The sequence below is a fragment of the Persicobacter psychrovividus genome (assembly GCF_036492425.1).
GTDB lineage: Bacteria > Bacteroidota > Bacteroidia > Cytophagales > Cyclobacteriaceae > Persicobacter > Persicobacter psychrovividus.
On the sequence record NZ_AP025292.1, the window covers coordinates 747,948 to 805,618 of the forward strand.

General features: G+C 45.2%; 46 protein-coding genes and 1 tRNA gene (2 of these 47 cut by a window edge). 30 read left to right on the forward strand and 17 right to left on the reverse strand.

Features of this window, described 5'->3' with window-relative positions:
* Window positions 1-164 carry the 3' portion of a DUF418 domain-containing protein gene (locus tag AABK40_RS03310; RefSeq protein WP_338397635.1) on the forward strand. The gene continues 1,093 nt to the left of window position 1, outside the view, so 164 of the gene's 1,257 nt are visible here — the last part of the coding sequence; its start codon lies beyond the left edge, outside the window; its stop codon occupies window positions 162-164.
* Between the two features lie 60 nt (window positions 165-224).
* On the opposite strand, the gene AABK40_RS03315 is transcribed toward AABK40_RS03310, so the two are convergent.
* A complete protein-coding gene (locus AABK40_RS03315) occupies window positions 225-1,571 on the reverse strand; it encodes an NfeD family protein (protein ID WP_338397636.1) in 1,347 nt (448 codons plus the stop codon).
* Between the two features lie 166 nt (window positions 1,572-1,737).
* On the opposite strand from AABK40_RS03315, the gene AABK40_RS03320 reads away from it, so the two are divergent.
* From AABK40_RS03320 to AABK40_RS03330, 3 genes are all read left to right on the forward strand, one after another.
* The gene (locus AABK40_RS03320) at window positions 1,738-2,511 is read left to right on the forward strand and encodes a DUF4905 domain-containing protein (protein WP_332921111.1); all 774 of its coding nucleotides are present in this window, start codon (window positions 1,738-1,740) and stop codon (window positions 2,509-2,511) included.
* Complete coding sequence (locus AABK40_RS03325) at window positions 2,501-3,514, forward strand: LysM peptidoglycan-binding domain-containing protein (RefSeq protein WP_338397637.1); 1,014 nt, start codon at window positions 2,501-2,503, stop codon at window positions 3,512-3,514. Before AABK40_RS03320 ends, AABK40_RS03325 begins: the two co-directional genes overlap by 11 nt.
* Window positions 3,515-3,795: 281 nt before the next feature.
* Entirely contained in the window at window positions 3,796-4,362 is a 567-nt protein-coding gene (locus AABK40_RS03330; RefSeq protein WP_338397638.1) for a chalcone isomerase family protein, read from the forward strand.
* 59 nt (window positions 4,363-4,421) lie between these two features.
* Here the strand turns inward: AABK40_RS03330 and AABK40_RS03335 are convergent, their stop codons facing one another.
* Window positions 4,422-5,087 carry a DUF2461 domain-containing protein gene (locus tag AABK40_RS03335; protein ID WP_338397639.1) on the reverse strand — a complete coding sequence of 222 codons (666 nt, stop codon included), beginning with the start codon at window positions 5,085-5,087 and terminating at the stop codon, window positions 4,422-4,424.
* Between the two features lie 252 nt (window positions 5,088-5,339).
* Here AABK40_RS03335 and AABK40_RS03340 point away from each other — a divergent pair, with 252 nt between their 5' ends.
* Entirely contained in the window at window positions 5,340-6,323 is a 984-nt protein-coding gene (locus AABK40_RS03340) for a glycosyltransferase family 2 protein (protein ID WP_338397640.1), read from the forward strand.
* Between the two features lie 26 nt (window positions 6,324-6,349).
* Window positions 6,350-7,327, forward strand: a complete 978-nt coding sequence (locus AABK40_RS03345) for a glycosyltransferase family 2 protein (RefSeq protein ID WP_332921106.1) — start codon at window positions 6,350-6,352, stop codon at window positions 7,325-7,327.
* On the opposite strand, the gene AABK40_RS03350 is transcribed toward AABK40_RS03345, so the two are convergent.
* Window positions 7,324-8,091 (reverse strand): class I SAM-dependent methyltransferase, encoded by a 768-nt coding sequence (locus AABK40_RS03350; protein WP_332921105.1) that lies wholly within the window; start codon window positions 8,089-8,091, stop codon window positions 7,324-7,326. The two genes, AABK40_RS03345 and AABK40_RS03350, sit on opposite strands and share 4 nt — an antisense overlap.
* A gap of 210 nt (window positions 8,092-8,301) precedes the next feature.
* On the opposite strand from AABK40_RS03350, the gene AABK40_RS03355 reads away from it, so the two are divergent.
* The 4 genes from AABK40_RS03355 to AABK40_RS03370 all read left to right on the forward strand — a co-directional run bounded on the left by AABK40_RS03355 (window position 8,302) and on the right by AABK40_RS03370 (window position 13,020).
* On the forward strand, window positions 8,302-8,712 hold the full coding sequence (locus tag AABK40_RS03355) for a hypothetical protein (protein ID WP_338397641.1): 411 nt from the start codon (window positions 8,302-8,304) through the stop codon (window positions 8,710-8,712).
* A gap of 24 nt (window positions 8,713-8,736) precedes the next feature.
* Window positions 8,737-9,474 (forward strand): MbnP family protein, encoded by a 738-nt coding sequence (locus AABK40_RS03360; protein ID WP_338397642.1) that lies wholly within the window; start codon window positions 8,737-8,739, stop codon window positions 9,472-9,474.
* A 7-nt stretch (window positions 9,475-9,481) separates the two neighbouring features.
* On the forward strand, window positions 9,482-10,507 hold the full coding sequence (locus AABK40_RS03365; protein WP_338397643.1) for a cytochrome-c peroxidase: 1,026 nt from the start codon (window positions 9,482-9,484) through the stop codon (window positions 10,505-10,507).
* A gap of 80 nt (window positions 10,508-10,587) precedes the next feature.
* A complete protein-coding gene (locus AABK40_RS03370; RefSeq protein ID WP_338397644.1) occupies window positions 10,588-13,020 on the forward strand; it encodes a transglycosylase domain-containing protein in 2,433 nt (810 codons plus the stop codon).
* Between the two features lie 228 nt (window positions 13,021-13,248).
* Here AABK40_RS03370 and AABK40_RS03375 read toward each other — a convergent pair whose 3' ends face one another.
* Complete coding sequence (locus tag AABK40_RS03375; RefSeq protein ID WP_338397645.1) at window positions 13,249-14,313, reverse strand: 2Fe-2S iron-sulfur cluster-binding protein; 1,065 nt, start codon at window positions 14,311-14,313, stop codon at window positions 13,249-13,251.
* A 221-nt stretch (window positions 14,314-14,534) separates the two neighbouring features.
* Between AABK40_RS03375 and purB the strand changes: the two genes are divergently transcribed.
* Complete coding sequence (purB, locus tag AABK40_RS03380) at window positions 14,535-15,878, forward strand: adenylosuccinate lyase (protein ID WP_338397646.1); 1,344 nt, start codon at window positions 14,535-14,537, stop codon at window positions 15,876-15,878.
* A 161-nt stretch (window positions 15,879-16,039) separates the two neighbouring features.
* Here the strand turns inward: purB and pepE are convergent, their stop codons facing one another.
* The 3 genes from pepE to AABK40_RS03395 all read right to left on the reverse strand — a co-directional run bounded on the left by pepE (window position 16,040) and on the right by AABK40_RS03395 (window position 17,736).
* Complete coding sequence (pepE, locus tag AABK40_RS03385; protein WP_338397647.1) at window positions 16,040-16,759, reverse strand: dipeptidase PepE; 720 nt, start codon at window positions 16,757-16,759, stop codon at window positions 16,040-16,042.
* An 85-nt stretch (window positions 16,760-16,844) separates the two neighbouring features.
* Entirely contained in the window at window positions 16,845-17,471 is a 627-nt protein-coding gene (locus AABK40_RS03390; protein WP_338397648.1) for a CatA-like O-acetyltransferase, read from the reverse strand.
* Between the two features lie 181 nt (window positions 17,472-17,652).
* Window positions 17,653-17,736: transfer RNA gene (locus tag AABK40_RS03395), tRNA-Leu, on the reverse strand.
* Window positions 17,737-18,070: 334 nt separating this feature from the next.
* Between AABK40_RS03395 and AABK40_RS03400 the strand changes: the two genes are divergently transcribed.
* From AABK40_RS03400 to AABK40_RS03425, 6 genes are all read left to right on the forward strand, one after another.
* Window positions 18,071-21,385, forward strand: a complete 3,315-nt coding sequence (locus AABK40_RS03400; RefSeq protein ID WP_338397649.1) for a PAS domain-containing hybrid sensor histidine kinase/response regulator — start codon at window positions 18,071-18,073, stop codon at window positions 21,383-21,385.
* Window positions 21,386-21,506: 121 nt separating this feature from the next.
* Window positions 21,507-22,742 (forward strand): M16 family metallopeptidase, encoded by a 1,236-nt coding sequence (locus AABK40_RS03405; RefSeq protein ID WP_338397650.1) that lies wholly within the window; start codon window positions 21,507-21,509, stop codon window positions 22,740-22,742.
* An 18-nt stretch (window positions 22,743-22,760) separates the two neighbouring features.
* Window positions 22,761-23,405 carry an O-methyltransferase gene (locus AABK40_RS03410; RefSeq protein ID WP_338397651.1) on the forward strand — a complete coding sequence of 215 codons (645 nt, stop codon included), beginning with the start codon at window positions 22,761-22,763 and terminating at the stop codon, window positions 23,403-23,405.
* A gap of 164 nt (window positions 23,406-23,569) precedes the next feature.
* Window positions 23,570-25,378, forward strand: coding sequence for a LysM peptidoglycan-binding domain-containing protein (locus AABK40_RS03415; protein ID WP_338397652.1), 1,809 nt, complete (start codon window positions 23,570-23,572; stop codon window positions 25,376-25,378).
* A 147-nt stretch (window positions 25,379-25,525) separates the two neighbouring features.
* Entirely contained in the window at window positions 25,526-25,930 is a 405-nt protein-coding gene (locus tag AABK40_RS03420) for a response regulator (protein ID WP_332921092.1), read from the forward strand.
* Window positions 25,931-26,004: 74 nt separating this feature from the next.
* Window positions 26,005-27,207 carry a DUF3078 domain-containing protein gene (locus tag AABK40_RS03425; RefSeq protein ID WP_338397653.1) on the forward strand — a complete coding sequence of 401 codons (1,203 nt, stop codon included), beginning with the start codon at window positions 26,005-26,007 and terminating at the stop codon, window positions 27,205-27,207.
* A gap of 83 nt (window positions 27,208-27,290) precedes the next feature.
* On the opposite strand, the gene AABK40_RS03430 is transcribed toward AABK40_RS03425, so the two are convergent.
* From AABK40_RS03430 to AABK40_RS03440, 3 genes are all read right to left on the reverse strand, one after another.
* Window positions 27,291-28,577 (reverse strand): adenylosuccinate synthase, encoded by a 1,287-nt coding sequence (locus AABK40_RS03430; RefSeq protein ID WP_332921090.1) that lies wholly within the window; start codon window positions 28,575-28,577, stop codon window positions 27,291-27,293.
* A 2-nt stretch (window positions 28,578-28,579) separates the two neighbouring features.
* Window positions 28,580-28,924 carry an STAS domain-containing protein gene (locus tag AABK40_RS03435; RefSeq protein ID WP_332921089.1) on the reverse strand — a complete coding sequence of 115 codons (345 nt, stop codon included), beginning with the start codon at window positions 28,922-28,924 and terminating at the stop codon, window positions 28,580-28,582.
* A gap of 173 nt (window positions 28,925-29,097) precedes the next feature.
* Window positions 29,098-31,326, reverse strand: a complete 2,229-nt coding sequence (locus AABK40_RS03440; protein ID WP_332921088.1) for a RelA/SpoT family protein — start codon at window positions 31,324-31,326, stop codon at window positions 29,098-29,100.
* Window positions 31,327-31,720: 394 nt separating this feature from the next.
* Here AABK40_RS03440 and AABK40_RS03445 point away from each other — a divergent pair, with 394 nt between their 5' ends.
* From AABK40_RS03445 to AABK40_RS03455, 3 genes are all read left to right on the forward strand, one after another.
* Window positions 31,721-32,053, forward strand: a complete 333-nt coding sequence (locus tag AABK40_RS03445; protein ID WP_338397654.1) for a DUF6660 family protein — start codon at window positions 31,721-31,723, stop codon at window positions 32,051-32,053.
* A 108-nt stretch (window positions 32,054-32,161) separates the two neighbouring features.
* Window positions 32,162-36,487: a CusA/CzcA family heavy metal efflux RND transporter gene (locus tag AABK40_RS03450; RefSeq protein WP_338397655.1), complete on the forward strand. Its 4,326-nt coding sequence runs from the start codon at window positions 32,162-32,164 to the stop codon at window positions 36,485-36,487.
* A gap of 18 nt (window positions 36,488-36,505) precedes the next feature.
* A complete protein-coding gene (locus AABK40_RS03455; protein WP_338397656.1) occupies window positions 36,506-37,735 on the forward strand; it encodes an efflux RND transporter periplasmic adaptor subunit in 1,230 nt (409 codons plus the stop codon).
* A gap of 79 nt (window positions 37,736-37,814) precedes the next feature.
* Here AABK40_RS03455 and AABK40_RS03460 read toward each other — a convergent pair whose 3' ends face one another.
* From AABK40_RS03460 to yihA, 7 genes are all read right to left on the reverse strand, one after another.
* Window positions 37,815-39,113: a DUF2851 family protein gene (locus tag AABK40_RS03460; RefSeq protein WP_332921084.1), complete on the reverse strand. Its 1,299-nt coding sequence runs from the start codon at window positions 39,111-39,113 to the stop codon at window positions 37,815-37,817.
* Window positions 39,114-39,232: 119 nt separating this feature from the next.
* Window positions 39,233-40,048, reverse strand: coding sequence for an orotidine-5'-phosphate decarboxylase (pyrF, locus tag AABK40_RS03465; protein WP_332921083.1), 816 nt, complete (start codon window positions 40,046-40,048; stop codon window positions 39,233-39,235).
* Window positions 40,049-40,215: 167 nt separating this feature from the next.
* Window positions 40,216-40,857 carry an outer membrane lipoprotein periplasmic chaperone LolA1 gene (gene lolA1, locus AABK40_RS03470; RefSeq protein ID WP_338397657.1) on the reverse strand — a complete coding sequence of 214 codons (642 nt, stop codon included), beginning with the start codon at window positions 40,855-40,857 and terminating at the stop codon, window positions 40,216-40,218.
* A 123-nt stretch (window positions 40,858-40,980) separates the two neighbouring features.
* Window positions 40,981-43,677, reverse strand: a complete 2,697-nt coding sequence (locus AABK40_RS03475; RefSeq protein WP_338397658.1) for an FtsK/SpoIIIE family DNA translocase — start codon at window positions 43,675-43,677, stop codon at window positions 40,981-40,983.
* Between the two features lie 215 nt (window positions 43,678-43,892).
* A complete protein-coding gene (locus AABK40_RS03480; RefSeq protein ID WP_338397659.1) occupies window positions 43,893-44,930 on the reverse strand; it encodes a quinone-dependent dihydroorotate dehydrogenase in 1,038 nt (345 codons plus the stop codon).
* A 113-nt stretch (window positions 44,931-45,043) separates the two neighbouring features.
* Window positions 45,044-45,475 carry a DUF5606 family protein gene (locus AABK40_RS03485; protein WP_332921079.1) on the reverse strand — a complete coding sequence of 144 codons (432 nt, stop codon included), beginning with the start codon at window positions 45,473-45,475 and terminating at the stop codon, window positions 45,044-45,046.
* Between the two features lie 87 nt (window positions 45,476-45,562).
* Complete coding sequence (gene yihA, locus AABK40_RS03490) at window positions 45,563-46,180, reverse strand: ribosome biogenesis GTP-binding protein YihA/YsxC (RefSeq protein ID WP_332921078.1); 618 nt, start codon at window positions 46,178-46,180, stop codon at window positions 45,563-45,565.
* Between the two features lie 483 nt (window positions 46,181-46,663).
* Here yihA and AABK40_RS03495 point away from each other — a divergent pair, with 483 nt between their 5' ends.
* The 10 genes from AABK40_RS03495 to AABK40_RS03540 all read left to right on the forward strand — a co-directional run.
* Window positions 46,664-48,694: an OmpA family protein gene (locus AABK40_RS03495; protein WP_338397660.1), complete on the forward strand. Its 2,031-nt coding sequence runs from the start codon at window positions 46,664-46,666 to the stop codon at window positions 48,692-48,694.
* A gap of 176 nt (window positions 48,695-48,870) precedes the next feature.
* Window positions 48,871-49,593 carry a bifunctional demethylmenaquinone methyltransferase/2-methoxy-6-polyprenyl-1,4-benzoquinol methylase UbiE gene (gene ubiE, locus AABK40_RS03500; protein WP_332921076.1) on the forward strand — a complete coding sequence of 241 codons (723 nt, stop codon included), beginning with the start codon at window positions 48,871-48,873 and terminating at the stop codon, window positions 49,591-49,593.
* Window positions 49,542-50,339: a type IX secretion/gliding motility protein PorT/SprT gene (porT, locus tag AABK40_RS03505; protein WP_332921075.1), complete on the forward strand. Its 798-nt coding sequence runs from the start codon at window positions 49,542-49,544 to the stop codon at window positions 50,337-50,339. Before ubiE ends, porT begins: the two co-directional genes overlap by 52 nt.
* 166 nt (window positions 50,340-50,505) lie before the next feature.
* On the forward strand, window positions 50,506-51,078 hold the full coding sequence (locus tag AABK40_RS03510) for a hypothetical protein (protein ID WP_332921074.1): 573 nt from the start codon (window positions 50,506-50,508) through the stop codon (window positions 51,076-51,078).
* A 328-nt stretch (window positions 51,079-51,406) separates the two neighbouring features.
* Entirely contained in the window at window positions 51,407-52,438 is a 1,032-nt protein-coding gene (locus AABK40_RS03515) for a rod shape-determining protein (RefSeq protein ID WP_332921073.1), read from the forward strand.
* A gap of 143 nt (window positions 52,439-52,581) precedes the next feature.
* Window positions 52,582-53,415, forward strand: a complete 834-nt coding sequence (gene mreC, locus AABK40_RS03520) for a rod shape-determining protein MreC (RefSeq protein ID WP_332921072.1) — start codon at window positions 52,582-52,584, stop codon at window positions 53,413-53,415.
* On the forward strand, window positions 53,415-53,939 hold the full coding sequence (locus tag AABK40_RS03525; protein ID WP_332921071.1) for a Rod shape-determining protein MreD: 525 nt from the start codon (window positions 53,415-53,417) through the stop codon (window positions 53,937-53,939). The genes mreC and AABK40_RS03525 overlap by 1 nt, the downstream gene beginning before the upstream one ends.
* Complete coding sequence (gene mrdA / locus AABK40_RS03530; RefSeq protein WP_338397661.1) at window positions 53,932-55,728, forward strand: penicillin-binding protein 2; 1,797 nt, start codon at window positions 53,932-53,934, stop codon at window positions 55,726-55,728. Before AABK40_RS03525 ends, mrdA begins: the two co-directional genes overlap by 8 nt.
* Complete coding sequence (gene rodA, locus AABK40_RS03535) at window positions 55,728-57,008, forward strand: rod shape-determining protein RodA (RefSeq protein WP_338397662.1); 1,281 nt, start codon at window positions 55,728-55,730, stop codon at window positions 57,006-57,008. The genes mrdA and rodA overlap by 1 nt, the downstream gene beginning before the upstream one ends.
* 378 nt (window positions 57,009-57,386) lie before the next feature.
* Window positions 57,387-57,671 carry the start of a hypothetical protein gene (locus tag AABK40_RS03540; RefSeq protein WP_332921068.1) on the forward strand. The gene runs 2,889 nt beyond the window's last position, so the window shows 285 of its 3,174 coding nt (coding positions 1-285); it begins with the start codon at window positions 57,387-57,389; its stop codon lies beyond the right edge, outside the window.

Consider the following 57,671-nt stretch of genomic DNA (forward strand, 5'->3'; position numbering starts at 1 on the left):
TTGGTTTTTATGCCTTCCAAATCGCCTTCAGTAGAATTTGGTTGAAGGTTTTCGCCTTCGGACCATTGGAGTGGGGATGGAGATGCCTGACTTATAAAACCATGTTCCCTATCCGCAGATCAACGATTGCTGAACAAAAACGCATGGCACAACAAACGGCCTAAAGCGAAAAGATAATTACATAAAAAAGGCGTGTTCCTGTTCGGGGCACGCCTTTTTTTCTTTTAAACTTTCTTTACTTTTAGAGTATTACTTTCCTGACTGATGACCTCAATGGTACTATTGGCTTCAATATAATCGCCGCGAGTAAAAGCATCATAAATCTTGCCCTCAATTTCCACTTTTCCACTCGGCCTCAGGATGGTGTAGGCTTGCCCCTGTAGGCCTACCAAATTATGCTCGTAAGTATTTACGGTGTATCCCTCATCAGAATCCTGGGTGTCCTGCAATGCGATTTTATGAATAAAAGATGATTTGTGAAGCCTGAAGCTCATCACCAAAAGCAGTAGGGTCGTCAGCCCAAAAGCAAGCAGCACTGCGGTAATTGCATTATTGATTTGTGTGGTCGGGACGTGGTCAAAGTTAAAGAAATCGTTGCTGACCATCCCAAGCCCGAGGGCTGCAAGAATCAGGATCAGGCCAGAGATCCCCGCAAAACCAAAACCTGGGATCACAAATATTTCCGCCGCCAGCAAGCCGACGCCAATAATGAACATCAGGATCTCCCAGTATTGTGCCAGGCCATGTAAATAGTGAGGGACCAGGTAGAGGGTCAGGGCAATCGCACTTGCCGCTATTGGAAAACCAACACCAGGCGTTTGGAGCTCAAAATAAATGCCTCCTAAAATGATCATGATGAGCACACCACTGATCATAGGATTTAAAAAGAAAGCAATGATTTTTTCTGTGGCAGAAAGTTCATAATGGCTGAGCTGATAATCATCAATACCAGCCCTTTCGAGCAGCTCGGGGATATTCTCTGCCTCACCAGTCGCAATTTTCCACTTGATAGCTTCTGAGGTGGAAAGCGTGAGCACTTTTCCCGAGTCTGAAAGGTCCTTGATATACAGCGACTGATCAACCATCGCTTCCGCAATTTTTGGGTCGCGGCCCTTGGCTTCTGCCGTGGAGCGCATAATCGAGCGCATATAGGACTGATATTTGTCGGGAGCAGCCTCGCCAGTCTGTACCACAACGGTGGCCGCACCAATACTTGCGCCCTGGGTCATGTAAATGCTGTCGCAGGCCAGCGAAATAAGCGCCCCAGCCGAGGCAGCATCTTTATTAATGAATACATAAACGGGCTGTTCGTAATTTAGGATCCTCGTGCGGATATCGTCAGCATCATTCACCGCCCCACCGTAAGTATCCATTTCAATAACGACCACATCCGATTGTTGGGCATCAGCTTCTTTGAAAGCGAGATCAACATAGCGGTTCATTCTTGGGTCAATTTCGCTGTCAATTTTCATGACAAAAACTTTCGTCTGCGCCCAGCAGCTAAGCTGAACAAGCATGAAAAGTAAAGTCAGGGAGATGGGCCTGAATCGGCCTGTTTGGTTGAATTTCATGAATATAAATATCAGGTGGTTGATCTTATTAAGTGGATACCTGTTGAAAGGGTACTGAATTCTTTATTATAATGAATAAAAGTATTATCCTTGAATAATCTAACACAACGTTAATAAAAATGCTCTTTTGAGCAGGATAATTGTTTTCGGTTAAAAATCGCCAATTTTGAGCAAATTACAAATCATTGAGCTGCCCGCCAGGTTATGGAAGCTTCAGGCAGATGTGCATAGTGGTACGATCGGTTTAGAATTCAGGGAACAGGACAGCCTGCAAGCTAACTTTGCACTCATTACCCCTGAAGGAGAAATGCATGGCCCTTTTGAGATGCCCGAAAAGTGGTGGGTAACGCTTGATGCGGTCATTGGGGCAAAATTATTGGTGCGCAGCTATGAGGATCATGCCAATCCGCAGACCAAAAAACTGTGGTTGCTCGATACGCATGCGCAGGAAATTCTCTGGGAGGTGGATAAATTCTTGCCCAACAGGGTGGATCAGCCTTGGATTTATGGGCACTTTATTGAAGGGGATGAGGGGAAATTCGCCAAAATAAACATGGATACCGCAGCGGCGAGTTATTTATCGCAGGAAAAAGTTGCTGACCACGAGAATGGTGATAAATCCGCCGAAATATCGCATTATGTGGAAGGGACTACCCACTTTGAGCAGGTCCACCGCTTTTTGTCGAAAAAAGTTGGCGATTTTGCGGTAAAAGCAATCGATTATTTTCAATCTGATGGACGAATTATAATTTCTTACTATATTTACGAAGGTGAAAATTTGATTAATAAACTTCACATTTTTGATCGTGAAGGAACAGTGCTCCACCATGATATTTTAGGTACTTCGCTGCCAACAGTAGCACTTCAGAGTTTTTTTGTTCTTTTCGGTCAGTTGATTTTTGTCAACCGTCATAACCAGTTGTCTATATATGAACTGTAAAAAAATAGCAGTTGCAGTTTCTGCATTCCTACTTGCATTCACGTTTAATGTCGCCGATGCCTCAGCGCAAGCGATAAAAACCCATACGATTCAAAAGGGGCAAACCCTTTACTCCATTGCCAGACAGTACCATGCTTCTGTTAAGGAGCTTGAAGAGCTGAACCCTGGCCTGACCAATAATATTGCGGCTGGCCAAACGATTAAAGTGCCCGCAGGCACCGCACAGGCGACCGCATCGAAGAAAGTCCATGTCGTGAAATCTGCGGAAACATTGTACAGTATTTCAAGACAATATAATGTCAGCGCTAATCAGTTGATTCAGTATAATAACTTGAAATCTACTGCGCTAACTGCCGGACAAGCACTTAAAATCCCATCTGATGGTGCTGATGCGGTAAAGGTGGCGAGTGAAATTGCCAAGGCGAACAGTAAAAAGCATAAGGTACAGCGAGGAGAAACCCTCTATGCCATTGCTCAGAAATATCAGGTTTCGGTAGCGAATATCAAATCGTGGAACGCCATGAAAGGCAACTCGCTTGATGTGGGGCAGGAGTTGATTGTTGGTTTGGGAAAAGCAGAAGCCAGTCCAGTTGTAGTGGCTGAAGTTAATGTTCCTGCCAAGAAAGAAACCGCCAGCCCAACGAAAACATTGCCAGCAACAGCGGCAAAGAGTGATAAGCCGGTGAAGGAAATCCCTTATTCCCGCGAAGAAATTCAGGATGGCTCGGAGTTCAAGAAGGTGGTTGAACGCGGAATGTCAGGAATTATGACAGGCTCTGAGGACACTAAAAAATATTTGGCCCTGCACCCTACGGCACCCGTTGGAACAATTATGCAGGTAAGAAATGACATGAACAATCGCAGTGTTTTTGTTCGTGTGATTGGAAAGTTGCCTCCTACGGGCGACAACAAGAAATTGGTGATCAGCCTGAGTAAAACAGCTTATGAGCGATTGGGCGCATTCGATCAGCGGTTCCCTGTAGAGGTAACCTATGTGCCTTAATCGATCCAAAAATATAGATCTTAAAACCCGCCTCGTGCGGGTTTTTTTATGCCCAATGGAGATTTATTTTCCCTGTAATAGGTGCTTTTTTGGATACTAAGCGCTAACTTAATGGAAACTGCGTGCTATTGTGTGGTTTTATTTGCGGAAGTAATTTAAACTTAGCAGGTATTATTGGTATAATTAAAAGGTATTTGATGGGCGAGGGTTGCAGGTGGTTTTTTTTGAATAATGAAAGATTTATCTTTGTAAAATATTATAAACTTATTGAAATGAACAATATGAACTCACTTAAACTATTTTTTGTCGCTTTTGCGATGATTTTCGCTTTTCAGGCAAAGGCGCAGAAAGAGGTTTCAGGCGTGAAATTACCAGCAACCACAACTGTTGACGGGCAGAAACTCACCCTTAATGGTGCGGGAACTCGCTCTAAATATTTTATGGATTTATATGTTGGTGCGTTGTATTTGGGCGCTTCATCCAAAGATGCCGCTGGAGTAGTTGGCGCTGATGAAGTACAGTCGGTGAAATTGACCATCATTTCTGGTTTGGTAACCCGTGATAAATTCAACAGCTCTACCAAAGAAGGGTTCGAGGCATCAACCAATGGAAATACCGAGGCTTTAAAGTCGGAGATCGATCAGTTTATGGGTGCCTTTTCTGAGGATATCAGTAAGCAGGACGCTTTCGACTTCAATTATATTCCAGGTAAAGGAACACAAGTATTGAAAAACGGAAAGTTATTAACGACCATCGAAGGTATGGAATTCAAGAAAGCTTTGTTCGGCATTTGGTTAGGAAACAAACCAGCAGACAAAGGATTGAAATCTGCGATGATGGGCAAATAATAAGCCTTGAAAAATAAATACAAAGGAGCACACTTCAGCAGTGTGCTCCTTTTTTTATATCATTCCCCATCGTGATCAAAAGGGATATTCAGAAATTGATTGAGCGGTGCCATGGCTCGGAAAATCTCATCACATTGCGTCAGGATGCGCTCTTGCATGAAATCCTGTATGGGCATGGGCTTCATCGCCAGGAAATCTTTATGGCGAAGAAATGCAATCAGTGGGTCATTTTTGTCATAACCACGTGGGGCAGTTTTAAGGGTGTCGCCTTGCAATCCGCCAAATTGTGCCACAAAATCGGGGGCTTCAACAATTTGCCGAAAGGCATCACCATTATAGTAGATTTCCTCCCGAATGCTTTTCAGTCGTGCACCCTGCGGCTGCCAAACGCCTCCGGCAATCATACATTTTTCAGGTTCGAGGTGGACATAAATCCCCGCACGGTCAGATTTTCGGTTACCGCTGATCCATGCGCCTAAATGTGTTTTGTAGGGGCGTTTGTCTTTAGAAAAACGAACATCCCTGTAAATTCTGAAAACGCTTTTTTTGGGGTCTTCCAGGGCAAGCAAGGGGTCGTATTTGGCGGCAATGGGAATCAGTTGTGCCATAAGTGCGGCCAGTTCGTCCTTGGCACTAATGTATAATGCTTTATGCTCCTGAAACCATTCGCGGTTGTTATTGTCCTGAAGCTGGCTCAGGAAGTCAAAAGTTGAGCGAGAGATCATGGGGTCATTTTTTGGTGAACAAATTGTTTGTCAGTATAAAGATACAGCCTAATGCTACAATCGGTAAATCTGTGGATTAAAATATAAGGTAACTTTTGAGGGTTTAGGTATTAATTCCCTGCGATGCTGGCAGCTGTGGCGTAAAATGAACGGCAGAGCGGGTACAGGGAGGAATCGGTAAGTCTTTAAGTGTCAATTTGGGAAAATTTCCGTAAGTTTGAGAACTTTTGAATCATTAAGGAATTTAGGAATTTGGATATATCAGTCATTGTACCGCTTTTCAACGAAGAGGAATCGCTGCCAGAGTTGACCGCATGGATTGACCGTGTGATGAAAGCCAACAACTTTATCTACGAACTGATAATGGTAGATGATGGAAGTAAAGACCGATCTTGGGAGATCGTTAAGTCTTTGCGTGGGCAATATCCCGCTATTCAGGGAATTAAATTCAATCGAAACTATGGGAAATCTGCGGCCCTTAATCGTGGCTTTGCGGCTGCGCATGGCGAGGTGGTCATTACCATGGATGCCGATCTTCAGGATAGCCCCGATGAAATCCCTGGCCTGTACCGTAAAATCGTCGAAGAAGGCTTCGATTTGGTGTCTGGCTGGAAGGAAAAGCGCTATGACCCGATCTCCAAAACCATTCCGTCAAAATTCTTTAATTATGTTACCCGAAAACTTTCGGGCATTCAGCTGAATGATTTTAATTGTGGACTGAAAGCCTACCGCCTCGAGGTGGTCAAGAGTGTGCAGGTGTATGGCGAGATGCACCGTTACATTCCTGTGCTGGCCAAATGGGCGGGCTTTTCCAATATTGGCGAGCAGGTTGTACAGCACCGTGCACGGAAGTACGGAGAAACCAAGTTTGGCCTTGAGCGGTTTGTTCATGGCTTCCTGGATTTGCTCTCAGTAACTTTTGTGTCGCGCTTCAAGAAAAAGCCAATGCACTTTTTTGGGGTCTTTGGTACGCTCAGCTTTATGATGGGTTTTTTCACCACGCTCTACCTGATCTTCAATAAAATTTATTGCCTGTATCAGCATATGCCCGTCCGCGAGATCGTCGATCAGCCTTTGTTTTATATTGCATTGGTTGCCGTAGTGATCGGTATGCAGTTGTTCCTCGCAGGATTTATTTCTGAGTTACTCGTGATGAAAAATGATCATTCCAACGATTATTTGGTTGCTGATGTGATTGAAAATGAGGTCACCACTGAAGGCCCCGTTGAAGGTTAATTTAATATTTTCGTCGTTAAAGAACCATGAATACGTTTTTTTCGATTATCGTTCCCGTGTATAATCGTCCGGAGGAGATTACAGAATTTCTGAATAGTTTGCTCACGCAGACTTACCACGATTTTGAGGTCATTATTGTGGAGGATGGTTCTACGGAGGATTGTAAAGCGATTGCGGAGCAATTTGCCGACCGCCTGCAACTTCAGTATTTTTACAAAGAAAATACAGGGCAGGGGCCGAGTCGTAACTTGGGTTTCTCCAAAGCAAAGGGCGATTTCTTCCTGGTCTTTGATAGTGATGTTATTCTGCCCAAAACTTATCTCAGTACGGTAGATGCCGAGCTGAAAATCCGTAAACTTGATGCTTTCGGTGGACCCGATGCCGCACACCCAGGATTTAACAGCCTGCAAAAAGCAACGACTTACGCCATGACCTCCTTTTTTACCACTGGTGGCATACGTGGCGGAAGTAAGGCCGATGAGAAATTTCAGCCGCGCAGTTTCAATATGGGGATGAGCAGAAAGGTGTATGAAGCGACCCACGGTTTTCATCTGGATCGTTTGAGTGAAGATATTGAACTTTCGATTCGTATGCGTAATCTGGGTTTTAAAGTCGGCTTAATTCCCGAAGCATGGGTGTACCATAAACGCCGCACTTCCCTTCGGCAGTTTTTCAAACAGGTGTTTTCTTTTGGGCATGGCCGATGGATACTCAGCGGTATTCACCATGGGCAATTAAAGGCCATTCATTGCTTTCCTTCTGTTTTTGTGCTTGGGCTGATTTTTACCTTCACCTCATTTCTGTGGAGCATTCCATTGGGGAGCTTCTGCCTGTCGGTATTGTTGCTGTGGTATTTTGCGATTTTGCTGGATGCCTCCCAAAAAAACAATAGCCTGACGGTCGGCTTGCTCAGTATGGTTACTTCAACAATCCAACTTTCAGGCTATGGCTTGGGCTTCCTTCGCGGTGGCTTCCGAAAGCTCCTGGGCATGAAAATCTATTAATTCTTTCGGCAGAAATAAACAATTTCTTCAGCAGGAAAGCCGTATTTTCGGACTTCCTCTTCAGGCAAACGCTGAACGAACGTGTCTTCGAGAACATCGAAACCAGCCTTTTTCAAACGCTGGCCATAATCCCTGCCAAACAGGCGTACGTGGTCCGTTTGTCCGTAGGCATCCTCTCTTGCCTGTGGGCTCGTAATGCTTGGGTCCTCAAAAGTATGTTCGAGGCTCATGTCCTGTGGCGACTGCAAAATGGCAAAGCCTCCTTTTTTCAGGACACGGAAAATTTCCGACATCGCCTGGTGGTCATCTTCCACATGTTCCATAACATGATTGCAGAATACGGCATCAAAGTGATGGTCCTCAAAAGGGATCTGATGAACATCCATCTTCACTTTTGCCAAAGGCGACTCGAGGTCTCCCGTGATGTATTCCAAATTGCGCATTTTTTCAAATCGCTTGATGAAGCAGAGCTCAGGCGCAATATGCAATACCTTTTTTGGGGCAGTAAAGAAATCGGTTTTGTCTTCGAGGTATCGCCACATCAGGCGGTGACGCTCAAGGGTCAGGCAGTTGGGGCATAGGGCATTGGCCCTCGGAGGGGTTCGGCCGTAAGGTAAAAATTCCCGATATTCATGATCGCACACATTACAGTGAACGCCATGTCCACGGTAGAATAAACCCAGAAATTTTGCACCAAAATGGGCAAAGTGTTGGAGGTATTTTCTTGGAATATGTTTGATGACAAAACTGATGAGTTTCTTCATTGTCTGAGCGAAATTGTTGGCGCTTGAAAAATTGTTTACGGTGCCAAAACTGATCAATCAGTGAGCACGAAAGGCAAATATAGCCAAGATTTTCATTTCCTCAATTTACATTTGGGCCTCGCCCTGAGATAAAGTCTGTTAAACTTTAATTTTTGCCCAAATTTTAAGAGTTTTAGCTTTAGTGGCATCAATTCCTCTCCTAATCTAAATATGCGGTATCTTTTATTTTTTCTACTGATCATTTTCCTTTTCGCCCCTGCGCAGGTATGGGCGCAGACGAAGGCCTCAAGAACCAGTGCTACCGAGGCACAGTCGAGTAAATATTTAGCGAAAAAACATCGATCAAAGCAAAATCAATACTCGTATATCATCAAGAAGAACAGCAAGAAAACACTCTATGGAAACCCTTGTTTTACGCAGGCTACTCACAATATGGGCTTTGAATATTTGATTATGCCCAAAGGTAGAAAGCCTTATAAAAACGAATGGCAGCGGTTTTGGCAGAATTTTGGCGTGAAAACCAAGCTGTTTTTTACCCGTGGCCCATGGTGGAAACTCAAGCTGAATAAGCAGTTTAAGGAGTGCCAGATACAAACAGGGGACTACAACCCAGGAATATAATTTTTGATATTTTACCATCTCGATATGAAAAAGCTAATTTTTTCGCTTATCGTCCTGACATTTTTTGTTTCCTGCAAGAAAGAAAGTCTGGACATGCAGTCGTTGAAGCTGAACATTCAACACCAGGTGGGCGATGAGCCACTAAAGCTGAATCAGTACCTGTACACCAACCGTAGTGGAGAAAAATTTGAAGTAACCAAGCTCAACTATTATATCAGTGAAATACAGCTTTTAAAAGATGAAAAGGTCATTTTTGTGAAAGACAGCCTGTGGTACACCTCTCTTTCGGGTGCGCAGACCGATCAGCAGATTAGTCTGCCAGAAGCACCCGTGGGACGCTTCGATGCGGTGCAGTTTACTTTCGGATTACCTGACCAGTGGAATGCGGAAGATAAGGTTCCTTTGGATCAGTTCAGGGCGATGGTGTGGCCTGCCCATATGGGTGGTGGACTTCATTTTATGAAATTTGAAGGGAATTATTTCAAGGCACCACAGGGAGAGGAAGAGGCCAATGGTTTTGCCATTCACAGTGGTAATTTATTGAAGGATGGCGTTGTTCACGATCATTTTTTTACCGTTCATGTGCCGATTGCTTCCTCAACAGAGGCAACCAGGGAGGTGAATTTAGTATTCGATGTGTCGAAATGGGTAGATCAGCCAGCACAAGCCTACCCATTTGCGGAATTGTCAGGTATTATGGGGAGCGTAGAAAAGCAAGCCATATTGGTGAAGCATGGTCCGACCGCATGGCGTGAAAAATAGTAAGCAGATGAGAAAATATACATTTTTGTTGATTGCACTGACCGCCATGGCATTTTCGTGTGTGTGGCAAAAAGAGCCTGCACAGGAAAACGTAGCGACACCCTACGCATTGGAAGCGCCTGCAAAATTTCCCAAAATCAGTATCCCTGAAGATAATCCGATGACGGTGGAAGGCGTGGCAATGGGGCGAAGAATTTACTACGACAGGTCATTGAATACCCAAAAGGTGGGGGTGGCCTGTAGCGATTGCCATCAGCAAAAAGCAGGATTTAGCAGTCCTGGTGAAAAAGGGCAGTTGGCAATTATGCCTCATGTAAACTTGGCTTATGAGACCTCCTTTTTATGGAATGGCGCAGAACAGGGGATTCTCGAGGATGTGATGCTCTTCGAGATTAAAGATTTTTTTGCCGCAGACCTGAGCTATGTTAATGCCGATGCGGAATATAAGCGATTGGCCAAAGTCGCCTTTGGGAAAGATGATATTGATTATCAGACGATGGCTTATGCTCTGGCGCAATTTTCAAGAACGCAGCTGAGTGGTAACTCAAAATTCGATCAGTACAATCGGGGCGAAATTCAGCTTTCTGAACAGGAAAAACGGGGGCTTGAGCTTTTCTTCAGTGAAGATGGCGACTGTTTTCACTGCCATAGCACGGTGCTGTTTTCTGATAGTGATTTTCATAATATTGGCTTGGACAGCACCTTCAATTTAGGGAATGCTGGGCGGTATGTTATTTCTCAGGACTCCGTTGATATCGGTAAATTCAAAACCCCAAGCTTGCGTAATATTGCCGTTTCTGCTCCTTATATGCACGATAACCGCTTTGAAACCCTGGAGCAGGTGGTTGATTTTTATGCCGAAGGTGTTCATTTTACCAAGTACACCGACCCTTTAATGAAGCATGAGGGAGGGATTAATCTCAACCAACAACAAAGGGTGGATTTGATCGCTTTCCTGAACACACTGACCGACGAAAGTTATCTTTCGAATGAGGAACTTTCGAACCCCTTCAATACGAATGAAAAAAATTAACAATTTTCTCAACGCTATCCTTATCTTTGCCCTTAAATTCAGCCATTTGAGGCATTTTTAGAAAGAAAGCGTTCGTTAAGGTGTTAAAGAAATTTTGGAATAAGTCCCACTTTGGGAAAGTAGTGATTGTCGGGCTGGCAGCAGCTTTGGCTGGTGTCATTTTTATTGTAGGTTTTGTGTTGTCCATAAAAATGGGCGCCTTTGGGGATTTGCCCACAGCAGCAGACCTCAAAAAAATTGAGAATAATCAGGCGGCATTGGTGTACAGTGCCGACGGAAAAATATTGGGGAAATACTTCGTTCAAGAGCGTACCAATATCAAATATAAAGATCTTTCCCCTGATCTGGTACATGCTTTGGTGGCCACGGAAGATGCCCGCTTTTTCGAGCATGATGGTGTGGATTACCGTGCCTGGGCGCGGGTTTTTGTCAAAACATTGCTTTTAGGTAATCGCTCCTCGGGTGGAGGCTCTACCCTGACGCAGCAACTGGCCAAAAACCTCTTTCCAAGAGCGGGAGGCAGCAAGCTGGATTTGGTGGCTTCAAAAATCAAGGAAGTCATTATTGCCCGCACGATCGAAGATCTTTACACCAAAGAGGAAATCATTAATCTTTACCTGAACACGGTGCCTTTTGGCGATAATAGCTATGGAATTCAGACGGCGAGCCGTAAATTCTTCAGTTGTGAGCCCAAAGACCTCAGCACCCAGGATGCCGCGGTGTTGATCGGCATGCTCAAGGCCAATTATTATTATAACCCGAGGGTATTCCCTGACCACGCCTTCAAACGACGTAATATTGTGCTTTCGCAAATGCAGAAGTACAATTACCTTACATTGGCGCAGGAGGATTCTTTGCAACGCCTTCCCCTGAAAACCAAGTATCGTTCTTTTGGTCAAAATACGGGTATTGCCACTTATTTTAGGGAACAACTCAGAAGGGTGGTACTGGCCAAACTCGACAGTATTAATGAGGGATTTCCCAAAGAGCAGCAATATGATCTCTACCGTGATGGGCTGAAAATTTATACGACCATTGATTCCCGCATGCAAACACTGGCAGAAGAAGCCATGAAGGAGCATATGGTGAATTTACAAAAATCGTTCAATCAGCACTGGAAGGGGCGTACTCCATGGAAAGGGCACCCTGCCGTATTTGAACGTGCAAAAAGAAACAGCCAGCGCTATAAAAGCCTGTTGGCAGCCAAGGCAAGCCCTGAACAAATTGAGCAATCTTTTGCGACGCCAGTAAACATGGAAATCCTGACCGATGACTATGAGAAGAAGCTGGTGAAAATGAGCCCGAATGACTCGATCAAGCATTACCTGCATTTTCTGAATATGGGAATGGTGGCCATGGAACCCCAGACGGGCGATATTAAAGTTTACATCGGTGGGGTAGATCATGAACACCTCAAAATTGACCATGCAAGCAAATATTATAAAAGACAGGTAGGTTCTACCCTCAAGCCGCTGGTTTATGCTACTGCCCTGGAGCAGGGGGCAAAAGCCTGTGATTACTATCCAGTGGCTAAGCAACATTACCTCAACGATGCCGAAAATGGCTGGCATGCGGTAAAGCCTGATGAAAATGGCGCATACCCTGAAGATACCTGGGCGCCAGGGAATGCTGATGGCAAATACGATGGTTATTATTCAATGAAAGGCGCCCTGACCAACTCGGTCAATACGGTGTCGGTGCAGGTGGAACTGGAGGCAGGCCTGGACAATGTGGCGACCTACCTGAAGCGTTTTGGTATTTCGGGGATTGAAAAAATGGAAAATGATGAGGGGCAGATTCCTCCTTCCACGGTTTTAGGTACGCCACAGGTTTCTATTCAGGAGATGGTTTCAGCTTACAGTGCGCTGGCCAATGGCGGCTATAAGGTAAGCCCTCGTTTTCTGACTAAAATTGTGGATGGGCAAGGCAATGTTCTTTATGAAAATGAAGGCGCAGGCAGAGGCGATAGAATCATTAAGTCGGCTACGGATCATCAGATTTTAGCCATGATGAAATCGGTAGTCAATCAAGGAACGGGAAGCAGGTTAAGAAGAGTTTACGGGCTGAACAATGAGCTTGCAGGAAAAACAGGAACGACGCAGTCCAATACGGATGGCTGGTTTATGGGGGTGAGCCCTCGACTGGTGGTAGGGACCTGGGTAGGAAATGATGAGCCTGCAATTCGGTGGAGAAGCACCCGACTGGGACAGGGAGCCAATACAGCGCTGCCAATTTTCGGTAAGTTTATGCAAAAGATGAACCGTACACCTGAATTTGCCCTGATCACCAAAGCGCAGTTCCCTGCCCTGACCAGCTATGAGGTGAAAGCCATGAATTGTGCCGACTGGGTGGAAGAGCTGCCGAATGATAATGTGGTCGACACCATCAAAGACCTCTTTAAAATTGACCCGATCAAGCAGCAGGAACGCAAAGAACGTCGGGAGGAAAAAGCCAAAACGCGCAAGAAGAAAAAGCGCAAAGGTTTCTTCAGGAAGCTGTTTGGCAAGGATTGATAAAAAAAAGCGTCAGAAAAGAGATTTTTTCTGACGCTTTTTTTGTGAAAGATAAGAAGATCAGCGTGGCAAAACACTGATCTCCTGACTAAAATTTACCCCATAAAGTTAATTGGTGCAATTCTAAAGTATTGAATAACAGCCTTTAACTATAATGGTAAGACCTTCTTAATATCAATGAATTAATTGAATAATCAAATCAATCATCAGCTTTTTTAGGGTGGAGTTTTACTCAATTTCTATCACTACTCCTGCGCTTTTAGGATGGCTCACGCAAGTCAGCACATAACCGCCGTCAAGCTCATCTTCTGAAAGCCCATCATCCTCTTCCATCACCACTTTTCCTTCGGTACAACGCCCGCGGCAGGCGGTACACAAACCACTTTGGCAAGAGAAGGGCATGTCAATATCCTGGTCCAGTGCAGCCTCAAGAATCGTCTGGTCAGGATTAACCTCCACTTCATGTTCTTCGCCATCCAGGCGGATTTTTACCAGCTGCTTCACAATCTCTTCCGATTCCGACTCCGTGAGACCTGTACTTGCCGTGAATCGTTCCTGATGAATGGCCTGTTCAGCAACTCCCGCTTTTTGCAAAGTTTCAGCCACTAAATCCATCATTGGCGCTGGCCCGCAAGAGTACACATGCAGTTGGTCCTTTGCAGGGAATTCATTGTAAATTGCCTGAATATCATCGGCATTCAAACGACCTGTTTTTCCTTGCCATTCCGCCGTTGGGCGCGTTAAAATGTGAATGACCTTGAAGTTTGCATGCTGCGCTTCCAAGGCTGCCAATGAGGTCTTGAAAATAATGCTGTCCTCATGTCGGTTGGTGTAAACGAGCGTAAGGTGTGCGTCCGCTTCCTGATGAAGAATAGTCTTGATCATCGAAAACAATGGCGTAATGCCACTGCCTGCACCAAAGAAAAGAAAAGCATTTCCTTTGCTTTCTGGCAGGGTAAATACCCCCGCAGGCGCAATGACCTTGATGTGGTCGCCTTCCTTGACTTGATCATTGATATAATTCGAAATCAGCCCGCCTTCAACACGCTTCACAGTAACGGCCAAATCCTGATCTGTATTGGGTGCGCTGCACAAGGAGTAAGATCTTGTTTCTTCTTTTCCATCGATCGGGAAACTCAAGCTCAGGAACTGCCCCGACTGATATTGCCAGTTTGGGTTTTCGAAAACAAGGCTGACAGTATCAGTGGTTTCCTTGATAATCTGTTTGACTTTCAGCCCGTCATCTGTCGGGTTGTTGGTCTCGCTGTTCTTTTTAAAAAATGAAAATGCCATGGAATGTGAATTTTTTATCGAGATTTTGTTTGATTTTAACAGGGTGTTCAAGGCAGAAAGTTAAATAAAGTCCTTTCAATAATAAAATTATTTTCATAAAACCACGCCTGTTTGCCCACCATTAGGGATTTGTGCCATTTTATGCCTTTCACTTAGTTATTCTTACTTAGGAATTGTATTTTCGCAGCTGAAATAAAATACTACTTACGTTTATTTTTGATATGAAATTGAATCGTCTTACAGCTGTTTCTCCAATTGATGGCCGTTATGGAGCCCAATCAGCGCCATTATCACCTTATTTTTCTGAATTAGGCTTGATTTATTACCGAGTTCGTGTGGAGGTCGAGTACTTCATTGCCTTATGTGAATACCCACTTCCACAGCTTGAGGGCGTGGATGCCAAAATGTATGATTCATTGCGTGAAATTTATCAGAATTTCACTGAAGAAGACGCGCAAGGGATTAAAGAAATTGAGAAAACCACGAATCACGATGTGAAGGCGGTTGAGTATTTTATCAAAGGTAAATTTGATGAATTGGGTTTGTCGGAGTACAAAGAGTTTATCCATTTTGGTTTAACTTCTCAGGATGTTAACAACACCTCAATTCCTTTGTCTTTGAAAGAAGCGATGGAGCAGCAAGTGTTGCCTTTAATGGATGAGGTACTGGCTTTGATTGTTGAGAAGTCCAAAGAATGGGAATCGGTGTCAATGTTGGCTAAAACACATGGGCAACCAGCCTCTCCGACTCGTTTGGGGAAAGAGATTGAAGTATTTTCTGAGCGTATTACCCGCCAGATGGTGCTATTGGAACAAGTGCCTTTCGCAGCCAAATTTGGTGGCGCAACGGGTAACTTCAATGCCCACAATGTTGCTTATCCAAATATTCACTGGAAGTCTTTCGGAGATCAGTTTGTGTCTGATTACCTTGGATTAGTCCGTAGTCACCCAACAACTCAGATCGAGCATTACGATCACCTTGCGGCTTATTTCGATGGCCTCAAGCGTATCGATACCATCCTGATTGACTTCGCAAGAGATATCTGGCAATATGTGTCAATGGGGTATTTCAAGCAAAAAATCAAAGCTGGTGAAGTCGGTTCTTCAGCGATGCCTCATAAGGTTAATCCTATTGATTTTGAAAATGCAGAAGGAAACTTGGGCATTGCCAATGCTGTTTTTGAGCACCTTTCGGCGAAATTGCCTATCTCACGTTTGCAGCGTGACCTTACGGATTCTACCGTATTGAGAAACATTGGTGTACCTATCGGGCACATGGTGATTGCATTGAACTCTTTGAAAAAGGGGATCAACAAACTGGAGTTGAACGAAGCGGTTATCCGTAAGGATCTGGAAGAAAACTGGGCTGTTGTGGCGGAAGCTATCCAGACGATATTGCGCCGTGAGGCTTACCCAAATCCATACGAGGCACTGAAAGCACTTACGCGTACCAACGAAGGGATCACAGCAGATTCTATCGGCAGCTTCATTAATGAATTGGAGGTATCTGATGCCATTAAAGAAGAATTGCGTGCTATCACACCTTGGAACTACACAGGAATTTAATTTCTGAAATCATAAAAATAAGTGGCAGGCCGTGAATATTTGCGGTAGTGCACACTGAACATCCACCGAGAGCATTGCGCATTCGGTGGTGTTGATCAAACAAAAAAGCCTTGGATCTCTATCGATCCAAGGCTTTTTTACTTTACAGTAGTTTATCCTACTTAGCCCAGAAGGTAAGAAAGGTCACTGTTTTCGTCAATCGTTTTATTTTCTTTGGCATTGATGAATAGTTTTCCTGCGTGGCCACCGATGTATTTCATCGATTTACCGTGAATCTCCAGCATACAGCCTTCAGGAAGCCCCAAAACGGCCATGTCGGTGTTCTTGGTTAAAAACTCCTCAATACGCAAAGGGCGAGTCTCGCCACCGTGGTTTGGAATGCGCTCTTCGGTATAATGTGGATTGATCTGGAAAGGGATCAAATTCAGGGCATCGAAGGATTTAGGCATCGTAATCGGCATGTCGTTGGTCGTTTTGATCGTCGGGCAGGCCATATTGGATCCTGCACTCCAGCCAATATAAGGAGTACCCTTGCTGACTTTTTCGTTGATCAAATCCACAAGTCCATTCTCGTAAAGTTGGTGTAGAAGCTCGAAGGTGTTACCTCCGCCCACCATAATGGAAGCAGCCTCAGCGACGGCCTTTTGCTTGTCTTCCACCGTGTGAATCCCAGTAACCTTGATCCCCAGCGGGCTCAATGCATCAGCGACACTTTTGGCATAGTCGTCATAAGAAAAAGTAACTCCCGCATACGGTACGAACAATACTTCTTTGACCTCGCCTAAAAAAGTGGCGATATTTTGTTTGCAGTAACCCAGGTAGGCCTCTGTCGGCATGGTCGAGTTACTGATCAATAATAAATTTTGGTTCTCCATCATCATAATATTCTGCTGAACTACAAAGATGCAAAAGCAGCATCAAAGCCCGAAGTTGAAATCAAAAATTCTTTGACCCACCAGATCAGATTTATGGCTGATTCATCAGTGCCTGAAAAGCATCCACAAACAGGCCTACATGGTAACCATCCATCAGGGCGTGGTGCACATGAATGGAAACGGGCAGCTGTTTACGCCCTTTTTCTGAGCTCATTTTTCCGAAGGAAATTTTTGGGCAACTGTCCTTGAATGCGGAATTTGAAGCATGAGAAAGGGCGGTGAAATTCACCCACGGAATTGCTGAATAATGAATGACATTTTCTCCGGCAACCGAAGGCGCAAGGCCAGTGCTTTGCTGAATGCGTTCAATCTCGGTTGCGGCAGCAGGAAGGAAATCATCAAACTGAGGGAAATAATCCATATAGGCAAAGCCGAAAGTTCCATTGGGACGATTAATGGTCGGCGAGGCATTGACCTGATCGTAGACAAGTACTTTTCCTTCATGAATCCTGTAGCTGAAAGGTTTGATCTGGTTGGCGGCTTTCAGGGACTGATACAGATAATAAAGGAAAAAAGAATGGCCATTTTCCTTACATCGCTGGTAGGCAGTGGTACAGTCAATTGTTGTGGTAACGCCAAAAAACGGCTGGTCGAAATCTTTAAAGAAATGAAAATGTTCCTTGCGATCCCATTGGTCAATGTTTAATTCTTCAGGCATAAAATTCATTGATGTTGTACAGGTGGTAGCTTGTGATTGGGGTGTAAATACACTCCGGTACTTTTATAGCATGGGCTTATTCAGAAAGTACAAGGCACTAAAATAATGATTTCTGGAGCTGAAGCATCGATTTTTGGGCATAAAAAAAGAGGTTGTAAAAAATACAACCTCTTTATCGGTGTGCGCACGAGAGGATTCGAACCTCCACGATCGTGAGATCACCACCCCCTCAAGATGGCGTGTCTACCAATTTCACCACGTGCGCTTTTGTTTGAAAGCGATGCAAACATAAGGGCTTTTTTACAAATAGCCAACAGTTCAAAGGATAAAAAATAACAAATTTTGATAAGCGGTTGAGGGTTAGATGATTTGAGTGAAAAGTTTTTTTTCGCCCCTCAGTGGCGATAGGGGTGTTTTTTGTAGCGATTAAAAATATGCACGGATATTACATTGGTGATCGGTAGCCAATACCTGACGGGTTATGGAAAACAGGAGGTTTTCAGGTGTAAGTTTTAGCATTCAATGAGTATGTATAAATTCATTGCTATTCCTTAAACTAACGATATGCTATGTATTAGTACATTAATTTCCTCCGAACTATGCCCAATCGATTAAAGCGTTTAAATATTATTTTAGCTTATTTCCTTTTCATCCTTTTGGTGGGGGCGCAGTTAGTGTTATTTTTTTATTCACGCAAGCAACACCAACAAGACCTATTGATCGAGGTGGTCGATCAACAGCTTAAAAGGATTCAGTCCATTCATTTAAACGCAAGCCCATTGCGATGGAAGGATATTGAAGCAGGTTACCGACAGGTGATGCAGCAGTCTGAAGGCATCGCTTTTTCAGGGGAGTGGCAAATGATTATCAATGCCATTGAAAATGATATTCAAACCCTCAATGAGTTAAAAGCGAATGGCTCACAATCCGAAGCGAAGGCCCTGATAAAAATCAGCCGTATTGAAAATCATCTGCTGGATCTTCGGGATTTTCTTTCCCTGCGTTTTAAGCTGCAAAATCAACAGCTGATCCAGCTGACCATCGGCCTGATCTTCTGTATCTTTTTTCTGCTCATTGTCGGCTATATTTTTGTTACCCGCCCATTGATCGCTAAAGTGAAGTCTAAATCCAAAACTTTGGAAGACAATAATAAGCAGATTTTGGCCCGTGATATGGAGCTTGAAGAAGCCATGGCGGTATTGTCAAAAACCAAAGACAGCTTGATGTTGCAGGAGCATCGTTTTCGGTCGATCAGTGAAAATATTACAGAGATTATTGTGCTCTTGAGTGCTTCGGGTGTGGTGGACTATATCTCGCCCTCTTGCTCGGATCAACTGGGTTATGCACCAGAGGATATCGTCCGTGGTACCGTTACTTCAATTATCGCCAGCAAGTATCACCCTCCCTTTGAAGAGGCCTTGCAGCGGGTAATGGCAGGTGAAAATGAGCAGGTTACCCTCGAGTGTATTTGCAGAAATGAGGAATTAATTTGGATGGAAGCCAAGCTCAAGTGTATTAAATTGGATGAAAACGCAGTTTTTCTGATGACCTTGCGCAATGTGGAAGCCGAAAAACAGATGGAAACCCTGCTAAATGGTACACAGGCGATTGCGGGTATTGGTGGCTTCGATGTTGATATTGCCAAGCAACAGGTGAGGTGTACCGCTCAGGTATATCATATCCTGAAGGTAAGTCAGGGAGGGCTGCGCAGCCTGCAAGAATGGCTACAAATGTTCTCTATCGCCACTGTGGAAGATTTTCTGTCGATGTTGCAAATCAACGACCATTGTTTTGATAAAGAACTGCAATTGTCGCTGGGCAGTGGTGAGCAGGTGTGGATAAAAATTGTGGGGGAAATTAGTGAAACAGATGGGCAGGTGTCGGCACTTCGTGGAACCATTCAGAATGTGCAGGCGCAAAAAGATACTGAAGAACGGCTGAAAAAGCAGGACCTTGCTGTGGAGCAGGTGATGAAATCTTCCCCGAATTTGATTGTCGTGATGGACATCAAAAAGTACAAAATTACTTATGAGAACCGCTCTTTCTGGAATGAGATGGCCTATGGTACGGAGCAGCCTGAAATGGAACGCTGGCGGAAGTTGTTGTCTCGTGCCGATCTTGAATTGTTACAGTACGAAGTGAATAATGTGGCCTCTTCGGGAACAGACAGCAAGGTGTCGATAGAAATTCAGGTCAATAAAGGCTCAGGTGCCATTCATTGGTATCAGGTGGTTATTTGCCCATTTTCAGTAGAAAAAGAGAAAGTGAAGGAGGTTTTACTGACCCTCAACGATATTCAGCATAAAAAGAAAGCCGAAGAGCACCTGCGCAAAAATATGGTGTCGCTGAAGGCTTTTGTCGGGGATGCTCCCGCAGCCATTGCGATGCTGGACAATGAATTGCGATTTGTAGCGGTGAGTGATCGTTTCAAAGAGGATTATCGCACAAAAAAATTACAACTGATCGGGGAGTCCTATCATTCGATTTTTCCCGAAACCTCTCAGCTCATTGATTTTTTACTTACCCGTGGCCTGAAAGGGGTTTATGAGGAAGAAGAGGAAATGCAGGTGTTCAGGTGTGATGGCAAAGAGGAATGGGCCAAGTGGGAGATGCGCCCCTGGTTTACGGATGATTATGAAATCGGTGGGGTGCTGATTTTTTCTCAATTTGTAACCGAAGAAAAGCAGCGGAAAGAAGAATTGATTGAAGCGCGGCTGAAGGCCGAGGAAGCCTCGAAAACCAAGGCGCAGTTCCTGTCTACCATGAGTCATGAAATTCGTACGCCGATGAATGCCGTAGTGGGCTTGTCGCATATTCTGCTGGAGGAAAATCCGCGGGAAGACCAATTGGATTATCTGAGTAAGCTGAAGTTTTCGGGAGAAAGTCTTCTGGGGCTAATCAACGATATTCTTGATTTCTCAAAAATAGAATCTGGTAAGCTGGATATTGAGAAGGTTCCTTTTCATTTGAAAAAAGATATTGAAGGGGTGACAGACATGTTGCAGTTCAAGGCTATAGAAAAACGGATTGGCCTCAAGCTCAGTGTTGATGATAATGTCCCCGAGGCGGTGATTGGGGATCCTGTTCGGATTCGGCAGATTTTGGTGAACCTGATCAACAATGCCATTAAATTTACCGCTGTTGGTTCGGTAGAGGTGAAGGTGAAGGCGCTCAAAGTTACTGAAGAAACCTGCAAAATCCGCTTTCAGGTCGTCGATACTGGAATCGGAATTCCTGAAGATAAATTGGATACCATTTTTCAGAGCTTCAGTCAGGTGAGTACCGATACGACAAGGAAATTCGGCGGCACAGGTTTGGGCTTGACCATCACAAAACGATTATGTGAGCTGCAAGGTGGCGATGTGAAGGTAAGTAGTCAGGAGCAGGTCGGCTCGGTGTTTATGGTTGATATTCCTTATCAGATTCCTTCAAATATGGATCTGTCCATGGAAAAGCAAGCAGCAGCACAGGATGTGCCTGATGTTGCCAAGCTTAAAGGCTTGCGGGTATTGCTGGTGGAGGATAATGCCATCAATCAATTTGTGGCCACTAAATTCATGTCTAAATATGGCATCGTAACCGAGGTGGCCGAACATGGTGGCGAGGCAGTGGAAATGGTGCAACAACATCGTTATGACGTCATTTTGATGGACCTTGAAATGCCAGTTATGGATGGCTTCGAAGCCACCAAAGCAATAAAAAGCCTTGATCAGCCTTATTTCAAAGAGCTTCCGATCATAGCCATGACTGCTTCAGCACTGACTGAAATTCAGAAAAAGGTTTTTGAATGGGGAATGGTGGACTTTATTGCCAAGCCTTTTGAGCCCGCAATGTTCTATCGCACCCTGTTGAAGCATGGCCGACCGCAGGAATCTGACAAGGAGAATAAACTGATCGGGACCAAAGAATCCTAAGCAATAGACCTAATCCAAGCTGGAATGTAAAAGCACTGTTAAACAGTGCTTTTTTCGTTTTATTAATTTAATCATCAGCCCTGTTATTCTCATAACAATAGCTATATTTGCGGCTATCTATATGAAAGAGTACGATATTTTAGAGCTCCCTAATGGGATTCGGGTGGTGCACAAAGAAGTGACCCACACCAAGGTGGTCCATTGCGGATTTGTTTTGGATACAGGCAGCAGAGATGAATTGGCCCATGAGTTGGGAATTGCCCACTTTTGGGAGCATATGGCCTTTAAAGGGACTAAAAATCGACGCGCATTTCACATTCTCAACAGGCTGGAAGCAGTAGGAGGAGAGTTGAACGCTTACACCACCAAAGAAAAAGTTTGCTTTTATGCCTCCGTACTGGATGAGCATTTTGGCAAAGCCTTTGAATTGCTGACCGATATTACCTTTAATTCTACATTCCCTGAAAAGGAAATCGTCAAGGAAAGGAATGTGATTCTGGAAGAAATGGCGATGTATCACGATACCACCGAAGATGCCATTCAGGATCATTTCGATGAACTCGTTTTCCCTGAACATCCCCTGGGCTATAATATCCTTGGAACGACAGACAGTATTGCACAATTTCAGCAAGATGATTTTCTGAAGTTTATCGACAGGACCATGGATCCTGAGCACCTGATTTTCTCCAGTATTGGGAATATTCCCGCAAAGAAAGTTTTTGATATGGCCAAGCGTTACCTCGGGGATTTACGCCCCAAAGGAACCAAGCTTGACCGACAGCCGCCTTCGCTATATGAACCCAAGCGACTGGTGGTAGAAAGAAGGGATATTACACAGGCACATAGCGTAATGGGAATGCCCGCCCCGCACTTTGATCACCCCAAAAGGCTCGCCTTTTTTATGTTGGTGAATTTGCTCGGTGGCCCAAGCCTGAACTCCCGATTGAATTTGAGCCTTCGGGAAAAATACGGCCTGGTATATTCTATTGAGGCAAGTTTTACGCCTTATACCGATGCTGGACAGTTGGGCTTCTTTTTTGCTACTGATCCTGCAAGCCTCAAAAGGGCGGAAGCACTGGTGATTAAAGAGCTCCGATTGCTGAAAAGTAAAAAGCTGGGGCCGCTGCAGTTGCGTCAGACCAAAGAGCAACTGGTGGGACAATTGGCCATGGGCGAGGAAAATAATATGGGCTTGATGCTCAGTGTGGCAAAAGTGTTGCTCGATCAGAATAGAATTGAGCCTTTTGATCAGCTGATAAAAAGCATCAGGGCAGTAACGGCAGAAGAATTAATGGCGGTAGCCAATGAGTTCCTTGTAGAGGAGCAGTTCAGCTACCTGACCTACAAACCTGCATAGAAATAACAGATTGATTTTATGGAGTTTTTAGATCCTGAATTACAGGCGTATTGCGATGCGCACACGAATGAAGAACCGCAAGTCCTTAAAGAACTTGATCGGGATACAAATGTGAATGTACTGATGCCCCGAATGCTTTCAGGGCATTTTCAAGGGCGGTTTTTGAGTCTGTTTACCCAGATTTTAAATCCAAAACGCATATTAGAGATTGGCACCTTTACGGGCTATTCAGGGATTGCGATGGCCGAAGGGCTTCGTGAGGATGGCGAGTTGGTAACGGTGGACATCAATGAGGAGCTAAGTGATATGGTTCGTGAATATGCCGAGAAAGCGGGCGTGGCGGATCGCATCACGATACGCACTGGGCCCGCTCTGGAAGTTATTCCAACCTTGGATGGGACTTTTGATCTCATTTTTATTGATGCTGACAAAAGTAACTATGGCAATTATTACGAAGCCGTGATTGAACGACTGAACCCTGGTGGGATTATTCTGGCAGACAATGTACTGTGGAGTGGCAAGGTGCTGGAGAAAAATCGTAAAAAGCTCGATAAAGATACCGCAGCGGTGCTCGAATTCAACCGAAAAGTTCAGGAAGACCCGCGGGTAGATAATATTTTATTACCCCTTCGGGATGGCCTGATGATGGCCCGAAAAAAATAAATTTCCAAAGACTATTTTTCTTACAAAATAGTCTTTCTTTTTTTGTACTGAAATCGTTTGCTGCAATTACTGATTTGCAGCTATTTTAATATCTTTTTGGGAGTGAACCACAAAGGCATGGGCCTGTTGTTGGTTGCTCATACCCTAAGTTGAATTTTGAGTTTATGGCAAGGAAATACCCATTTTTCATTTTTGTTCTGTTATTCTGTATGCTGGGAGCTTTGGCTCAGGCAAAAGAGGTGCATATTCCGTCGGTCATGTATTTTGCGGGTATCAAGCTTGAACTTAGCCCTGCATTGCGTGCTGAACTGAAGCAGGAGGTGGAAAAGCTGCACACTGGTGGAATTTATTTCGACCAAAAGCTTAATCGGGTATATACTTATATGCCCATTATTGAGCAGGTAATGAAGGAGCAGGGCTTGCCAGATGATTTTAAATATCTACCCATTCAGGAAAGTTCCCTGCTCGGGCATGTGGTGTCTTCTTCCAACGCGGTGGGCTTTTGGCAATTTAAAAAAGCAACAGGCGTGGAGGTAGGTTTGCGCATCGATCACAATATTGATGAGCGCATGAGCATCATCGCCTCTACCCGTGGGGCGGCGAATTACCTGAAAAAAAATAACCGCTACCTGGACAACTGGGTGAATGCACTGCTCTCTTACTATGCAGGTTTGGGAGGCGCTCAGCGGTATATCCATAAGCGGGACAAAGGAGCGACAGTAATGAAGGTGACGCCTAAGTTACATTGGTATGTTAAGAAAACCCTGGCACACAAGCTGGCTTTTGAGCCATTTTTAGAAGCCATGCCTCCTCAGAAATATTATTTGCAACGCTACAAGCAGGGGCAAGGCAAAACCATGAAACAGGTGGCGCACAACCTTGGTGTGGATGAAGAAACGTTGCAGTCTTATAACTTGTGGCTGAAGCGTGGCCGCGTACCAACCCAAGGGGTTTATGAGTTTGTTTACCCCGTTGAAGGTCCTTCACGTCAGATGGATTATATGGCCAAGAAAACCCATGAGAATGGAGAGAATACGCCACCACAAATTAAAAGCTATCCGAGATGGCGGGGGATTGCCTCGAGGATTAAACGGATTAATGGCATTCGTGGGGTGGTAGCGCAATCAGGAGATGATATCACGGCGCTGGCTACGCTGGGGAAAATATCAGAAATCAAGTTCATTACTTACAATGATATTCCTGCCCACAGAACCATCAATAAAGGAGAAATATTCTACTTTAAGCGCAAGCACCGCCGAGCAGACAAAGGCGTGGAGTTTCATACCGCTCAGTATGGCGAAACGATGTGGGATATTGCGCAGCATTATGGTATCCGATTGAAATCGTTGCTGAAGTTGAACAGAATGCGTGATTTCGATCAGCTGAAAGCAGGGCGTGTGATTCACCTTCGGAAGAAAAGAAAATCCAGAGAGGCCATCATTTATCATCAGGTAGAAAAAAATCAGCCTGTGGTAACCGAGAAGAAGCAACAGGCAGCGCCTAAACCAAAGCAAAAGAAAACGACTTATCGGGAAACCAAAAAAGAAGTCGCTGTAAAGAAAAAGCAAAAGGCAACCCCAGTGGAACCTGCTCCTGCACCAGTTATTGATCGGTCCGTAACCACAGATTATTATACCGTGCAGAAAGGGGATACTTTCTATGCCATCTCCCGTGAGTTTGATATTCCTGTCCCTGAATTGTTGGCGCTTAATCAGCTGAGCTCAGGCGCTGTATTATCGATTGGGCAGCGACTGAAAGTTACTAAAACCAAGCAGGAGGTTGCCCCCAAAGCTGCCCCTGAAAAATCGGCCCAGCCACAGCAGAAAGTGCACATTGTTGAAAAAGGAGAAACCCTCTATAAAATTGCGAGAATGAACAATGTAAGTGTTCAGGATATACTGAAATGGAATAACAAGCCTACTGCGGAACTTGAGATTGGAGAGCGTATCGTGCTATTTTTACTACACGATTAGCAGGTTTATCTATTGTAGTTTTTGGAGTAAAAATTGTGCTTACTTCCGCTAATTGCTTATCTTTAACAAAACAGTGTACAGTGGTAAGACTTTGAGCTGAACCAAACTATTGGCTCACTTAAATTATATAAATAACAGGAAGATAGTATGCCTGATCAAAAAGTAGAACGCGTCTTATTGGTGGACGATAACGACACCGATAATTTTATCAGTAAACGAATTATTGAAATAGCAGGCTTTGCAGAAAATATAGAAGTAGAAAACTCTGGGAAAGCCGCCCTTGATCGGTTACATGAAGAGGCCAACACGCCAGACTTGTTGCCGAACATCATTTTTTTGGATATCAACATGCCCATCGTCGACGGCTTTGTATTTTTATATGAGTTTGAAAAGTACCCCGATGTGGTGAAAGAAAAATGTAAAATTGTGATTCTCTCAAGCTCGGACAATGAACGGGATATTGACCAGATCATGAGTAATGATAAAGTAATTACCTTCATAACAAAACCCCTGACGAGTCAGTCCCTTGAAAAGGTAAAAGAATTTTTGTGATTTTGATGAAAAGCTTGGTGAATGCCAAGCTTTTTTTGATTTTTGCGTTTCAATCAAAATTCAATATTTTTCAAATGAGATTGATCCTCCTTTTTTTACTTTTCCTTCTCCCCCTTTGTACGATTGCACAGAGTAATGATACTGATGCAGAGCAAATCGAGATTCTGAACTTTGGGCACAAGTATAAAGCCCGCATGGATTCGCTCAAGCAAATATCGGAGCAGTTAAAGTATGATTCCCTGTATTACCTTCAGGAGCCTGAGTATGTCGTGATCGCACCGACACGTATGCGGGACTCTTTGAAAATTTCCAATGTCGATACCCTGAAATTCTTCTTCCCTCCTAAAGTATTATTGGTCGATGTGAATCATTATAACGATTCCATTTCGGTCTATCAGGCTTCCCTGGATACCATGGAGCTGCGATTGAACCCCAAGTTTATGGTCGTCCCTTCTACCGCGCAGGTTGAAGAAGACAACAAACCACAATATTGGACTTACGGTGGTGGGCTGCGTGTTCACATTGCGCAGGTGTCACTCTCCAACTGGAACCCTGGGGGGGAAAGCTCCTTGAACGCCTCTACAGAGTTTCGTGTTTTTGCCAATAAAAAGCGCGACAATATGGAGCTTGAAAATAGGATGGAGTTACGCTACGGTGTTATTCGGAATGGGGAGAAGCTTGATAAAAACAGTGACCAGATATGGTTTGTCTCTCGGCAGTCGAGGCAGGTAACAAAATCCTGGCAGCTTTCCGCCCTCGAGGATTTTCGTACCCAGTTTCAGCCAGGTTTCAACTCTGACAGAAAGTATATTTCCAACTTCATGGCGCCAGGTAACTTGCAGCTCTCGCTGGGTTTCTCCTATAACCGTATTAAGAATTTGAACGTTCTGGTGTCGCCAATTAAGGGTAAGGTAACCTTCCTGCTCGATCAGGAATTGTCAGACGAAGGCGCTTTTGGTGTGGAAGCAGGCAAGCGGATGCGGAGCCAGCTTGGTTCGGGTCTGTCCGTCGATTTTAAGGAAACGGAGATTTTCCCAAATATCTACTATACTTCCAACCTTGAACTTTTCTCGCCTTTTCAGACTTTCACAAGGGTGGTAACCAACTGGACCAACAACTTGCGCTTTCAGGTGAATCGGTATATTTCCACTTCCATTCATTCGCAGATCGTCTATGACCATGATATTGACATCACCCGTGATGATGGCTCCAAAGGGCCAGCCCTGCAAATGCGAAATGAGATCAGTTTGGTGTTTGTCCTCGATTACTCGAAATAGCTAAAAATATGGCGTTTGAATACGCGCAAAAAAAAGCTGCCAACGTAAAAATTGGCAGCTTTTGTATTTTATATCGACATCAATTATTTGATGATGATTTCTTCTCTGATGAATGTTTCCGTACGGTCAGGACCAACAGAAACGATGTTGATTTTTACGCCAGTGAAATCCTCAATGTACTTCACGTAGTCTTTCAATTCCTGAGGAAGTGCCTCGTAAGAATCAAAGCCCTGAAGGGAAGTGTTCCATCCTTTCAGTGTTTCGTAGATTGGCTCAACGGTTTCGTTATCGATGTCAAATGGCATCTCTTCCGTTAGGGTACCATCCTCTAATTTATAGGCAGTACAAACCTTGATCTCCTCGAAGCCGTCCAATACGTCGGCCTTCATCATGAACATCTCAGTAACCCCGTTAATCATCGCCGCATATTTCAGAGCAGGCAAGTCAATCCATCCACAACGACGCTCACGCCCTGTAGTTGCACCAAACTCGTTTCCTACTGTCTGAAGCTCTTTTCCAGTCTCATCAAATAGCTCAGTTGGGAATGGACCTGAACCTACGCGTGTACAGTATGCTTTGAAGATACCATAAACACGGCCGATTTTACCTGGAGCAACGCCCATTCCTGAACAAGCACCTGCTGAAGTGGTGTTTGAACTGGTAACGTATGGGTAGCTTCCAAAATCGATATCCAAAAGAGAACCCTGCGCTCCTTCTGCCAATACCGACTGACCTTTGTTTAAGCGATCATTGATGAAGTAAGCACCATCCACCATTTTAAAGCCTTTGATGTACTCCACTGCTTCAAAGAAAGTCTTGTTCACCTGCTCCAGATCGTACTCAAAGTTGTAAGAATCCAAAATGCGGCAATGTTGTGCAACAAGGTTGTCGTAACGCTCTTTGAAGTTAGGGGCCAAAAGATCACCCGCACGCAAACCAACACGCGCGACTTTATCCTGGTAAGTAGGACCGATTCCTTTCAATGTAGAACCGATTTTTTTATCACCCTTAGATTGCTCGTAAGCAGCATCCAACAGGCGGTGGGTTGGTAAGATCAATTGCGCTTTCTTGGAAAGCACCAAGCGTTCTTTCACATCAAAATTGAAAGAAGCCATTTTTTTGATCTCATCTTTAAAGATTACAATATCAAGAACAACTCCATTCCCAACGATGTTCAAGATGTTTTCACGGAAAATTCCCGAAGGAATTTGGTGAAGGACATGTTTGATGCCGTCGAACTCCAAGGTGTGGCCAGCGTTTGGACCACCCTGAAAACGCGCAACTGTATCATACTTAGGAGCAAGGTAATCTACGATTTTACCTTTTCCTTCATCTCCCCATTGTAACCCTAAAAGGATATCTACCTTCATTTTTATTTATTTTTCAGTTCCATTATCGCTTCTTCTTCGGTATCTACAATCGTAAAAATCGAATTCAGTTTAGTGATAATTAACAATTTTTTTACACTCTCAGATGGCTTGATTAAAACAAGCTCACCACCAGCATTACGAAACTTCGTCAGCGAGGTAATTAACACGCCAATACCGCTACTGTTCATGTAGCGTAAATTCGAAATATCCATCGCTGAATTAGTAATTCCGCTTGAAATGTGGTCATTGATGTGCTCAATCAGGTCTAAACCTGCCTCTTGACCAATCAGATCTCCATCAACCTGAATTGTCAAAATACCATCTTTTACTTTAGAATTAAACTTCATAAACGGTCAGGGTTTTGCTTCTTACAGGAAGCGGGTTATTAATTGGACAAAAAAATGAGGGCAATACTTGCCCTCCTGCAAATATAGTCAGCTTTACGTACTTAGGAAAATATATTCTCAGTATTTGCTTGTTTTAGAGGAATATCACCAAGTACACATCGTATGTTACATCCTTATTTTAAATCTGTTCTGGTCACTTGAATAACACCATTTACATTGCTGAGATTTTTAATCAGCTGATCCAAGTGCTTGGTGTCTTGAACAAACAGCTGAATATCGCCTCGGAAAATGCCCTTGTCGGATTCAATAGAAACCGACCTCATGTTGACTTTCAAATCTTCAGAGATAATTTTCGATATATCGTTAATCAGCCCTACGCGGTCAGTGCCTTCAATTCTAAGTCCTGTAAGGAAAGATTCATCCTTTTGTGAGGCCCATCGGGCTTTAATTACGCGGTGCCCGTGGTTGGACATCAGCTCGACGGCATTCGGGCAAGAGGTACGGTGAATCTTAATCCCTTCGTTTACAGTGATAAAACCGAAAATGTCATCGCCAGGAATAGGATTGCAGCACTTGGCTGTTTTGTATTCAAAAATATCCATGTCCTCCCCAATATAGAGGATGTCCTCATCGCGTTCGCGGTTCTTGTTGGTAACGGCCTCTTTTTTGAAGGTGCTGGCGTCGGTAACCTGCGTGGTTGTTTTCTTTTTGCTTGAAACCTGTTCGCGGGCTTCCTGGAATTTTTTGATCTCTTTGGCGTCAATCTCTCCTTTGCCGATTTTATCCATCAGGTCGGGAATAGATTTCTGGTTGAAAAAGGCACGAAGTCGCTGCATGGTGACTTCATTATAATCCATTTTCATCTGCTTCACTTTCCGCTCCACAATTTCTCGGCCCATTTCAATATTCCGCTTGCGGTCTTCAGCGAGGGCTTCCTTAATCCGTGATCGCGCTTTTGAAGTAACCACATTTTTTAGCCAGCCTTCATTGGGCTTTTGCTTGGTGGAAGTCAGGATTTCTACCTGGTCACCAGTTTTTACCTTGTAAGAAAGTGGAACGAGCTTCTGATTGACTTTGGCACCAATACATTTGGCGCCCACCTCTGAGTGGATCTCGAAAGCAAAATCCAGGGCGGTGGCATTATGAGGCAAAATTTTCAGGTCGCCTTTTGGTGTGAAAATGAACACCTCCTCATTGAATAGGTTCGACTTGAAATCGTCCACAAACTCCATGGCACTCGAATCGTTCTGCTCGAGCATTTCCCGCACCTTGGCAATCCAGTTTTCCAGTCCTCCAGCACCATTTTGTTTGTTGGAATTTTCCTTGTATTTCCAGTGGGCGGCATAACCTTTCTCGGCAATCTCATCCATGCGGCGGGTACGAATTTGTACCTCCACCCATTGGCCAGGACGGCTCATTACGGTGGTGTGCAACGATTCATAGCCATTTCCCTTTGGGGTAGAAATCCAGTCGCGCAACCTGTCGGGGTTGGGCTTGTAGGAGTCCGTTACAAGGGAGTAAATCTGCCAGCAGGTGCTTTTCTCTTCTTCCATAGGGGTATCGATAATGATACGGATGGCAAAGAGGTCATAAACCTGCTCAAAAGGCACATTCTGCTTTTTCATCTTCCGCCAGATGGAATAGATGGACTTGGGCCTGCCTTTGATTTCAAAAGGGTAGTTCATCGTTCCAATCTTGGTGCGGATTGGCCTGATAAACGATTTGATGAAATTATTACGCGCCACCTTGGTCTGGTTGAGCTTGTTGGCAATTTCACGGTAAGTTTCCTGATCAGAGTATTTCAGGTAAAGGTCCTCCAGCTCTGATTTTATGGCATACAATCCCAGGCGGTGTGCCAAAGGAGCGTACAGGTAGATGGTTTCTGAAGCGATTTTCAGCTGCTTGTGTCGAGGCATGCTCCCGAGGGTACGCATGTTGTGCAGTCGGTCAGCGAGTTTAATCAAAATCACCCTGACATCCTGCGAGAGGGTCAGCAGCATTTTTCGGAAATTCTCCGCCTGCGCCGAGGTGCCATATTCAAACACCCCAGAAATCTTGGTCAGTCCGTCAATAATCTGTGCGACCTTAGGACCAAAGTCACGCTCAATGTCTGTCAGTTCAATGTCGGTATCTTCTACCACATCATGAAGCAGCGCAGCGACAATCGAGGTGGTGCCAAGGCCAATTTCATCGATACAGATCATGGCGACCTCAATCGGGTGAAAAATATAAGGCTCACCAGACTTTCTGCGCATGTCCTGATGCGCCTCCATGGCGGTGTAGAAAGCTTTTTTTATGATTTTAGCATCTCCATCCTTAAGCACGGGTTTGGCATGCCTAAGCATTTTGCGGTAGCGTGAAATAATTTCCTTACGCTCCTCTTCCAATTCAACTGTGGTCATATCTTAATATAAAAATTCTTCAGGCTCATTCAAAAGTCCATGAAGAATAATGTCAATTATCTTTGGTATAATTCACCATCGGTGGGCAATGGGAATAATGTCATTTACAATAAGGTCAATTTAAGCTGAATATTTTCAAAATTCAGCTAAAAATGCAAGCAAAAGCACCGAATATTCTGATGAATCTTGCCCAGAATTTGGTAACACTTTCATGGTCAGTTCTTATAAATTGAGGAAGGGATTTGGAGGGTCGCTCAGTCGAATAGTGCGGGGGATTTCCCCTTGGGATATTTCCCTGGTTTCCGTTCCTTTAAAATTTAATCTTCCTGCGGACGTTTTTGTTGCAGGGCTTATAATAATCGAGTATTTTTACAGCAAAACCGCAGCATCGCCCTTGAGAATACTCACCATCATATTGAGCCTTTACATTACCGCTATCAGCTTTGTGCCTTGTTCCGATGAGCCACCACATGTTGATGAGCAGGATGCGGGCCATTATTGTGCGGAGCTTTCGGCGCATGCTCATGAGGAGGATTTTGGGGAGGCCTGCTCACCATTCTGCCTTTGCAGCTGTTGCCAGCAAACGGTAGATCAGCATCGGGTAACGTTGCCCGCATTGTTTTATGTGGTAACGGCCACACACTTCAAGAACCCAGTCATCAAACAGCTGTCGGTGCAGCAACTCACCATCGACCTCTTTCGTCCGCCTCGGACAGCACTGATTTAAAAATTACTAAATTTTTTTAATCAGCTTTTAAAGCTGAACAGGCTTGCTGTGCCGCTATTTTTTTTAAGCGCAAGTTGCATGCCTGACAATCAGTGAATAAAAAATCAAATGATACAAAAAATAATTGACCTGTCTATTCGACACAAGGGGGTGGTTTGCCTTCTGATGGTCGCGTGGGTAATCGGTGGGCTTTATGCTTTGCGTGGTCTGCCCCTTGATGCTGTGCCTGATATTACCAACAATCAGGTGCAGATCATTACTGTCGCGCCCGATTTGGGTGCTGAAGATATTGAACAGTTTATCTCTTATGCCGTGGAGGTGAACATGGCCAACCTGCCTGGTGTGGAGGAAATCCGTTCCGTTTCCCGTTTTGGGCTTTCGGTGGTTACGGTGGTGTTCGATGAGGATATGGGGACTTTTTTGCCGCGGCAGCTGGTGAACGAACAACTGGGGAAAGTCCAGGAACAGATTCCTCAGGGGTTCGGTACGCCCGAGATGGGACCGATCACCACGGGCCTTGGTGAAGTTTACCAATATATACTGAAGGTGGACGACCAGTTTTCAGACCGCTATAACCTGACGGACCTTCGGGAAATGCAGGACTGGATTATCCGCAGGCAAATGGCGATGGTGCCGGGTGTGGTGGAGGTGAATGGCTTTGGCGGGGCGGTCAAGCAGTACGAGGTGCAGTTGAACCCTGACCAGCTCAACGGGATGAACCTGACCATTGCTGATGTTTATCAGGCTTTGGAAAAAAATAACGCCAATACAGGTGGGGCTTATATTGAAAGAAACCACAAGGCTAATTTTATCCGTGGGGAAGGGCTGTTGCGCTCGGTGGCGGATATTGAACAGGTGGTGGTGACCAATAACACGGGTTTACCCATACTGATCAAGGATGTGGGGAAGGTAGCTATTGGCCATGCGATTCGCTATGGTGCCCTGACGGCCGATGGGCAGGGGGAAACGGTTGGTGGCATGGTGATGATGCTCAAGGGCGGAAACTCCAATCAGGTGATTGGGGCCATTAAGGAGCGTATGGCGCAAATTCAGAAGTCGTTGCCCGAGGGAGTGCGGATTGTCCCCTTTCATGACCGTTCGGAACTCGTAGCGCAAACCACCTCCACAGTAATCCAAAACCTGCTGGAGGGAGGGCTGATCGTCGTTTTTATTTTGGTATTACTCCTCGGGAACTGGCGTGGGGGACTTATTGTCGCCTCCACGATTCCGTTGTCATTGCTTTTTGCATTTATGATGATGCGCACCTTTGGGGTGTGGGCCAACCTGATGAGCCTTGGTGCGATAGATTTCGGCATTATTGTCGATGGGGCTGTGATTATCGTGGAAAGTGCTGTTTTTATGCTGCATCAGCGGTTGGGGAGCAGGCAGGAGGAATCACGCGACGAAGTGGTGCGTAATGCTTCAGGGAAGATGATGAACGCCGCCTTTTTCGGGCAGCTGATCATCCTGATTGTATTTATTCCTCTGCTGGCGCTTGAAGGCGTGGAAGGGAAGATGTTCAAACCGATGGCCCTGACGTTCAGCTTTGCCATATTGGGCGCCATGATCCTTTGCCTGACTTACGTACCGATGGTTTCGGCTTACTTTCTGAAAGTCAAGGGACGGTCTACACCAAATTTTGGCGCAAGGGCGGTGGCTTTTCTGGAGCGGAAATTCGAACCGGTATTGACTTACGCACTGAACAACGGCAAGAAAGCCATCGGTATTGCCGTGGTTTTCCTGGTGGTGTCCTTTGGTATTTTCAGCCGAATGGGAGGGGAGTTTATCCCCAAACTTGATGAGGGTGATTTTGCCTTTCATGTGATTCTGAAGCCTGGTTCCGCACTTTCAGAAACCATTGATGGCACCAGCTGCGTGGAACGGCTGATTATGGAACACTTTCCCGAGGTCAAACATGTGGTCAGCCGTATTGGTGTGGCTGATGTGCCGACTGACCCCATGCCAATGGATGTTGCCGATGTAATTGTGAATCTTAAACCGAAGGACCAGTGGCGTGAGGGCATGAGTAAGCAGCAGCTGGTGCATGAGGTGGAAGCACTACTGACACAGGTGCCAGGCATTAATTTTGAATTCACACAACCGATAGAAATGCGCTTCAATGAGTTACTGACAGGGGTGCGTGAAGATATTGCCGTGAAAATTTATGGTGATGACCTGAAAGTTCTTGCCAAAATAGCCAAGGATGCAGGCGCGCTGATTCAAGGAATTGATGGCGTGGGGGACCTGAAGGTGGAGGCTACCGATGGGCAGCCGCAAATGCAGGTGAAATTAAACCGTGCCCATTTGGCCAAATACGGCGCTTCTGTGGAGGAGGTCAACGAGGCCATTCATGCTGCTTTTGCTGGTGGTGTGGCGGGAACCATCTTTGAGGGGGAGCGGCGGTTTGAACTGGTGGTTAGGCTGGCGAAATCCCACCGACAGGACATTACCGACCTTCAGCAGCTTTATATCCGCCTTGAAAATGGGGTGAGTATTCCCCTGTCGGAGCTGGCGACGATTAGTTACGAACCAGGCCCGATGCAGATCAGCCGTGACGATACCAACCGAAGAACCTATGTGGGCATTAATGTCCGTGGGCGCGATGTAGCCTCTCTTGTTGGGGAAATACAGCAGCGCCTTGATGAGCAGCTGCAAATGCCGCCAGGCTATTTTGTGCGCTATGGAGGTGCTTTTGAGAATTTCGAGCGTGCCAAGCGCAAACTGCAGCTTTTGGTGCCTATGGTCCTCCTGTTGATTTTCGTACTGGTGTATTTCGCACTGGGCAAAATCAAAGAAACCCTGATGATCTATATGGCCATTCCGATGGCAGTGGTCGGGGGGATTGTCAGCCTCTGGTTGCGCGGCATGCCTTTTAGTATTTCAGCAGGCGTGGGTTTTATTGTTTTGTTTGGCGTCGCGGTACTCAATGGTTTGGTACTGATTCAGGGCTATGAAGAACTGGCACATTTGCCGCTTCGGGAGCGCCTGATCAAAGGCACCACCCGACGGTTGCGGCCTATCTTATTGACGGCCTCCACGGATATACTCGGTTTTTTGCCCATGGCCATTTCAAATGGTGCTGGCGCAGAAGTACAGCGCCCTCTGGCGACCGTCGTTATCGGGGGCTTATTTACGGCTTGTTTGCTGACCCTGGTGATCCTGCCCATTTTATATCAGTTTATTCATCAATCTAAAAAAATGCAGGGATCCCATATCAAGGCCGTCATGGCTACCTTCCTGATGCTGGTATTGCCTTTCAGTCTTCGGGCGCAAGCCACTCAAACAATGCAAAATGAGCAGGATATCAGTCTTGAGCAAGCACTGGAGCGCGCAAGAAATAACTATCCAAGCCTCAAACAGGCGGCCTATGGTGTGGCTCAGCAGAAGGCGCTCAGGCAGTCGGCCTATAATTTTGGCAGTACCCAAATCAGTAGTGGTGGGGAAGAGATTGGGACTGACGGGCGTGGGGTTTACACTCCGGTGATGTTCAGTCAGCAAAATATCGATGTTTTCGGTATGCACTCCAAAGCCAAATATTTTGAGCAGGCAGGCAAAACCGCGGAAGCTTTTCAGCAACTTCAATGGCAAAACCTTAAAAAGCGGGTGAGCAAGGACTGGGTGTTGTCGTCGGTCGCTTATGCACGTATGGAGTGGATGAATCGCTTTATGGCGTTTAATCAGGATTTTGAGCAGCGTGCCAAATTAATGTATGAGTCTGAAGCCACGGGTAAGCTGGACTACCTGGCTGCGCGCAATAAAATGCAGTTGCTGAAAACACAGCAGGCACAAGTGCATCAGGATTATTACACGCAGCTTGCGGGCTTGCAACAATGGCTGATGACCGACACAATGTTTGTGGTCAAGGCCACGCCCGAGCAGTATCTGCAGCCCCTTTCGGTGAATGCTGCCGATGTGGGGGCGCATCCGTTGCTATTGTATTATCAGCAACAAACCGCCCTTGCGGATCAGGCAGTGAATGTAGAGCAGGCGAAATTCCTGCCCAAGCTGAATGTGCAATATGGCTGGCAGCGGATTGAGGGACAAAGTGGTTTTTATACCTGGCAGGCGGGGATTTCCCTGCCCTTGGTATTCAATGCGCAAAAAGGAAAAATCAAGGCGGCGAAAATGGCACGGGAGGGGATCCACGTCCAACAGTTGGAGCAGGCTGTGCAGTTGAAAACGCAGCTGAAACAGCAAAGCATGATCTTTGCCAAATGGCAGCGGTCAGTAGATAATTACCGCAGCGTGTTGCTCCCCCTTGCCGAAGAGCAGATCGAGACGGCCAGGTTTTCCTATGAAAAGGGAGCGGTGGATTATATCTCCTACATTCAGAGTATGGATGGTGCCATGCAGGTTTATCAGGCGTATTACGATGCGCTTGGGGCTTTGCTGGTGGCGCAGATCGACCTTGAATACCTGCTGACTCAATTATAATTTTTTAAGAAACGACCAATGAAAACGATATATCAATCTTTGTTAATTTTAGGATTGCTGCTGGCCTTTAGTGGTTGCCAGCCTGGCGAGGGGCAGCATGAGGCCGTGGCAACAAACAGTCACGAGTCCCATGACGGTCATACTGACCATGATGACCATGATGACCATGCTGATCATGAGCAATTAGCGGAAGGGCAGGTGATGCTGACCAACACGCAGGTTAATGCGCTGGAGATCCGTACGGCGCCAATGCAAAAGCAGGTGCTTTCGCAGGTGGTGGTGGCCAATGGACGGCTGGAAGTCCCGCCTCAGGGCAAGGCCTATATTTCAGCACCCATCGGGGCAAATGCCCAGAAAATTTTGGTGGTGGAGGGGCAGACTGTCAAGAAAGGGGCAGTACTCGCCTACCTCGAGCATCCCGAGATTATTCAGGTGCAGCTCGATTATCAGGAGGCCTATCAGCGGTTGCAGTTTGTGGCGCAGGATTATAAGCGGCAACAGGAACTTTATGAGCAGAAGGTAGCCTCGGGGAAGCAGTTTCAGGAGATCAAAGCGAATTATTTTACCCTGAAGGGGCGGGTTAATGGACTGAAAATGAAGCTGGACATGCTGAATATTTCAGCAAAAAAAGTGGAAAATGGCGACATCGTGCCGTTGGCAGCGGTACGCGCACCTATTGATGGGGCGGTTACGGTGGTTAATATTGCCACGGGGCAATATGTAAATCCTCAAATGGCCATGATAGAGCTGGTGGATCCCTCGCATGTACATGCCGACCTGATGGTTTACGAGCGGGATGTTTTTAAGGTGAAAGAGGGGCAGACGGTTCAGTTTGCGCTGAGTCAGCACCCAGAGATGATTTTTGACGCCAGGGTGATTTCCGTTGGGAAGAATTTCGAGGAGGAACGCAAAGCGGTGCATGTGCATGCCGAACCACTGAAAGACCATGCCCACCTGTTGCCAGGCCTTTTCATTAAGGGAAATATTCAGACAGGAACACAAGAGGAATGGGCAGTGCCTGAAGCTGCTGTGGTGGAGGAGGCTGGCAAGTATTTCATTTTTACGGCAACACCCGATGATGAGGGTGCGCGGTATCAGCGGCAGGAAGTGGCGTTGGGGGCCAAATCTTTGGGGCTTGTGGCGGTGAAACCTATGGCTGAAATGGATTCGGCGGCACAGGTGGTGCAAAATGCTGCTTATTATTTGCTTGCTGAAATGAACAAGGAGGAAGCGGAGCACGCCCATTAAGTGGGTGGTCAAGTCAGGTCTTTTTAAAGGGAGGCTGGTGATGGTGGATTTTTGGCCCACCGATCACCAGCCACTTTTTTTAGGGCGTCATTTTTACTGTTAAAGCACCTTTACCGATCGCCCATCGTCCAATTTTGCAGTGGAGGCATCGGTGAAGCTGGCAATATTGCTGCTCAAGGTGAATCAAACCCTGGGATTCCCGTGCATTTTTTGCCTTTATTCCGTGTGTTTTCCACCTGTTCAGGATGCGGTTGTCTTCTGCGGAAAGTTGCTCAAGCAATTCAATAGCTTCGTATTTCAAGGGTTCTTTTCCTGTGTTTTGCGCATAAGCCAGCATAAAGGGGGCAATGGCGTTGATGCTGATACTTTCAAGCATCTTTTTGCCAACTTTCGAGAAGTTTTTTGCGGAAGGTTTTCCAAACTGGTGGTGCTTCTGCCAATAGTCTGATCCTTGTAAACTCCAAGCCTCAGGGGCTGGATTTTTAAACGGTGAGGTGGTCAGGCTGTTCAGCGGAATCGGATGATGAGCGAGCCAGGTGGCCAGCTGTGCCAGCCGAATGGTCGGGAAGTTAAATGGCCGCGTTCGGGCAAAGCGCCAGGCCGTGGCAGGGAGGGGGTGAAGGTCAAGTTTTTTCTGATAGAAAAGAAACTCTTCCAGCAGTGCCGCCTCATAATTATCGCGTGGAGGCGACTGTAAAAGGCCTGCGGTTCCAAAGAGGATCGCTTCGGTGGTGAGGGGTTGATTGGCGGTTTTTGCAAGCTTCTGCCATGAAAGCCGCTCGACGAGCAAAGTCATGGCTTCTTTGTTGAGCTTTGAACCCAGCGCACTGGCCATCACCCAAAAGGCGGTTTGTTGCCAGTTGGCGCCTGCCTTATGGTGGTACTGAAGGATCAGGTCCCGCTTTCGGAGGAGTCTTTCTTCTGCGGCGAGTTCTATCATGCCCCATTTAAAATAATCGGGAACTTGCATCAGAAAAGGTTTGCAGGGGTGTTCCTGATCGGTCTGTAGAAAGTAACGGTATTTTTCCATCGCTCCTTTGGAGGTCCGATTTTTCAGGCTGAGGGTTGGGATGGTGGTGCCGTCGGTACGGTGAACGGGGCGGTTGTTCTCCCAGACCACATGCAGGATCACGTTGTCATAGGCTTTGTCGTGCTGATGCCCATGCTCATACCAGTCAGAAGATTTGAGATGGATTTCAACTTTTCCAAGCCACTCCAATTGCTGGATTTTAACCCTTGCCTGTTCAAAGTCGGGGCCCGCTTCGGTATTGATAAAACCAGGGGTAAACACTTGCAATGGCGCCCCGTCGTCGGTAGTCAGTTGCAGATGGCTGAACTGCTGACTTTGCCAGATATAATGTAAAAAAGCTTCTTGCATAGCCTTTAAAACTGTTTTCAGTAAAAAGGGCTTCAGGAATTTTGGTACATATATTACACAAAAAAAGGAGAAAGAACCCTGAGGTTCAATCTCCTTTAGAATATTTTTAGCCTTTATAATTAAAGGTATCTTTCCAGATAAATGGCCATCTCTTCTTGCAAAGCTTTAGCGGCCTCTCCTGCTTTCTCAGCGAAATCTGTGCCATTTGAAGCGTAAATGATGCCACGGGAAGAATTTACCAATAATCCGCAGTGGTCATTCATGCCATTTTCAGCAACTTTCTCCAAGCTGCCACCCTGTGCACCAACACCAGGAACAAGCAAAAAGTGGTTGGGAACAACTTCACGCACTTTTTTCATCATGTCTGCACGGGTAGCACCTACCACATACATCATCTGATCTTCAGTACCCCATTCCTTACCTTTTTTCAGTACACGCTGCCACAGGGCCTCGTTTTTGCCCAAATCGCAGTGCTGAAAATCAAAGCTTCCCTGATTGGAGGTCAGCCCTAAAAGGATCACCCATTTGTTGTCATATTGCAGAAATGGCTTCACGGAATCCTCACCCATATATGGGGCCACGGTAATGGAATCGAATGCCATGTTTTCGAAGAAAGCACGTGCATACAAACCTGAGGTGTTACCAATATCCCCACGCTTGGCATCTGCAATGGTGAAGATATTTTCTGGGATGTAATTCAGTGTTTTTTCAAGGCTTCTCCATCCTTCAGCTCCCAAAGATTCATAAAAAGCGATATTGGGTTTGTAGGCTACGGTAAAATCTTTCGTAGCGTCAATAATCGCTTTATTGAATTCGAAGATAGGATCTTCACTGTCCAAAAGGTGGGCAGGTATTTTTTTAATGTCGGTGTCTAAACCTACACAAAGGAAAGACTTCTTTTGTTGAATTTGCTCAAAAAGTGTCGCTCTATTCATCGGTGTATTCTGAATGTCAAAGTAAAATACTGATATTTTGCCGGTCAAAAGAAGAGCCAAGTGAACCGAGGCGCAAATTTAACACAAAATCAATAGATTGCTATTGCTTTATTATTTTCTTTCAATAAAATAAGTAGGCTGTAAAATGCTTTGCAGTCGGGGGGATTTTATCGTAAATCGACTACCTCCACATCTGGGTGTGCGGAAGTATCGAATTTAAAATCGGCCTCCGTTACCTTGGGGTTTTCCGTGAAATTATTGATGGTGTAGAAATAGTTGATCCCCGAACGGTCGAAGATTTCCCAGGCCATGAGCTGGTGGGTTTTCTGATTGATTTTCATTCTGATTTTGAAGATCGACTGATCGTGGTTTTCAGGAACCAAATCGACCACATCTACCGGTTTTCCATCTACGGCAGCTTTTTCAAGGTACAGGTATTTATAGCCTTTTTTGTACATGTCATAAATGCCGGCAATGTCGAAGCTGCCATCCTCTGCATCATTATTGGAGATGTTCACCTCTTCGTCTTCTTTGAGCCAGGTCCAGATGGTTTTTCCGTTGTTGTAAATCACCTGACCTGAGGCCTCCAATCGGTATTTGGTACCCGCCACAAGGATGTTCCCATTGAAGGAGTCTTTGATATCCTCCATTTTGTTTTCCAGCGTTTGTGTAAACGAGGCACTGAAGGCGTCCATCTTTTGGTATTTATTACTCATCGCATCGAGTACCTTTAAAGCTTTAGGGTCTTTTTGCGCATAAGCAAAAGAGGCCATCATGAAACAGAGTAAAAATGCAAAGATATTTTTCATGTTAAATATTAGTTTCAATATAGTGTTCAAGTTCTTAACTATAATCAATAACAAGATTACTCATTAAGGTTGAGAATTATAATTTAAATTTCAATTATTCGGTTGAATTGCGCAAATATCAGACTACATATTGTCTAATAACTGTTCGAGGGCATATTCATCATTGACCAACAGCTCGCGAGCTTTGGAGCCCTGAGCCGGCCCAACGATGCCTGCGGCTTCAAGCTGATCGATGATTCTGCCTGCGCGGTTGTAGCCCAGTTTCAGTTTTCGCTGAATCAGTGAAGTGGAGCCCGACTGATGACGGATAACCGTGTAGGCCGCTTCTTCAAAAAGGACATCACGCTCGGAAAGGTCCACACCGGCAGCACCGTTTTCCCCTTCTTCACCGACATACTCAGGAAGCAGGTAAGCCGTTGAGTAACTTCTTTGTTCACTGATAAAATCACAAACACGGTCCACTTCAGGAGTGTCCACAAAAGCACACTGCAGACGAATCAGGTCGCTGCCCTGCGAGAGTAGCATATCTCCACGGCCAATAAGCTGTTCTGCGCCACCCGCATCAAGAATGGTGCGGGAGTCAATCTTTGAGGTTACTTTGAAAGAGAGTCGTGCAGGGAAGTTGGCTTTGATAATCCCGGTAATCACATTGACCGATGGGCGCTGGGTTGCTACCACCAGGTGAATCCCAATTGCTCGGGCAAGTTGTGCCAGGCGGGCGATAGGCGTTTCGACTTCCTTGCCGGCGGTCATCATCAAATCGGCTAGCTCGTCAATCACCAACACAATGTAAGGCAGGAAGCGGTGACCGTCAAGCGGATTCAGCTTGCGCGATACAAATTTGGCATTGTATTCTTTGATGTTTCGGCAACCGGCATTTTTGAGCAGGTCGTATCGGCTATCCATTTCAATACAAAGGGAATTCAGTGTATTGACCACCTTTTTGGTATCTGTGATAATGGCTTCATCCTCATCGGGAAGCTTGGCCAGAAAGTGTTTTTCAATTTTATTGTAAAGGGTCAGCTCCACTTTTTTAGGATCGACCAAGATGAATTTCAGTTCCGAAGGGTGCTTTTTGTAAAGCAGGGAAGTAAGCACGGCATTCAGCCCTACGGATTTACCCTGCCCCGTGGCCCCGGCAATCAGCAGGTGGGGCATTTTGGCCAGATCAAAGACAAAAACTTCGTTGGAAATGGTCTTTCCAATAACCACAGGAAGGATTTTGTTGCTTTTCTGAAATTTGTCGGTATCGAGTACCGAACGCATCGACACCATTTCTTTCACGGTGTTTGGTACTTCAATACCCACCGTTCCCTTACCCGGAATTGGGGCGATAATACGGATACCCAATGCCGATAATGAGAGGGCGATGTCGTCCTCAAGGTTTTTGATTTTTGAAATTTTCACCCCCCGTGCCGGAACAATCTCATACAGGGTAACGGTCGGCCCGATCGTCGCCTTAATGCTGTCAATATTAATGCGGAAATTTTGCAGGGTTTCCACAATTTTATCGGAATTTTCCTGCAATTCTTCTTCGGAAATTTCCTGATCGTTGGGAGGGTAGGCCGTTAGCAGTTCTGCCGAAGGGAACTCGTAGGAGCCCAAATCGAGGTGGGGATCATAAGGTTCCGAATTGAGTACGTTTGTTGCCTCATCTTCGTCCTCTTCTGCCTTATCATCCACTTCAGCAACTTCCACGCTGAGTTCAAGGTTTTCCTCTTCTTCCGCAGTAATTTCCTGCTTTTTTTTCGGGAGTGGCAGGGGAATTTCTTGGGCTTCGGAAGCGTCATTTTCTGACTCCGGAGTGGCACTGTCCTCATTTGGTGTCAGTGCTTCCTCTTCAGGAACCAAAACCTTATTTCTCATGCTCTGGGGTTTGAGAACCACTTCTGGCACTTCAAAAGGCAAAGGTTCTTCCTCCGTTTCCTGCTGAGGTTCGGGCGGTGTCTTTTCGATCGTCAAGGCCACTTTTTTTGGCGCAGGGGCAGCGGGTTTGTTGTTCTTTGGCTGAAGTTCCTCCTGTGCGCTAACGGGCGGTATTGGTGCTTCTTCAGTCAGTTCTTCCTCCTGATCTGTGGCATCTGTATCTTCCGAATGTTTTCTTTTCAGGAAGTCAGGGGCAGAAAATTGCGGTAAGCGCAATGATTCCTTGATATCGAAAAAGTAAATGATGAATGTTCCGACAATAATGAGCAGAATGATGAACGCTCCCCATCCAAAAAGTTCATCGAAGAGCAGGGCGATTTCATGGCCAATGCCTCCGCCTAAAAACGACCAGTAGCCGTGATAAGTGCGGCTCTCTGACATGAGCAGGCACAGGGACATAAATGTCGCCAGCCACAGGTTGAAGAAGATGATGAAATTTCGGATTCTGCGCAGGTCAATTGTTACTTTGTCGAAAGTTATTTTTGCGCCCCAAAGAAAGATCAGTACCGGAATGGTGAAAGAGGCTACGCCCGTAAGGCGGTACATGAAAATATAAGATACCCATGCGCCTGTGATGCCGAGCCAGTTGGCGGCTTCAACACCTGCCGCCCGAACGCCGGTGGCCAAAAAGGATTCCATAATACTCTGGTCGGCGTGGCCGGTGAAAATAAAAGAGATCATGGCCAGGGTGGCAAATGCCGCGCCGAGCATCAGGAAAATTCCTGACGATAACTGGAAGCGCTTATCCTTATGAAAGGTAGGGCGTTTCAGTTTTGTTTTCTTCTTTTTGCTCTCGGGGGTTGCTTTCTGTTTTTGAGCACTGACTTTTGGAGCGGGCGCGCTATTGGCACTCTCCTTTGGTGTATTATTGGTAATGAATGTGTTCTCAGCCATAATGGGAATAGATCTTCCGAAGATGTACAGAAGTATTTTCGTTTGAATAAGCTGGGGCGCTTTAAACGGTCATCCTGCAAGTCAAAAATTGCCCCAATCTATATTTGCGAAGATAAGCAAAAATTGGGGAATGGCGATTGGTAAGGCAGAGAACATAAAAAAAGCACGAAAAAAATCGTGCTCTTATGGTTGCTTATTATCCTGAAGGGGCCTTTTTACAAGCCGGCTTTCAGGATGGCTTTGTTGATTTCTTTCATGAAGGAAGGGCCCTGATAAATGAAGCCAGAATAAATCTGTACCAGGGCGGCACCTGCTTTCATTTTTTCCACGGCATCTTCGGGGCTGTTGATTCCCCCTACGCCAACAATAGGGAATGCACCATTGGATTGCTTGTGTAAATAGCGGATCACTTCCGTGGAGCGTTCGCGCAGTGGCGCACCGCTTAAGCCGCCGGCACCAATTTCCTCAATACGGTTGTCGGTGGTTTGGAGCCCGCCACGTTCGATGGTCGTGTTGGTGGCAATCACTCCGTCAATGTTCACCTCCTGAACGATTTCAATAATGTCGTTGAGCTGCTCGTTGGTTAAATCTGGCGCAATTTTCAGCAGAATAGGCTTCGGCTGGTCTTTGGTGGCGTTCAGTGCCTTTACCTCAGAGAGTAATTTTTTCAGGGGTTCTTTTTCCTGAAGCTCACGGAGGTTAGGCGTATTTGGCGAACTGATGTTACAGGTGAAGTAATCCACATGAGGGAAGAGCGCTTCAAAGGCTAATTTATAATCCTCGAATGCTTCTTCGTTAGGGGTAACTTTATTTTTACCGATGTTCCCTCCAACAATAATGGAAGAAGAACGCTTCTTCAGACGCTCAATGGTTGCCTCTACGCCGTCGTTGTTAAAACCCATGCGGTTAATCAGTGCCTGATCTTCCGGCAAGCGGAAAATTCGTGGACGCGGATTCCCCGGCTGGCCCTTTGGGGTTACGGTGCCAATTTCAATGTGGCCAAAACCCATTTGTGCAAATTCGTCAATCAGTTTGGCGTCTTTATCAAACCCTGCGGCAAGGCCTACGGGGTTGGGGAACTTGATGCCGAAAACTTCGCGTTCCAGTTTGGGGTGCTTGAAATTGAACAGGGCACGGCAAATAGGGCGGGAAAATGGAATCGACAGGCTGCCTTTCAGCATTTTGACGATGGCATGATGAATGTCTTCAGGATCATGTTTGAATAAAAATGGACGAATGACGGACTTGTACACGTTGTTAGATAGAATTTATGAAATGGATGAAACGATGGGGCAGCCCAGAAGGGACTGACACAAAAAGCAATAAAAAACCGCTCCCCAATAAAAGGAAGCGGTTATCAATAATATTATTCGGCAGCCTCAGGGCTGTCAGCATCGGCACTCTCCTCGAAAACCTCAGGGGCTTCCGAAAGTAACGTTTTGTACCAACTCACTAATTTTTTAATGTCAGAGGTGTAAACACGCTCTTCATCGTGGTTCGGCAAAATATGGCGCATGAATGAACGCAACTCTTCAGTAGAAGAAGTACTGTTCACCCCTGGGTCTTCACCGAATTCCTCACGAATTTTCAACATTACATCACGCAAAGGACAAGCGCCTTCATCGTCAGTGGTGTAAATAGAAATCTCTTGAAGGATAGAAACGCGGCTGTTTGCGTTTGCTACCAATTTTTTTCCAGGCTCGTTGATACTCTCAACGATAACTCCCGCGCGGGTAGGTTTCAATACTTTGAATAGCCCACCTTTACCTGCAATCGCACAAATCTCTGAAAAGTTCATATTATAATATTTTTATCCAAATAAGGTATTTGTCTTTTTCTCAAACGAGGGCAAACTTAAAATATTTGCCATTGATATAAAAGAAGATTAATGATTTCCTACGCCCGAGTGGAAACCTTCGGCAATTTCACCGATGAAAGCAAGGAGTTCTTCCCTGCCCAGGCCACTTTCGGAGCTTGTGGTAATCATGGTTGGGAGTTCCTCCCATGTTTTCTTCATAATTTTGCGGTACTTCGCAATATTGGACTGTAGCTTGGTGTGCGATTGTTTGTCGCATTTGGTAAAGACAATCACAAAAGGGATTTCATTTTCGCCAAGCCAGTTCATAAAGGCGGTATCCACCTTCTGCGGCTCATGGCGTGAATCAACCAAAACGAAAGTACAGAGCAAATTTTCGCGTGCTTTCAGGTAGGTTTCGATCATTTTTCCCCATTTGCTGCGGCTTGTTTTACTCACCTTTGCATAACCGTAACCAGGCAAATCGACCAGGTACCATTCATCATTGATCTCAAAGTGATTGATCAGCTGTGTTTTTCCTGGCGTCGAAGAGGTTTTTGCCAAGCTTTTACGCTCCGTCAAGGCGTTGATCAAGCTGGATTTTCCGACATTGGAGCGGCCAATGAAGGCGAATTCAGCTTTGTTCGCTTTTGGGCATTTAGAGATATCAGTATTACTGATTACAAAATTGGCGGATTTAATTTTCATAGTTTCATTCGATCAAAAATGATGCGTAAATATTCCATGGCATGAAATTGTTCGCTGGAAGGCACCATCTTGCGGACTGCAAATTTACACCCTTTCTTTTATTAAGTCAAAGAGAATTGTAAATACACGGTTAAAGCGGTCAATTATCTGTCGAAAATTACCCGTGCCATATCCCGAAAATCCGAATTTTTTGGCAACAGACAGTGGTGATGGCGCGGAATGAAGCGATCATTGAATCGTTCAATATTACTGAAGATAGGTTTAATGTAAGATTATTGTTGATCGATATTATATTTATTGCCTATAAATGTCAAGATGAATATTTTATTTAGTATCATTGTATAGTTGAATATAAATTGGGGTGAAGTAAATTATATAATCCGCTCAGCCCAATTTTTTGTTTATCTCTATAATCAACCTTACATGATTTCAAAGCAGGTGAAGAATCATAGGAAATACCCATTTTTGTTCGCGTTAGTATGTTTGTTTTTTTCAATAACTGCCCAGGCCCAACAGGCAGACGCTAATAAAGAAACCGCTCGTCAGTTACTCGAGATGGCGGAGGAAATTAATCGGAGTACCGCAGTAAAAACACAGACAAGAGACATGTTTGTGCAGGTGGTGGACTTTGACCCCGACAATCAGCGCGCACTGTATATGGCAGGAAAGCTTTACCTGGAAACGGTACAGAAAGAGCGTGCGGTAAAATACCTCAAACACCTTTATGAGCTTAATCCGAAATATCGTTTTGATATTCCCTTCATGATTGGGGAGGCCTATCAGTATGCGATGGATTTTGACAACGCACTGCTTTATTATAACAAGTACAAATCTTATTATGAAAGCCATGTGAATTACCGTGGGCAGGATTTGGTGCCGATGGACTTGGTGAACCGAAAGATTTTTGAGTGTGAGAACGGAAAGAAATTTATGGTGAACCCTTCTCACTGGACGATTGTCAATCTTGGGAGTAACATTAACTCTGATTCCTATGATTTCGCGCCGGTATTTAACGAGGACGAAACCCTGCTGATTTTCACCTCGCGCCGTCAGCAAGATAATATGAACGAAAACGTAGATAAAGATAACTTCTACTTCGAAGATGTTTTCTATTCACGGAAGGTAGACGGGCAGTGGGAGCCGGCAAAAAATATCGGTGCAGGTATCAATACCCGATTTCATGATTCCAACCTCGCGCTTTCTGCCGACGGACACACATTGTTTTTGTACCGTGATGATAACGGAGGAGATATTTACCTGTCGAATTATGATGAAGAAACAGATTCATGGTCGATGCCCGAGCCGGTAAATGGTCGGGTGAACAGCTCTTATTCGGAAAACAGTATTTCGATTTCGCCGGATGGAAAAGCATTGTTTTTCTCCTCAGACCGCCCCGGAGGTTTAGGGAAGCTGGATATTTACGTGGCTACGAAAGACGATAAAGGTGTATGGTCGAGGGTAAGAAACCTCGGAGAGGAAATCAATACGCCTTATGACGATGACAGTCCGTTCATCGATTACGATGGCAAAACCTTGTATTTCTCTTCTAAGGGCCGCGATGGTATGGGTGGTTTTGATATTTTCAAAACAGTTTACGATAGTGCCGCAGGTGTATGGGGAGAGCCTCAAAACTTGGGGTATCCGATCAATACCCCTGATAATGATATTTACTTTGTATCTACTGCTGATGGCAAGCGAGGCTATTATTCTTCTGTTCGTGAGGATGGTTTAGGTTATACGGACATCTATATGGTGCGTGTGCCGGAAGAGTATGAGAAGGAAGAGCAACTGCTGGCGAAAAAGGCGTTGGAAGAAGCGGAAAATGCCAAAGCGCCCGAGGTGCTGGTTGCTGGCGTTGAAGAGGAAAATGTGGTGGCCGTTATTGCACCGGTACGGGTGGCGATTGAGGTACTGGATGCTGCTGATAAAGCGAACATGCAGGCAAAAGTTGTTTTACGATCTACGGAGTCAGGCATGAAGTGGATGGCGGAACGTCAGGAGGATGGCCGCTATGTGATGGAAGTGAAGCCAAGCGAGGGAGACCGTTTTACCCTGAGTGTGGAAGCTTCCGGCTATGTGTTTAAGAATATGAAAATTAAGTTGCCTGAAGCCACCATTACCGAGCAGAATATTGAGCGCACCGTGGCGCTGCAACGCATTGCCAAAGGACAGAAAGGAGTGCTTAGAAATGTGTACTTCAATACATCTTCGGCAAAATTGGAGGAATCTTCCTATGATGAGCTCAGCAAGCTGGAACGTATGCTTGCCGAAAACCCTTCAATGACCGTGGAATTTAGCGGGCATACCGATGCTGTCGGTTCAGCCAAAAACAATAAGAAATTATCATTACGCAGGGCTGAAGCGGTGGTTAGCTTCCTGGAGCAAAAAGGAATTGACCCGACCCGCATGACGGCCAAAGGGTATGGTGAAGAACGCCCATTGGCGACCAACGATGATGAGAAAGAAGGTCGTGAGCTTAACAGGCGTGTTGAATTTGAAATCACAAAGCAATAGTAATCATAGATTTTGATTTGAGGCGGGGGGAATCTCGCCTCTTTTTTTTGCCCTGTGCGAAATCGTATTACCTTTGTGTTTACATTCAACACAGGCAGGTAATTTCATAGCGAATGTATAATATTTAACATTCCACAAACTGTTACTTGACCTGAGCTAAACAAACACGGTAACCAATGAAAGTAGTCCCATATAAAGACCAAGATGGAGGGAAGAAGGCACAAGTGCGCCAGATGTTCAATAATATTTCCAAGCGATATGATCTTCTGAATCATGTGCTTAGCCTTGGGGTGGATATTTACTGGCGTAAGAAGGCCGTGAAGATCCTGAAGAAAGATCAGCCAGAACTGATCCTTGATATTGCAACAGGAACAGGCGATTTCGCTATCGAGGCCTTGAATGCCAACCCAAAGAAAGTGATTGGGGTGGATATCTCAGAGGGGATGCTGGATATGGGGCGCCAAAAAATTAAAGCCAAGGGTCTCGAAGACCGCATAGAGATGCGCCTCGGAGATTCCGAAGGTTTACTTTTTGAAGACAATCACTTCGATGCGGTGATCGTTTCTTTTGGGGTCAGGAATTATGAAAACCTGGAGAAAGGTTTGGCAGATATGTGCCGGGTGTTGAAGCCTGGAGGCCGTTTGGTGATTATTGAATTTTCAAAACCTCGCCATTTTCCTTTCAAACAAATATATAATGCGTATTTTAAGTTTGTGTTGCCGTTAGTTGGGCGAATCATCTCTAAAGATGACTCCGCATACACTTATTTGCCGGAGTCTGTCAATGCTTTCCCTGACGGAGAACGCTTCACAAGTATTCTTGATAATGTTGGCTATAAAGAAACCAAATGCATTCCTTTAACCTTTGGCATAAGCTCTATTTACACCGCAACAAAGTAGTCTTTGGGCTATTATTGTGTTTGTATTTAATGCCGGCCCAGCTGTTTGCTCAGCGGGCCAACGTTCATATTAATCTTCCGCATATTGATCAGAAAAAACTGCACTATGGTTTTTTTATCTCTACCGGGATGTCGGGTTTTAAGTTGACCACAAGCCCTGGGCTGGTCTCGGGAACCGGCATTGATGTGAATGGGAATTCCGTGCCACTGGATACCGTAACGTCCATCACCACCAATCGGCAATTGTCTTTGGGGGTGGGGTTCATTGCCAATTTTAAGCTGTTTGAAGCCCTGGACCTGCGGGTAACACCCAAGGCCGGTTTTTATGATTTCGGGCTGCAATATACCTATGTTACCGACGATGCCGTCGGGCAGCCTGGTGATGCACCCTTCAGGGCGCATAGCGACAATATTGAGAACGTCCGTTTTGAGTTGCCCATCCTGCTGAAGCTGAAATCGCAAAGGCGGGGGAATGTCCGTGCTTACTTTATTGGTGGGGTTAACCCTTCGGTGGAGGTGACCGGAAAGAAGGAGAAAGAGCGATCGTTTGAAATGAATGGCTTTGATATGGCCCTGGAGCTGGGTTTTGGCTTTGATTTATATTATCCCTTGTTCCGGTTTTCTCCGGAAATTCGTTTCTCGCATGGGTTGGTTGACATGAAAGGACCTAACCCCAACAGGCCGATTGCCACCGGCATTGACCGGCTTTCGACCAACAGTATTACTTTGTACTTTAATTTTCAATAATAGAACAAACCTCCCCTGCGGAGGTTTTTTTATGGACTATTATTAGTTCGTAAATTATTGATATGTATTCGAAGCGTTTGGTTTGGAAAGGTTTTTGATATTTTCAGACGTTGGCTCATAATGTCTAAGAAACGCTTAGATGCTTTAAAGTACAATAAACTTAACCATGTTAAAAAAACTACTTGTTATCGCATTAGTTGTAGCATCTTTGGGTGTTGCAGGGCAAGCCGTTGCCCAGGAAAATCATCATGAAGAAGAAAACTCCTTACTGAACTCCCTGAACATATATACAGGCTTCACCTTCATTCCCAAGAAGCACTATGTGGAGGCTGAAGGGCTGGACAATACCGGTAACTGGGTGCCTGCAATAGGCCTGGATTATTTCCGCAAGCTGAGCGAGCGCTGGAGTGTTGGATTTACTGGCGATGTGGAATTGGACCAATATTCTGTGCGTCCGGAAAATTCAACAGAAGCAGAAGAGGAAGTCAGACGTGAGAATGTCATGATCCTTGGTGTTGTTGGTAAATATGAGTTCCTGAAGGGTTTATCGGTATTTGCCGGGCCTGGTTATGAACATGCTTTTGCCGAGGAGGATGAGAATTTCTTTGTCATCAAAACAGGCCTTGAATATGAAATTGAATTTGGCGACGGATGGCAAATCACTCCTTCGGTAACTTATGATTACAAGGATGTTTACCAAACAATCTCTTACGGCTTCTCTGTCGGGAAAAGATTTTAGTGTTTATCACGACTTTCGATACTTTGGGCTGATTCTTTTCCGGAATCAGCCTTTTTTTTAAATCAAATTTTAATTTGAGTCATTCGATTTCCACCAAACTGTTTTTTTTCAGATAAATCGTCCTAAAGTTCTTTTGTTTATGCCTCGTATTTTGGAACTTTGAACTGTAAAGCCTTGAATTTAATATCGAAGCGTAACAGCAGGCCATTGCTTGTTGGTATTTTCAAGAATTCAGGGATAAAAAAGCAGATTACACAGCATACCCTAAGGTATTTTGTGTATTTTGTAAATTGGTAGGAAATTATATTTAATTCGTTTTATAAGGAGCATGGGCTTTTTCGACTTTTTAACAAGTGACATTGCTATAGACCTTGGAACTGCCAACACTCTCATCATATATAAGGATAAAATTGTCGTTGACGAGCCTTCAATCATTGCCATTAATCGTGACACCAATAAAGTGCTGGCGATTGGGCATGAGGCCATGCAGATGCACGAAAAAACGCATGAGTCAATCAAGACAATCCGACCTTTGAAAGACGGGGTGATTGCAGATTTCCACGCAGCAGAGCAAATGATTAGGGGGATGATCAAAATGATCGACACACGTAATCGCTTTATACCTTCATTTACCAATCACCGCATGGTGATCTGTATTCCTTCCGGAATTACAGAGGTGGAGAAAAGAGCCGTACGTGACTCCGCAGAACACGCAGGTGCTAAGGAAGTATATTTGATTCATGAACCTATTGCTGCCGCTTTAGGGATTGGTATTGATATCGAACAGCCCGTAGGGTCAATGGTCGTGGATATCGGAGGGGGAACCACCGAGATCGCCGTTATTGCACTTTCGGGAATCGTTTGTGATCAGTCGATTCGTGTAGCAGGTGATACCTTCAACAGAGATATCCTGGATTATATGCGCCGTCAGCACAATTTACTGATTGGGGAACGCTCCGCAGAAAAAGTAAAAGTGGCTGTTGGTTCAGCGCTTACTGAGCTGGATGAGCCACCTGAGGATTACCAAATCCGTGGACGTGATTTAATGACAGGTATTCCAAAAGTGGTTTCGATTTCATATTCAGAAATTGCTTTCGCGATTGATAAATCAGTATCTAAAATTGAAGAAGCCGTATTGAAAGCCCTGGAGATTGCTCCACCGGAATTGTCGGCAGATATTTATGATAATGGTATTCACCTTACTGGTGGTGGAGCCTTGCTTCGTGGCCTTGACAAGCGTTTGGCGTTAAAGACCAAATTGCCGATTCATGTGGCTGACGATCCATTAAGAGCGGTTGTTCGTGGTACAGGAAAATCATTGAAACATATGGATGGTAACCGTGCCGTGTTGATGACCTAATCTTTACAAGATCCCTGGGGCGATAAGTTACTGCGGTATGTTATCGTCCTACATTTAAAAAATTACAATTCAACATTTGGCCACAATTGCGGGTCGGGTGTTGAATTTTTCATTTTTACGCTTTTTGTCAATTCGTATTATCAATGCGTGAACTCTTTTTCTTTATTTACCGCTTTCGGGGGCTGGTATTATTCTTAATACTGGAACTGATTTGTGGTTGGCTTATCGTCTCCAATAACTCTTATCAGAGTATTGCCTTTTTTCATACCTCTAACCGGGCAATCGGTACGGTGTATGAAAACAAAAAGGAGGTGTCCGATTATTTTAATCTCAAGGTGGTTAATGAACAACTTGCCGCTGAAAATGCCCACCTGCGCTCGGCGCTGATGATGGCTGAGGCGACCAATTATTTTTGGTCCAATGAGTTTTCAGCAGATAGCGTGCGCCTTAATCAGTATAAATTTACACCGGTACAGGTGATCAATAACTCTATTGATGTTTACCACAATTACATTACCATCGACAAAGGTGCGATGGATGGCCTCAAGCCCAATATGGGGGTGATTGGCCCTAATGGGGTGGTCGGTAAAGTAAAATCTGTGAGTCAGCACTATGCGACGGTGGTTTCGATGCTGAACAACAAATTCCTGGTGTCTGCCAAATTGCAGCCGGCCAATGCGCTGTGTTCTGTTAACTGGCCTGGGGAAGATTATGAGATGGCCGACCTGAACTATGTGCCGCGGCACGTCAGGTTGTCGGTAGGTGATACGGTTCGTACTTCTGGCTTCGATGGGATTTTTCCAAAAAATACCATGATCGGTACAGTGGCCTCTTTTGAGGTGCCCGAGCAGGCGGTATTTTACCGTATCCGCTTAAAGCTGGCCACCGATTTCTCTTCTTTGAGTTACCTTTATGTGGTAGAGAACAAGTTGAAAGAGGAGCAAAATGCTCTTGAACAAGAAAGTAAGAAACAGTAATGAAAGGCAATAATATTTTACAGATCGTTCACTTCTTTGTCTACCTGTTGATTCAGGTGCTGGTGTTCAAAGGGGTTGCCTTGTTTGGCAGTGGCTTTATCATGATTTATGTCGCTTTTCTTCTTTTATTGCCTGTTGATACCGATAAATCAACCCTGCTGGTGTTGGGTTTCCTTTCTGGCCTTGCAGTGGACTGGTTTTACGATTCTATGGGAATTCATGCAGCGGCAATGGTGGCATTGGCGTATTTGCGCCCAAAATGGATGGGGATGATTATGCCCAAAGGTGGTTATGATGCCGGCACTTTGCCTTTGGTTTCAAACTATGGCTTCAACTGGTTTGCGGCTTATGCCCTGCCGCTGATTTTTGTTCATCACTTCCTGCTTTTTGTTATTCAGGCAGGAGGGTTCGCCATGCCCGTCAATCTGCTGGTCAAATCATCGTTCAGTATGTTGCTGACCTTCATTTTGATCGTGTTGTCGCAATCATTGTTCTACCGCGTAAAACGAAAGTCTTATGAATAATAGCAGGAGAATAGTCATTCAGTTGTTGATTGCATCAGTGGCGATTTTGTTCTGCAGTAAGTTGTTTTACATGCAGGTGATTGATGATGACTACAAATCTGCCGCACAAAACAACGTGATGAAACGCTTTGTCAGTTATCCCTTCAGAGGGATGATCTCGGACAGGAATAATCACCTGATGGTCTATAACGACCCTGTTTACGACATCAAAATCGTTCCCAAAGAATTTAAGAATGTGGATACGGCAGCCTTCTGTCAGCGCTTTGATATTCCGCATAAGGATTTTGACAAGCTATGGAAAAAGGCCCGACGCTATTCCTGGGTGAAAGCTTCTACGCTTAAAAAACAGCTGACCAAGGAAGAGTTTGCCGAGATTGAAAGTTACCTGATTGACTTTCCCGGTGTGTATGTCTCTCCGCGTACGGTCAGGGGCTACAATTATAAATCCGCAGCCAACGCACTGGGTTATATTGGTGAAATTCCTCCGCGGCAGCTAAAAAAAGACACCCTGAAGTATTACCGAGAAGGGGATTATGTCGGCCGTAGTGGGCTGGAATCTTATTATGAAGAATACCTGCGTGGACAACGCGGAGCAAGTTATAAAATGGTGAATGTCCGTGGGGTGGTGAAGGGATCATTTCAGGGCGGAGAGTATGATACGCTTTCGGTTCCTGGTAAAAACCTGACCTCTACAATTGACCTCGACCTGCAAGCCTATGCAGAGAAACTGATGAAAGGCAAGGTGGGGTCGCTGGTGGCTATTGAGCCAAGCACCGGAGAAATTCTGGCCATGGTATCAGCACCTGATTATGACCCCGGACTGTTGTCGGGTCGGTTACTCGGGAAAAATATTGGCAAGCTTTACGGCGATTCTTTGAAGCCGCTGTTCAACCGTCCAATAATGGCTGCCTACCCTCCGGGTTCCATCTTTAAAACGCTTCAAGCGCTGGTGGCTTTGCAGGAAGGAGTGATTCGGCCTGGTGAGAAAATTTATTGTGATCATAAACTGATCGGTGACCATGCGCCTATCGGACTGTTCGATATTCAGCGTGCGATCAAATACTCTTCAAATAACTTTTTTGTAAAAGTGTTCAAAGAGGTGCTGAACAGGGGAGTAGATTCCAATACTTTTGTGGATTCCCGCCTTGGGCTCGATAAGTGGCACTCTTATATGCTGCGGTTTGGGCTGGGGCAACGGCTTGGTATAGATTTGCCAGGAGAGAAGAAAGGCTATATTCCAAGCTCTGCATTTTATGACCGCTATTATGGGCATAACCGATGGAAAGCCTCCAATATTCAATCTCTTGCAATTGGGCAGGGAGAGGTTTTGGTGACGCCGATTCAGATGGCCAATATGGGGGCGTTGCTGGCCAATCGAGGTTATTTCTATACGCCACACCTGATCAAAGATGTTGATGGTAACGGCCCGCTGGAGAAATATACCATTAAGCATGAAACCAATATAGACCCTGCTTATTATGACGAGGTGATCAAAGGGATGGAACAGGTAGTGCAGGGAACGGCCACCCGGGCTTATATCAAAGATTTTCCGATTGCAGGAAAAACGGGTACCGTTCAAAACCCACACGGTCCGGATCACTCGGTGTTCATGGCATTTGCGCCTGTGGAGCACCCGAAAATTGCGGTTTCAGTGTATGTTGAAAACGCAGGATGGGGTGGCCGTGCGGCAACGGCGATCTCTGGGCTTGTTCTGGAGAAATATGTTCGTGGTCACATTACGCGGCCATGGATGGAAAAATATGTGTTGAAAGGAGATTTCTTATACTAATGGAAGATCAGATTCAAAGAAAAGGCAGGTTTCTGGGGAACTTGGACTGGCTTGCAGTATTGTTGTTTTTCATGCTGGTATTTGTCGGCTGGCTGAACATCTATGCCGCCGTTTATAACGAGGAAGCCCATCGCAGTATTTTTGACCTGGGACTGAATTCCGGAAAACAGTTGCTGTGGGTCGGAACGACCATCGTATTGGTAACGGGTATCCTGGCAGTTGATTTCAAATTTTTCGATTCTTTCGCCTATGTCATTTATGGGGTGGTCATGCTTACCTTGGTCATCGTTTTGATCTTCGGTCGCGAGGTGGCAGGCTCAAAATCTTGGCTGGAAATTGGTGCTTTCAGGTTGCAACCCGCAGAGTTTGCCAAATTTGCCACGGCCCTTGGTGTAGCGAAATTCCTCTCCTCCCCCTCCATGAAGATGGATAAACTCATGACTTATGTAAGGGCGGCGATGCTGATTTTACTTCCCATGGCACTGATTGTCCTTCAGGGAGATGTGGGTTCGGCGATGGTATTCCTGATTCTGGTACTGGCTTTTTACCGCGAGGGATTAACCGGCCTGGTCCTGGTGATTCCAACCGTTATTGGGGCGGTGAGTTTGCTCTCTTTGCTGTATCCCGTTGTTGCCGTAACCCTGGGTTTGCTGGCTGTGGCGGTACTCATTATTGCTATTGGCGAGAAAACCAAAAAGCGGATAGCCATGGTGGTGGTAAGTCTGGGCTTTCTCTGTATGGTATCGGTAGGGGTGCATTATGTGGTGTTCAACATCTTTAAGCCTCACCAACAGGGGCGTGTGAAGGCATTTATTGACCCTGACGGGGATCCGCTCGGTGTTGGCTGGAATGTAACGCAAGCCAAAATTGCCATTGGTTCTGGTGGTTTTTGGGGCAAAGGTTTTTTACATGGGACACAAACGAAGTTTGATTTTGTCCCTGAACAAAGTACTGACTTTATCTTCTGTACCATCGGAGAGGAACATGGCTGGGTAGGTTCGGCAGGGGTAGTGCTGCTGTTTGCCTTGTTTATGTTTAGGCTGATATTTTTAGCCGAACGACAGAAATCCCGCTTCGTGCGGGTGTATGGTTATTGTGTGGTCTCGATTATATTTTTTCACTGGTTTGTGAATGTCGGCATGACCATCGGCCTGTTTCCCGTAATTGGGATTCCGCTGCCACTGGTGAGTTATGGGGGCTCCTCCCTCTGGGCATTTACCATGCTGATATTTATCTTTATCAAGCTGGATGCACACCGTATGCAAATGATGGCCCGATAGCTTGAATGAAAATAAAAAAACGCCTGCTTGATGTTATTTGAACACTAAAGCAGGCGTTTTTATTTATAATTTTTGAAAATCAGTTGAAATTTGAATTAATTTAAGGAATCTCTACCTAATTATTACTTCAATATTTTCAAGCATATTTTTTCTCAGGAGGCATGGAATACAGAAGAATCGCTATTTTAATGAAATTGAGCTAATATAATTTAGTTTGTTTCTCATAGATGATTATTTTTACCATTATTTCTGTGTTAAAGTAGTCAAAATAGAAACAATTGCCTTTTTCTACTTTATAGAAATCTGATTAAATTAAGTATTGTAATTTCTGTTTTTAATCATTGCTTCAACCTATTGAGAAATTTTACCCAACCAACCATGATTCACTCAAAGGGCTTTTTTGCTGCCTTTCTTATCTGTTTGCTTTTTACATGGGCAACGACGGAAGTGCATGCCCAGACCAATAAAGTGGCACGTATTACTCTTGAGGATGGTAAGAAATATACCAATTCTACTTTCATAAAAGTCAGTTTTGAATTGGTGAAGCCTTCTACCAAAGGGTTTATTGATCAGATGCAGCTTTCTGAAGATCCAAGTTTTGCCAAAGCCAAATGGCATCCCTTTAAAATGGATGGAATTAGCTATCAGGTAACCGGTGGGGAT

What these genes read in the sequence shown, in the direction of transcription:
- AABK40_RS03335 (WP_338397639.1), bottom strand. Translation starts at nt 5,087, where the DNA reads ATGATCTCTCGCTCAACTTTTGACTTCCTGAGCCAGCTTCAGGACAAT.
- yihA (WP_332921078.1), bottom strand. Translation starts at nt 46,180, where the DNA reads ATGAAAATTAAATCCGCCAATTTTGTAATCAGTAATACTGATATCTCT.
- AABK40_RS03415 (WP_338397652.1), top strand. Translation starts at nt 23,570, where the DNA reads ATGGCAAGGAAATACCCATTTTTCATTTTTGTTCTGTTATTCTGTATG.
- purB (WP_338397646.1), top strand. Translation starts at nt 14,535, where the DNA reads ATGAAATTGAATCGTCTTACAGCTGTTTCTCCAATTGATGGCCGTTAT.
- AABK40_RS03525 (WP_332921071.1), top strand. Translation starts at nt 53,415, where the DNA reads ATGAAAGGCAATAATATTTTACAGATCGTTCACTTCTTTGTCTACCTG.
- lolA1 (WP_338397657.1), bottom strand. Translation starts at nt 40,857, where the DNA reads ATGAAAAATATCTTTGCATTTTTACTCTGTTTCATGATGGCCTCTTTT.
- ubiE (WP_332921076.1), top strand. Translation starts at nt 48,871, where the DNA reads ATGAAAGTAGTCCCATATAAAGACCAAGATGGAGGGAAGAAGGCACAA.
- AABK40_RS03450 (WP_338397655.1), top strand. Translation starts at nt 32,162, where the DNA reads ATGATACAAAAAATAATTGACCTGTCTATTCGACACAAGGGGGTGGTT.
- AABK40_RS03405 (WP_338397650.1), top strand. Translation starts at nt 21,507, where the DNA reads ATGAAAGAGTACGATATTTTAGAGCTCCCTAATGGGATTCGGGTGGTG.
- AABK40_RS03325 (WP_338397637.1), top strand. Translation starts at nt 2,501, where the DNA reads ATGAACTGTAAAAAAATAGCAGTTGCAGTTTCTGCATTCCTACTTGCA.
- mrdA (WP_338397661.1), top strand. Translation starts at nt 53,932, where the DNA reads ATGAATAATAGCAGGAGAATAGTCATTCAGTTGTTGATTGCATCAGTG.
- AABK40_RS03420 (WP_332921092.1), top strand. Translation starts at nt 25,526, where the DNA reads ATGCCTGATCAAAAAGTAGAACGCGTCTTATTGGTGGACGATAACGAC.
- AABK40_RS03475 (WP_338397658.1), bottom strand. Translation starts at nt 43,677, where the DNA reads ATGGCTGAGAACACATTCATTACCAATAATACACCAAAGGAGAGTGCC.
- AABK40_RS03515 (WP_332921073.1), top strand. Translation starts at nt 51,407, where the DNA reads ATGGGCTTTTTCGACTTTTTAACAAGTGACATTGCTATAGACCTTGGA.
- mreC (WP_332921072.1), top strand. Translation starts at nt 52,582, where the DNA reads ATGCGTGAACTCTTTTTCTTTATTTACCGCTTTCGGGGGCTGGTATTA.
- pepE (WP_338397647.1), bottom strand. Translation starts at nt 16,759, where the DNA reads ATGATGATGGAGAACCAAAATTTATTATTGATCAGTAACTCGACCATG.
- AABK40_RS03410 (WP_338397651.1), top strand. Translation starts at nt 22,761, where the DNA reads ATGGAGTTTTTAGATCCTGAATTACAGGCGTATTGCGATGCGCACACG.
- AABK40_RS03365 (WP_338397643.1), top strand. Translation starts at nt 9,482, where the DNA reads ATGAGAAAATATACATTTTTGTTGATTGCACTGACCGCCATGGCATTT.
- porT (WP_332921075.1), top strand. Translation starts at nt 49,542, where the DNA reads ATGCATTCCTTTAACCTTTGGCATAAGCTCTATTTACACCGCAACAAA.
- AABK40_RS03430 (WP_332921090.1), bottom strand. Translation starts at nt 28,577, where the DNA reads ATGAAGGTAGATATCCTTTTAGGGTTACAATGGGGAGATGAAGGAAAA.
- AABK40_RS03360 (WP_338397642.1), top strand. Translation starts at nt 8,737, where the DNA reads ATGAAAAAGCTAATTTTTTCGCTTATCGTCCTGACATTTTTTGTTTCC.
- AABK40_RS03350 (WP_332921105.1), bottom strand. Translation starts at nt 8,091, where the DNA reads ATGAAGAAACTCATCAGTTTTGTCATCAAACATATTCCAAGAAAATAC.
- AABK40_RS03355 (WP_338397641.1), top strand. Translation starts at nt 8,302, where the DNA reads ATGCGGTATCTTTTATTTTTTCTACTGATCATTTTCCTTTTCGCCCCT.
- AABK40_RS03455 (WP_338397656.1), top strand. Translation starts at nt 36,506, where the DNA reads ATGAAAACGATATATCAATCTTTGTTAATTTTAGGATTGCTGCTGGCC.
- AABK40_RS03375 (WP_338397645.1), bottom strand. Translation starts at nt 14,313, where the DNA reads ATGGCATTTTCATTTTTTAAAAAGAACAGCGAGACCAACAACCCGACA.
- pyrF (WP_332921083.1), bottom strand. Translation starts at nt 40,048, where the DNA reads ATGAATAGAGCGACACTTTTTGAGCAAATTCAACAAAAGAAGTCTTTC.
- AABK40_RS03400 (WP_338397649.1), top strand. Translation starts at nt 18,071, where the DNA reads ATGCCCAATCGATTAAAGCGTTTAAATATTATTTTAGCTTATTTCCTT.
- rodA (WP_338397662.1), top strand. Translation starts at nt 55,728, where the DNA reads ATGGAAGATCAGATTCAAAGAAAAGGCAGGTTTCTGGGGAACTTGGAC.
- AABK40_RS03435 (WP_332921089.1), bottom strand. Translation starts at nt 28,924, where the DNA reads ATGAAGTTTAATTCTAAAGTAAAAGATGGTATTTTGACAATTCAGGTT.
- AABK40_RS03510 (WP_332921074.1), top strand. Translation starts at nt 50,506, where the DNA reads ATGTTAAAAAAACTACTTGTTATCGCATTAGTTGTAGCATCTTTGGGT.
- AABK40_RS03485 (WP_332921079.1), bottom strand. Translation starts at nt 45,475, where the DNA reads ATGAACTTTTCAGAGATTTGTGCGATTGCAGGTAAAGGTGGGCTATTC.
- AABK40_RS03390 (WP_338397648.1), bottom strand. Translation starts at nt 17,471, where the DNA reads ATGCCTGAAGAATTAAACATTGACCAATGGGATCGCAAGGAACATTTT.
- AABK40_RS03440 (WP_332921088.1), bottom strand. Translation starts at nt 31,326, where the DNA reads ATGACCACAGTTGAATTGGAAGAGGAGCGTAAGGAAATTATTTCACGC.
- AABK40_RS03460 (WP_332921084.1), bottom strand. Translation starts at nt 39,113, where the DNA reads ATGCAAGAAGCTTTTTTACATTATATCTGGCAAAGTCAGCAGTTCAGC.
- AABK40_RS03315 (WP_338397636.1), bottom strand. Translation starts at nt 1,571, where the DNA reads ATGAAATTCAACCAAACAGGCCGATTCAGGCCCATCTCCCTGACTTTA.
- AABK40_RS03330 (WP_338397638.1), top strand. Translation starts at nt 3,796, where the DNA reads ATGAACTCACTTAAACTATTTTTTGTCGCTTTTGCGATGATTTTCGCT.
- AABK40_RS03345 (WP_332921106.1), top strand. Translation starts at nt 6,350, where the DNA reads ATGAATACGTTTTTTTCGATTATCGTTCCCGTGTATAATCGTCCGGAG.
- AABK40_RS03425 (WP_338397653.1), top strand. Translation starts at nt 26,005, where the DNA reads ATGAGATTGATCCTCCTTTTTTTACTTTTCCTTCTCCCCCTTTGTACG.